The sequence below is a fragment of the Pseudomonas sp. LFS044 genome (assembly GCF_047978245.1).
GTDB lineage: Bacteria > Pseudomonadota > Gammaproteobacteria > Pseudomonadales > Pseudomonadaceae > Aquipseudomonas.
In genome coordinates this window covers 54113-111783 of the sequence record NZ_JBFPFX010000020.1, presented here as the reverse complement: position 1 = coordinate 111783, position 57671 = coordinate 54113, and the positions used below count along the sequence as shown (strand labels likewise).

The window sequence follows — 57671 nt, the reverse complement described above, 5'->3', positions numbered from 1 at the left end:
TCATCGATGAAAACCCCTCTTGCCACTGCGCTGGCCGCTGCCGTATTGGCTTTCGCCGGGGCCAACCTGGCCCAGGCGGCGCAGGTTTCAGGTGCCGTTGGCGCCACCAGCCAGGGCGACATGACCTACCGTATCGGCTTGTCGTTCGACTGGGACAAGAAATGGCTGCAAAGCAGCACCGGTTACGTGAGTGGCTACTGGGATGCGGCCTACACCTACTGGGAAGGCGGTGATGCCAGCGGCGCCCACTCGCTGTCGTTCAGCCCGGTGTTCACCTACGAGTTCAGCGGCTTCACCTACACCCCGTACATCGAAGCCGGCATCGGCCTGGCGGCGTTCTCCAAGACCGAGGTGGGCGACCAGCGCCTGGGCTCGTCCTTCAACTTCGAGGACCGCATCGGCTTTGGTCTGAAGCTGCCGGGCGAGCAGAAGGTCGGCATTCGCGCCATCCATTACTCGAACGCCGGCATCAAGCAGCCAAACGACGGCATCGAGTCGTACTCGCTGTTCTACACCAAGGGCTTCTGAAGCGAAGGGGCCGCATCGCGGCCCCGGCAGCTTAGAAGGTGTAGGAAACCCCAGCCTGCACCGTACGCGGCGCGCCCGGATAGACGTAGGTATTGAACGCCCCCTCGTCATAGCCCTTGTTGAACACGTTCTTCACATCCAGGTTCAGCCGCACGTGCTCGTTGACCTTGTAGAAGCTCAGCAGGTCGACGACGCTGTAACGCTCCATGGTGTAGGTGGTCGCAGCGGTCTGCCCGGCACGGTCATCGATGTACTTCACCCCAACACCCAGGCCCAGCCCTTTGGCCACGCCATCCTGGAACTCGTAAGTGTTCAGCAGGCTGAAGCTGTTACGCGGGATGTTCGCCAGGCGCGTGCCGGTCGGCACCGTGTTGTCCTGGGTGACCTCGGCGTCGACATACGCGTAGCCACCGATCACACGCCATTGCGGCGTGAGGTTGCCGGCAATGTTGATGTCCAGGCCGCGGCTGCGCACTTCGCCGGCCGCGATGCTGTAAGTGCCGCTGGGGTCATTCGGGTCGCGGGTCAACACGTTCTCTTTGACGATGTGGTAAATCGCGGCATCGACACTCAGCTGACGGTCCAGCGCCTCCCATTTCACGCCCAGTTCATACGACTTGCCCTTTTCCGGGTCAAAGCCGCTGCCTTGCAGGCTGGCCCCACTGTTGGGCTTGAACGAGCGCGCGGTATTGGCGTACACCGCCAGCGTATCGGTCAGGTCGTAGAGCAGGCCGAACCGCGGGGTCACACCGTTCTCGCCCTTGCTGAAGTCGCCCGCAGTGTTGAGCTTGTTGTCGTAGTCATGCTCGTAGCGCTCGAAACGCACGCCGGCGAGGGCCTTGAGGCGATCGGTCAGGGCGACCTGGTCCTGGATGAAGGCCGCCCAGGTTTTGAGGTTTTCCTTGTCGTGCGTGGTCGTACGGGTGAGGGCAGGGCGCGCCTGGCCCTGCACCGGGTCGAAAATGTCGATTGGGTAGGCGCCGGTGCCGGCGGCCGAGCGCTGGATGATCGAGTTGTAATCGTAGTCTTCGTACTCGATGCCGGTCAGCAGGGTGTGGGCAAAGCCGCCCGCGTCGAAGTGGCCGGTGAGGTTGAGCTGGTAATCGCGGTCGGTCCACTCCAGCTTGCGGTAGTTGAAGTTGCGACCCAGGGTGCGGCCGTCCGCCTGCAAGCCGTTGGCTTCGACGGCGTTGCCCTTGAGCGAGCCGTCCAGCCATTGCATGCCGCCGCCGAGCGTCCAGTCATCGTTCAGCGCGTGCTCGAAGCGCAGCTGCGCCATGTTGTTATCGTTGTGCAGCAGGTTGTCGCTGCCTTTTTCCCAGATGTTGGTATCGCGTGACGCCGTGCCGCGCTGGCCGGGCAGGCGAGTGAGGCCGCGGTCCAGTGGGTGGTTGTTGCGCATGAAATCGCCCTCGAAGACGATCCTGGTGGCGTCGTTGACCTGCCAGCTGAGTACCGGCGCGACGTCGTAGCGTTCGCTCTCGACATCGTCACGGAAGCTGTCGCCGCCTTCCCCCAGCACGTTCAGCCGGTATGCCAGCGAGCCGTCCTGGTTGAGCGGCCCGGTGGCGTCCAGGGTGGCCCGGTGCATGCCCTGGTCGTCGAACTGGCTGCCGAGGGTCACCTTGGGGTCGGCCAGCGGCTGCTTGCTGACCACGTTGAAGGTCCCGCCGGGGTCGCCACGGCCATACAGGCTGGTGGCCGGGCCGCGGATCACTTCCAGGCGTTCGACGCTGTTGGCGTCAGGCGCGTTGGGGTAGCCCCGGTTGATCGGGAAGCCGTTGCGGTAGAACTCCCCGGTGGTGAAGCCGCGCACGGTGAAGGTGGTCAGGCCCTGGCCGCCAAAGTTGTTGGCGCGGCCGACGCCGCCAGCGTAGTCCAGGCCGTCCTGCAGGCGGGTGGCACCGGTATCTTCGAGCACATCCTTGGGCACCACGCTGATCGATTGCGGGGTGTCGTGCAGGGCGGTGTCGGTGCGGGTGGCACTGGTCGAGCGGTTGGCCTTGTAGCCATCGACTGGGCCATCGGCGCGCTCGCTGTCGGCGCTGCCAGTAATGCTCAGGGCCTGGAGTTCGATCTGCCTGGGGTCGTTGAGCGGTTCGGGCTCGGCGAAAGCCAGCGGGGAGACAGCATGGAGCACACAAAGCGAAACGAATGTGCGACGCATCGACGGTACGATCCTGAAGTAGGGCGTTAAGGATGGGGAGGAAGCGCCGCGAAACTACTACGAATCATTATCAAATGCATTCTTTTTAAATGGAGCTGGAGTGCCAGGTTGGGGGCGAGGCTGGCCTGGAGGATAGTGGGGGGATCGCGAGGCGCTTGCCGTAGGATCCTCAGCGCCCTTGAGATCGAGCGCCGCCCGCGCGGCGCATCGCGGGCAAGCCCGCTCCTACATTTGTTGCAACGCGCCGTTCCAGTCAGGCCATGGTTGTTCGCCCTGGTGCATGGCTGAGGACAGGTGGGGCGCCGGCAGCACCAACGGAAAAATCGCGTCATGCTACCAAGGCTGACAACTATGGCCTCACAGGCCATGGCACGTTGCAACAAATGTGGGAGCGGGCTTGCCCCGCGAAGCGCCGCGCGGGCGGCGCTCGATCTCAAAGGCCCTAAAGAACTCAAGACAAGCGCTTCGCGATGCGCCGCGCGGGCGGCGCTCGATCTCAAGAGCGCTGAAGATCCCAAGGCAAGCGCATCGCGATGCGCCGCGCGGGCGGCGCTCGATCTCAAGGGCGCTGACGATCCCGAGGCAAGCGCTATGCGATCTCATGACCGGCAAAAATTCCAAGACATACCCTAGCAGACCCCTTTGATCGCCAACACATTGCACAGCGGTTGTTCCAGCACATGCGCCGTAGTCCCGCCAAGGAACGTCTGCATGGCGTCATGCCGGTGGCTACCCATCACGATCACATCCATGCGGCTATGGCTGACAAACTGCGCAATCGCGCGTATCGCCGGCCCTTCAAGAAAATGCCGGCGTTCCAGCGGGACCTGATGGTGGTCACCCAGCCGGTTGAACGCCGCCCGCTGCGAGGTGCGTACACTGCCATCAAAGCCGGGCATGGTCACTGTGCCGGCGCCGAAATCGGCGATATGGGTCCGTGCCGCATCGCACACATGCACCAGATGAACCTCGCCGTTGCATTGCAGCGCCAGGGCATGGGCGCAGTGAATGACCTGCTCGTCCAGGTGTTCGCCAGCGCCGTGGCTGTTGAGGTCGACCGCTGCGGCGATCTGCCGTGGCAGTGGCAGGCGAATGTCGCTGACCAGGTGCACCGCCACCGGGCTGTCCTTGAGCAGTTGCCAGTCCAGCGGCGTCACCAGCAGGCGCTTGAGCACCGGTTCGTGCTGCACGTCCTTGACCAGCAGGTCGCAGCCTAGCTGCTCGATACGCTCGATGGCACTGCCCAGCGGGTCGCGGGTCAGCAGCAACTCGGTGGAGACATCCAGGCCGGCAGTGCGCAACTGCTCGGTGGCGTCGGCCAGCCATTGGCGGTTGTCGGCGAGCAATCGCTCGCGTTCGCGGCCGTCGCCCATCAGGCCGAAGGTGTCGACATCGTCGACGAACACGTTGATGTCCAGCAATGCACCACTGGATTCGGCCAACGCCGCCGCGCGTTGTAGCGCCGGCGTGTATCGCATCTGCGGGCCGAGCATGATTAACAAACGCTTGAACTGGCTCATCGCACACCTCCACGTGTGGGCAGCCCCCCGGTTCATGCCATCTGGTCTGTTCAGTCTAGCCCCTGTGGGGAAGCGCTGCGGCCTACAGTTGCCTGCCAGGTGCCCCAGCCTCCTGCCACCCCCCGCCCAGCGCTGCATACAGGTTCACCTCGGCCACCAGCTGCGCCAGTCGGTCGCTGATCAAACCCTGCTGGGCGGTGAACAGCGAGCGTTGTGCATCGAGGAACGTCAGGCTGCTGTCTACGCCAATGCGGTAGCGGTGTTCGGCCAGGTTGTAATAACGCTGGTTGGACGCCACCAGGTCGCGCTGCGCCTGCAACTGCCGCTGGTAGGTGGCCCGCGCCGCCAGCCCGTCAGCCACTTCCTGAAAGGCGCTCTGGATGGCCTTTTCGTACTGTGCCACCTGGATGTCCTTTTGCAACTGCGCGTAGTCGAGGCTGGCGCGCAGGCTGCCGGCGGTGAAAATCGGCAAGCTGATCTGCGGTTGGAACAGCCAGGTGCCGGAGCCTGCGTCGAACAGCCCGTTCAGCTCCGGGCTGGTGCTGCCGGCATTGGCGGTCAGGCTGATGCTCGGGAAGAACGCTGCCCGCGCTGCGCCGATATTGGCATTGGCCGCGCGCAGCTGGTACTCGGCCTGCACGATGTCCGGGCGGCGGCGCAGCAGGTCGGAGGGCAGGCCAGCCGGCAAGCCCGCGATCTGTTCGTCGCCCAGGGGCAGGGCGGCCAGGTCAGCGGCCACCGGTGCGCCCACCAGCAAGGTCAACTGGTTAAGGTCTTCGGCCACCTGGCGCTTGTAGCGCGCCACCGCAGCACGGGTGCTGTCGACACTGGTGCGTGCCTGGATCTGGTCCAGCGCCGACACCGTGCCTGCGCGGCGCTGGTTGCTGGTCAGGCGCAGGCTGCGTTCGTCCGCAGCCAGGGTTTCCAGGGAGAGCGCGAGCAGTTCCTGGTCGGCACGCCAGGTCAGGTAAACGTTGGCAACACTCGCCACCAGGCTCAATTGCGTACTGCTCCGCGCCTGATCGCTGGCCAGGTAGGTGAGCAGCGCCTGGTCGCTGAGGCTGCGCACCCGGCCGAACAGGTCCAGCTCGTAGGCGCTGACGCCCAAGGTTGCCGCATAGGTCGAGGAGATCACGCCCTGGTCAGTGCCGGTCATGCTGCGCGGCAGGTACTGGCGCGTACCTTGGGCGTCGGCGGACACCTTGGGCAGCAGGTCGGCACGCTGGATGCGGTACTGGGCGCGATAGGCCTCCACATTCAGCGCTGCGGTGCGCAAGTCACGGTTGTTGGCCAGGGCAGCGTCGATCAACTGGCGCAGTACAGGGTCCTGGAACACCTGGCGCCAGTCCTGCGCAGGCTGGCGTGCCAGCGCATCGCCCTGGTAAGCCGGCCCTTGCGGGAACTGTTCGGCCACCGGCGGCGCCGGGCGTTGATAATCGGGCGCCAGGGAGCAGCCGCACAGCAGTACAGCGCACAGGGTAAGGGCATGTCGGGGCATTACCGGTTCTCGCACAGTCAGGCGCCCGCCATCCATTTCGCCAGGCCGTGGCGGCCACTGACCCCCAGCTTGGCGGTGGCGCGCTTGAGGTAGGTTTCGATCGAACTGTTCTTCACATTCAGCCGTTGCGCCATCTCGGGCACGGTGCCCCCTGTCAGCAGGCCCAGGCAGACTTCCTGCTCGCGGGTCGAGAGCTTGACGGCATCCTGCGCCAGGCGTTCGGTCAAGGATTGGCGCAGCGAGCCGGCGTCCACAGCCGAAGCGGCTGTACCGGCCCGGCGAGCCGTGCCTTGGCCCAGCAGCTGGCCATGGTGCTCCACCAACGGCAGCAGGGTGTCGGAGAGGCTCTTGAGCTGCGACAGCTCACTCAGGCTGAAGGGCCGCTGGCTGGGCAGGCGATGGAAACAGATGACCCAGCGGCGGTCGCCGCTGCGCGAAACCAGGTTGCACTGGTGGGCACTGTGGCAGGCGTTCAGGGGGGCCTTGAATTCGATCAGCAGTGGGTCCTTCATCTGCATGATGCTTTGCAGCAGCGGGTGGCGCACGGTATCCACAGCCTGCGGTTGCTCAGGCCCGGCGCTGCCCAGCAGCTTGATGCGGCTGACACTGGCCTGGCGCGGGTCGAGGGTCCATTCGCTGAGGTCGAGCCTGTGGACCGGCACCTGGGCATCGACCAGGCGATACATCTGCTCGGCGAAGTCATCGGCGCCGCTGCTGGCGATCAGCTCGCCCAGTTGCAGATACAGCTGAGGGTCGGGGCGGTAGTCGAGGCTGGCGGTCAGCTTCATAGCGTTGTCGTCCTTGATTCAAAGCGTTACGGCGGGTGGTCTCGCAGTCGAGTCTCCGGGTGGCAAGCGGGTGATAGCGGTATTCAAGCGTGCCCGGATTGCTGCGTCTGTAGCGGGAAACCGGGACAGAAAATGCCAGTAATGGCTGCATGCAATGTAGGCATGGATGCGGTGCCGCAGCAGGCGTTGCGGCCAGCAGCCAGCGAATTGACGTCATAAGCCTGTCGGTTCGCGGCTGATCCCGCACTATCCCCCTGGGCGTAGGCCATCAGGGGCAGCTGGCTATGGCCAATCTCCTACAGATATTTAAGCCGCCGTGGACGGCCACCGGGATTGTCCGGGTTTAAGGGGCCATACAGGGTGGGGTGACGATGCTTGAATCCGCGGATGATCAATCAGAAGGACCTGAGCCCTCATGCCTGCCGCCCAAACCTTTGCCCTGACCGTTGCCCAGCGCGACATCTGGCTGGACCAGATCAGCCACGGCGACTCGCCGCTTTACAACATAGGCGCTTACGTCGAGCTGGGTGGTGCTGTTGACGTCGAACGTCTGCGCGCGGCCCTGGCGCACCTGGTGGCGTTGCACGACGGGCTGCGTACGGTGCTGGTGCCCGGGCAGGGTGTACCCCGCCAGCGCTTTGCCGAAGACCTGGCGGTGGGCTTGCCCGAGCACGATCTGCGCGCCAGCGACGACCCGTTTGGCGCCGCCCGGCGCCTGCTCAGCGCCCAGATGCAAAAGGTCTTTGCCTTGGATGGCGGCGCCCTGTGGGCCGCGCAGTTGGTCAGGCTGGAAGATCAGCGCTACCTGCTCGCCCTGCAGGCGCACCACCTGATCCTCGACGGCTGGGGCGTTGACCTGTGGTTCAAGCAGCTCGCCGACTGCTATGGCCTGCTGGGGCAGGGCCTGCCTTTGCCTGCCACGGGGCCGTCCTACCGGGAATTCATCGACGACGACGCCCAGTATCAGGCATCGCCCCGTCATGGCCGTGACCGCGACTACTGGCTGGGCAAATTCACCCAACTCCCCGACGCCTTACTGGTACCGCGTGAACGTGGCGCGGTACAGGCCGGCGAGCCGAGTGCCGCCCTTGAGCAACCTTTCGATGCCGGCCTGCTGGCGCGGATGCGGCAGCTGGCAACAGACCTGCAGGCTTCGGCGTTCCATGTACTGCTGGCGGCGATGCATGTGTGCTGCGCGCGCACCTGGCAACGCGACGAGTGGGTGGTCGGCCTGCCAGTGCGCAACCGTGGCAACGCACGGTTCAAATCGACCATGGGGCTGTTCACCCAGGTCAGTGCATTGCGTATGGATTTTGGTCGCAGCCGTTCGTTCGCTGAACTGGTGCAGGGCATACGTGACGCACTCAAGCAGGATTTTCGCCACCAGCGTTTCGCCTTGAGCGAACTGAACCGGGCGCTGGGTGCGCTGCGCGAAGAGCGGCCGCAACTGTTCGAGCTGATGGTGTCGTTCGAGGAGGACAGCAACGACCTGCGCTTCGGTGAGGTCAGCGGCCATACGGTGATGGTCTGCAACAGCCACGAGCCGACGCCGCTAAGCGTGCACCTGCGCAGCAACAGCTACAGCGACCAAGCCTGCCTGCACCTGGTGTACAGCCGAGCGTGGTTCAGTGCCGACGAAGTCGACGCGCTGGCTACCCGGCTGCTGCATGTGCTCGAGCAAGGGTTACAGCAGCCTGAATCGAGCATTGGCGCCTTGCACCTGCCGACCGCCAGCGAGCAGGCACAACTGCAGCAGTGGAACGATTCGGCGGTGGCCAGGCAGCAGGGCGAGATGCTGATCCACCGCCGCATCGAAGCCCAGGCCAGGGCCCGGCCGCAGGCCATCGCCGCGCTACACGAAGGTAATAGCCTGACCTACGCCGAGCTCGACCGGCGTGCCAACCATCTGGCAAAACACCTCATCGGCATGGGCGCAGGGCCCGACCAGCGGGTCGCGGTGGTCGCCCAGCGTGGCCTGGATACCCTGGTTGGCCTGCTGGCCGTTCTCAAGGCCGGGGCTGCGTATGTACCGATCGACCCCGCTCACCCGCAGGAGCGCCTGGCCTACCTGCTGGACGACAGCGCGCCGCGGGTGGTGCTGACCCTCTCGCACTTGCGTGACCGCCTGCCCGCCCACGGCCGGCCACAGGTCGAGCTGGACCGCTTGTCATGGGCCGGGGCAACGGGTGATGCGCCCGCCGTCGCCCAGCTCGCAGCCAGCCACCTGGTCTATGTCATCTACACCTCCGGCTCCACCGGGCTGCCCAAAGGGGTCATGGTCGAACACAGGATGCTGGCCAACCTGGTCGATTGGCACTGCGCCAGTTTCGACCTGGGGCCAGGCCGGCACCAGTCGAGCCTCGCCGGTTTCGGCTTCGATGCCATGGCCTGGGAAGTCTGGCCGGCGCTGTGCAGCGGCGCCACGCTGCATCTGGCACCGGTGCGCGACGGCGCCGAGAATATCGACGCCTTGCTGCAGTGGTGGCGCGACCAACCGCTGGACGTAAGTTTCCTGCCTACCCCGGTGGCCGAACATGCCTTTGCCCAGGGCGTACTGCACCCAACCTTGCAGACCCTGCTGATCGGCGGCGACCGCCTGCGCCGCCTGGCGCGCGAGCGCCGCTACCGGGTGATCAACAACTACGGCCCCACCGAGGCCACGGTGGTAGCGACCTCCGGCCTGGTCGAGGCGGGCCGGCCACTGCATATCGGTGGCCCGGTGGCCAACACTCGCCTGCATGTGCTGGACGAGCATCGCCAGCTGCTGCCGATTGGCGCGGTGGGTGAGCTGTATATCGGCGGCAGCGGCGTAGCCCGTGGCTACCTGAACCGGCCCGAACTGACCGCCGAACGCTTCCTCGACGACCCGTTCTGCCCCGGCGCTCGCCTGTACCGCACCGGCGATCTGGTGCGCTGGTTGGCCGACGGCACGCTGGAATACCTGGGGCGCAATGACGACCAGGTGAAGGTCCGCGGTGTGCGGGTGGAACTGGCGGAAATCGAAGCGGCGTTGGCCAGCCATGCTGCGGTGCGCGAGTGCGTGGTGCTGCTGCGCGACGGCCAATTGCAGGCGTGGTTCATTGCCGAGGCGGCGGTGGCACCCCGTGAACTGCACGAGCACCTGCGCGAGCGGCTACCGGCCGCCTTGCTGCCAACGGCCTACATCAACATCGCAAGCTGGCCGCTCACCGCCAACGGCAAACTCGACCGCCGCGCGCTGCCGGCCGCCGACGAGGCAGCCAAGGTGCGCCGCGAGCACCAAGCGCCGATCGGTGAGGTCGAGCAGCGCCTGGCACTGCTGTGGGCCGAACTGCTGCAGGTCGAGCGGGTAGGGCGCCAGGACCACTTCTTCGAACTGGGCGGCCATTCGCTGTTGGCGGTGCAACTGATCGAACGCATGCGCCAGCAGGGCCTTCAGGCTGACGTGCAGGTGCTGTTCGGCCAGTCGACCCTGGCCAGCCTGGCTGCCGCGGTAGTGGTGGGGGAAGCCGCAACGGTACCGGGCAATGGCGTGCTGGCGGGGTGCCAACAGATTACCCCCGACATGCTCACGCTCGCCAACCTCAACCAGGCCGCTATCGATCGGATCGTCGCGGCAGTGCCGGGTGGCGCTGGCAATGTGCAGGAAATCTACCCGCTGGCACCGTTGCAGCAGGGTTTGCTGTACCACCATGTCACCGATGCCCAGGACCCCTATCAGCAGCAGGCCCTGTTCGCCTTTGCCAGCCATGCGCAGCTGCAGGCCTTTACCGATGCCCTGCAGCAGGTGATCGAGCGCCATGACATCCTGCGCACCAGCCTGGCCTGGGACGGCCTCGAGCAGCCGCAGCAAGTGGTCTGGCGCCAGGCGCCGTTACCCGTCGAGCGCTGGGCGCCTGAAGTGCAAGGCGGCGATGTGGCGGCGCAGCTGCGCAAGGCCTACGACCCGCAACAACGGCCGCTGGACTTGCGTCAGGCGCCGATGATGGCAATGGTCTGCGCCGAAGACGCGGCGCAAGGCCGCTGGCTGGGCCTGCTGCGCTTCCACCACCTGGTCAACGATGCCGTTTCATTGCAGGTGCTGTTCGGCGAACTCGACGCGTTCATGCAGGGCCGGGGCGAGCAAATGCCGCTGCCGGTGCCCTACCGCAACTACGTGGCGCTCAGCGGCGCGACAGAGCGCCAGGCCCACCATGAGGCTTACTTCCGTGAGCAGCTGGCTGGCGTCGAGCCCCCGGCCCCCGTGCCGGGGCTGGGCGCCGTGGCGGTTGACGAGCAAGACCTGCAGACGCATGCCGTGGCGCTGGAGGGTGGCTTGAGCGAGCTGCTGCGTACTCGGGCCCGTGCCCACGGCGTGAGCCTGGCCAGCGTGCTGCATTTGGCCTGGGCCCAGGTGCTCGGCAGCTTGTCGGGCCGTGACGAGGTGGTGATCGGCACCGTGCTGCTGGGCCGGGCCATGGCCGGTGAGGGCGCCGACCGTGCGCTGGGCATGTTCATCAACAGTTTGCCGCTGCGCATCAGCCTGGGCGACCAGCCGCTGGGCCAGGCATTGACGCAGACCCACGCGCGCCTGGCCGCCTTGCTCGGGCACGAAGACGCGCCCTTGCTGCTGGCCCAGCGTTGCAGCGGGCTGCCGGCCGCCACGCCGTTGTTCGAAAGCCTGATCAACTACCGCCAGGGTGCGCTGCCGCAAGGGCAGGTGCTGCCCGGCGTAGCGCTGATCGCGGCCAGCGAAGTGCTGAGCCACGGCAGGGTGCTGACCGTGGATGACCTGGGCGATACGCTGCAACTCACCCTGCGTGCACCCCGTGCGATCGGCGCAGCGCGGTTGCTGGGCTATTTGCTGACCACCTTGCGCCAGTTCGCCGACGGCCTTCAGCAAAGCCAGCCGCTCAATACCCTTTGCAGCGTGCCCGCCGATGAACTGCGGCAGCTGTTGCACACCTTCAACCACACCGAAGACCGGCAAAGCCCGTTGGGCAGCACCCTGCCTGCGCTGTTCGAGGCCCAGGTGCGGCGCACGCCGCTGGCCATTGCCTTGCAGGCCGAGGACATCAGCCTCGACTACCAGACGCTCAATGCCCAGGCCAACCGCCTGGCCCACCGCCTGATCGCCCTGGGCGTTGGCCCCGATGCGCGTGTAGCCATCTGCGTGGAGCGAGGCGTGTCGATGATGCTGGCGCTGCTCGGCGTGCTCAAGGCCGGCGGCGCCTATGTGCCGCTGGACCCAGGCTACCCGGCCGAGCGCCTGCGCTTCATGCTCGAAGACAGCGCGCCCACCGTGGTGCTGGTGCATGGCGCTACGCTGGGCCTGTTCGATGCGCTTGCAGCGCCGGTGCTGGACCTGGACCGCGACGATTGGCCAGCCTGCAGCGCCGAAAACCCGCAGGTGGCGGGCCTGGGGCCTGGGCAATTGGCCTATGTGATGTACACCTCCGGCTCCACCGGTACGCCCAAGGGCGTGATGATCGAACACCGCGGCCTGTGCAACCTGATGCACTGGGGCTCGCAGATCTGTCCGCCGCAGCCTGGGGATGCCTTGCTGCAACGCGCGCCGTTCAGTTTCGATGGCTCGGTCTGGGAGCTGTTCTGGCCGTTGTGTGCCGGCTTGCGCCTGGTACTGGCGCGCCCCGACGGCCACCGCGACCCTGCGTACCTGGTGCAGTTGATCCAGGCGCGGCAGGTGACCACGATGAAGTTCGTCCCAGCCTTGCTGCACCAGTTTCTCGAAGAGCCGGGCGTCGAGCGCTGCACCAGCCTGACCGACATCTTCTGTGGCGGTGGCGAGTTGACCTTGGCGCTGTTGCGCAGCCTGCGCGAGCGGTTGCCCAAGGTGCGCGTGCACAACGTGTATGGCCCCACCGAAGCGACGGTCGACAGCACCGCCTGGACCCTGCAGGCCCATCAGCCGCTCCCCGCGCTGGCGCCACCGATTGGCCGGCCGATCGCCAATACCCGCCTGTATGTGCTCGATGCCCACGACCGCCCGGTGCCCTTGGGCGCGGTGGGGCAGTTGCACATTGGCGGCGTTGGCGTTGCCCGTGGCTATCTGGGGCTACCGACGCTGCAGGCCGAGCGCTTCATCGCCAGCCCGTTTGCGCCGGGCGACCGCCTGTACCGCACCGGCGACCTGGTGCGCTACCGTGAGGATGGCGAGCTCGACTTTGTCGGGCGTAACGATTTCCAGGTCAAGCTGCGCGGGCTGCGGGTCGAACTGGGTGAGATCGAAGCAGCCTTGGTGGCGCACCCGGCCATTGGGCAAAGCGTGGTGCTGATGCGCGAAGAACGCCTGGTGGCCTATTTCACCTGCCGCGACGCCAGCCCGGCGCCCGCCCTGCAAGTGCTGCGCAGCCATCTGCTGGCGCGCATGCCCGAGTACATGGTGCCGCAGGCATTTGTCGCCCTGGCGCAACTGCCGCTGAGCCCCAACGGCAAAGTCGACCGCCAGGCGCTGCCGGCGCCCGGTGAAGAGGCGGTGATCAGCCGTGAGTACCGGGCGCCGGAGGGTGAGCTGGAGGCGGCGCTGGCGGCGATCTGGACGCAAGTGCTGAAGATCGAGCAGGTGGGGCGCGAGGACAACTTCTTCGAGCTGGGCGGCCATTCGTTGCTGGCGGTAAGCTTAGTGGCGCGCATGCGTCAGGCCGGGTTGCATGTCGATGCCCGCACCTTGTTCAGCCAGCCGACCCTGGCCGGGTTGGCGGCTAGTACCCGACGCGAGCAGGTGGAGGTAGTGATACCGCAGACCACCATCCCGAGCCTGGGCACGCGTCGGCGGATTTGAGGGTGTTCGCTGTGGATTTGGGGGGAGATAGAGTCGGGGCTACCGGAGGCCTGGCTTGGATTTTTCGGTGATGCACAAATCGAGCGCCGCCCGCGCGGCGCATCGCGGGCAAGCCCGCTCCTACATTTGTTGCAACGCGCCGTTCCAGTCAGGCCATGGTTGTTCGCCTTGGCGCATGGCTGAAGACAGGTGGGGCGCCGGCAGCACCAGCCGAAAAATCTCGTCGAGCCATCAAGGCTAACAACTATGGCCTATCAGGCCATGGCACGTTGCAACAAATGTAGGAGCGGGCTTGCCCGCGATGCGCCGCGCGGGCGGCGCTCGATCTCAAGGGCCCTGAAGATCCCAAGCCAAGCGCTTCGCGAAGCGCCACAAACCTCCTGACTAGCGCTTGCGCCCCCCAAGACACGCCCCTGTCCCCGCTTCCCATGTCAGACCGTCCGGTCACGATCCTTTAGCGTGTCCCCGATTCCCATTTCCAGGCAAAGCAGGATGCTTACCGATGCTCTTCAGCGAACTGATGGCTGCTCTTTCCACCCGTGCGATCCGACTCCAGCGCGAAGACCAGGACCTGATCGTCCTGGGCGATGACGACACCCTGGACGATACCCTGTGGGAGGCGCTGTCTCGGCACAAGCCGGCCTTGCTGGAGATGCTCGCCGAACGCGATGACGACTGGCTGAGCCCGGCGTTTCGCATCACCCCCGACATGCTGCCGCTGGTGCAACTCGACCAGCAGGCCATCGACCGCATCGTCGCCAGCGTGCCGGGCGGCGCGGCCAATGTGCAGGACATCTACCCGCTGGCGCCGCTGCAGCAAGGCATGTTGTACCAGCACCTGGCAGCCAGCGATGGCGATCCGTACCTCGCCCAGGTGCAACTGCGCTTCACCAGCAAGGCGCACCTCGAAGCCTTTGCCCAGGCCCTGCAATGGGTGATCCAGCGCCATGACATTCTGCGCACGGCGCTGCATTGGGAATACCTCGACGAACCGGTGCAGGTGGTATGGCAGGAGGCGACGCTGGTGCGCGAGGCCATCGCGGTCGATGGCAGCGATGCGTTGGCCAAGCTGTGCGCGCGATTTGACCCACGGCACTACCGCCTCGACCTGCGCCAGGCACCGCTGATGCAATTGATGCATGCGCAAAGTGAAGGCGATGAGTGGGTCGCCTTGCTGATGTTCCATCACGTGGTGATGGACCATACCGCGCTGGACATCGTACGCCGCGAAATCCAGGCGCATCTGGCCGGTGAATCGGCGCAGCTGGCTGCGCCCATGCCGTTTCGCAACGTACTCGCCGCCGCCCGCCTGGCGCTGGACGAGCAGACCCACGAGCACTTCTTCCGCGACATGCTGGCCGACATCGATGAGCCGACCTTGGCCTTCGGCCTGCAGGATGAAGGCGACCAGGCCCTGGAACAGGCGCGCCTGACCTTGCCTGCGCCGCTCAGCCAACGCCTGCGCAGCCAGGCGCGCTTGCTTGGGGTAAGCCCGGCAAGCGTGCTGCACCTGGGCTTCGCCCGCCTGGTAGGGCAATTGTCGGCGCGCCAGGCCGTGGTGTTCGGCAGCGTCCTGCTGGGGCGCATGACCACCGGCGACGGCAGCGAGCAAGCCTTGGGCATGTTCATCAACACCCTGCCGCTGCGCATCGACCTTGGTCAGCAGGGGGTGCGCGATGCACTGCTGGCGACGCATCGACGCCTCACTGCCTTGCTCGGCCATGAGCAGGCTTCCCTGGCCCTGGCCCAGCGTTGCAGCGGTGTTGCCGCGCCGGCGCCGCTTTTCAACAGCATGCTCAACTACCGCCACAGTGCCGCCGGTGATGCGGCTGAAATCATTCCGGTGGCACCCGGTATCGATATCGTCGGCGCCGAAGAGCGCACCGACTACCCGCTGACTGTCAGTGTCGATGACCTGGGCGACGACCTGCGCCTGACCGTCCAGAGCCTGCCGCAGTGGGGCGCGGCCCGTTTGAGCGAGCAGTTCGCACAAGTGCTGGCAAGCCTGGTGCAAGCACTGGAGCACCAGCCTTCGACCCCCCTGCAGGTGTTGCCGGTGCTACCGGCGCGCGAGCGCGAGCAAGTGCTGCAGCAGTTCAACCGCACCACCCAGGCCTATCCGCAAGGGCAGACCGTGCATGCCCTGGTCGAGGCCCAGGCCGCGCGTGCGCCGCATGCGGCAGCGCTGGTACAGGCTGAGCAGGTGCTCAGCTACGCCGAGCTGAACCGGCGCGCCAACCAGCTTGCCCACCAGTTGATCGCGCAGGGGGTCAAGGTGGGTGACCGGGTCGCCCTGTGCCTGCCACGCAGCGCCGAGCGCCTGGTCGGCCTGCTGGCGGTGTTGAAGGCGGGCGCCGCCTACGTGCCCGTGGACCCGGCGTACCCGGCCGAGCGCATCGCCTATCTGCTGGCCGACAGTGCGCCAACCCTGGTACTGGCGACGACGGCAATCCAGAACCTGCCTAACCTGCCGCGCCTGGACCTCGACCAGCCCGATGCCTTCGCGGCGGACGACTGCAACCCGGCACTGCCCGGGCTGGACGCGCAGCAGCTGGCCTACCTGGTCTACACCTCCGGCTCCACCGGCCAGCCCAAAGGGGTGATGGTCGAGCACCACACCCTGGCAAACCTTGTCCATTGGCATTGCCAGGCATTCGAGCTGCACGCCGAATCGCACAGCTCCAGCGTCGCAGGCTTCGGTTTCGACGCCATGGCCTGGGAAGTCTGGCCAACCTTGTGTGCCGGTGCCACCTTGCACCTGCCGCCTGTGCACATCGGCCACGAACACGTCGACGAGTTGCTCGACTGGTGGCTGCAGCAGCCGCTGCAGGTCAGCTTCCTGCCGACCCCGGTGGCCGAACAGGCCTTGCGCCGCGACCGCCAGCACCCAACCCTGCGCACCTTGCTGATTGGCGGTGACCGCCTGCGCCAGTTCGATCGCGACCCAGGCTTTGCCGTGGTCAACAACTACGGCCCAACCGAAACCACGGTGGTTGCCACCTCCGGGCAGCTCACCCCCGGCGCGGCGCTGCATATCGGCCAGCCAATCGCCAATACCCGCGTGTATGTACTCGATGAGGGCCTGCAGCCTGTACCGGTAGGTGTTACCGGTGAGTTGTATATCGGCGGTGCGCAGGTCGCGCGCGGCTACTTCAATCGCCCTGAACTGACCGAACAGCGTTTTCTGGCCGACCCGTTCAGCGAGGCTGCCAACGCCCGCATGTACCGCAGTGGCGACCTGGTGCGCTGGAACACCGACGGCACGCTGGACTACCTGGGCCGCAACGATGACCAGGTGAAGGTCCGCGGCGTGCGGGTGGAGCTGGGCGAAATCGAAGCCGCCCTGGCGGCCCAACCGGGTATTGCCGATGCGGTGGTACTGGTGCGCGACGCGCGCCTGCTGGCCTGGTTCACCGAGACCGCGCCGGTAGACCTTGAACAACTGCGTCAGGCCCTGCAGGCCAGCCTGCCGGCGCAACTGATACCGGCCGCATTCATTCGCCTGGCTGAACTGCCGTTGACCAGCCACGGCAAGCTCGACCGCCGCGCGCTGCCCGACCCCGACAGTGCGTTGCTGGCCGGCCAGGCCTACGAAGCACCGCAGAACGCCACCGAAACGACCATGGCCGCGATCTGGGCCGAGGTGCTGGGTGTCGAGCGGGTAGGGCGCCACGACAACTTCTTCGAACTGGGCGGCCATTCGTTGCTCGCCGTGACCCTGGTCGAGCGCCTGCGCAAGGCGGGCCTGGTGATCGACGTGCGGGTGCTGTTCGCCCAGCCGACCCTGGCGGCGCTCGCCAGTGCAGCCGGGATCGGCCATGAAGCCCAGGTGCCGGCCAACCGTGTGCCGCACAACGCCCAACGCATCACCCCGGCCATGCTCAGCCTGATCGACCTGGACCAGGCCGCGATCGACGCCGTGGTCGCCAGCGTGCCCGGTGGCGCCGCCAACGTGCAGGAAATCTACCCACTCGCGCCGTTGCAGGAAGGCATTCTCTATCACCACCTGAGTGCCGAGCAGGGCGACCCGTACCTGCTGCAGACCCGCCTGGCCTTCGACAGCGTCGAACGCCTGCTGGCCTGGGCCGGCGCCCTGCAGCAGGTCATCGACCGCCACGATATCCTGCGCACCTCGGTGCTCTGGCAAGGCCTGGCGCAGCCGCTGCAGGTGGTGTGGCGCAAGGCGGAGCTTGCCGTCAACGAAATCGACGACCTGGCCGATGAGCCCGGTGCCGCCCGCATCGAACAGCTGCACGCCCGCTTCGATGCCCGCCACCACCGCCTCGACCTGGGCCAGGCGCCGCTGACCCGCCTTTACTACAGCCTCGACCCTGCCAACCAGCAGGTGGTGGCGATCCTGCTGTTCCACCACCTGACCCTCGACCACACCGCCATGGACGTGGTCGCCCGGGAAATGCGCGCGCTGCTGTTCGGCCAGGCCGATACCCTGCCGGCGGCGGTGCCGTACCGCAACTACGTGGCCCAGGCCCGCCTGGCCGACCAGGCCGGGCATGAAGCGTTCTTTCGCACGATGCTGGCAGACGTCGACGAGCCGACCTTGCCGCTGGGCTTTGCCGATGTACAAGGCGACGGCCGCGGAATCGAAACCGCCTTCCAGGCACTGGATGGCGGCCTCAGCCAGCGCCTGCGCAGCCAGGCCCGCCAGCTAGGGGTCAGCGCCGCAAGCCTGATGCACCTGGCCTGGGCGCGTGTGCTGGGGGTACTCGCTAACCGCCACGACGTGGTGTTCGGCACGGTGCTGATGGGCCGCCTGCAGGGCGGCGAGGGCGCCGATCGCGCCTTGGGCATGTTCATCAACACCTTGCCGCTGCGGGTCGATACCCGCGCCTCGGCGCAAGCGGCCGTGCGCGCCACCCACCGCAGCCTGTCGGGGTTGCTTGGCCATGAGCACGCCCCCCTGGCGCTGGCCCAGCGTTGCAGCGGCGTGGCGGCGTCGGCGCCATTGTTCAGCGCGTTGCTCAACTACCGACACAGCGCAGCCGATGCGCCGCGCGAAGGCGAAGGGATCTGGGAAGGCGTTCGGCTGCTGGGCGGCGAAGAGCGCAGCAACTACCCATTGACCTTGAGCGTCAACGACCTGGGTGAAGGCTTCAGTTTCAGCGTGCTGGCAGTCGAAGGCATCGGCGCCACCCGGGTTGTCGCCTGGATGGCCGAAGCCGTAGGCCAGCTGCTGCAAGCGCTCGAACAAGGTCACGGCACTTCGGTCGATAGCCTGCCGATCCTCAGCGATGAGGCGCGCCATCAACTGCTCGGCAGCTTCAACGACACCGCCCGCGAGTACCCACAAGGCCAGACCGTGCACGCCCTGGTCGAAGCCCAGGCCGCCCGTACGCCCGACGCCTCGGCGCTGAGCCAGGCAGACCGCGCGGTGAGTTACGCCGAGCTGAACCAACGTGCCAACCGCCTGGCCCACCGCCTGATCGAGCGCGGTGTGCAGCCGGGCGACCGGGTTGCCCTGTGCCTGCCGCGCAGCATCGAGCGGGTCATTGCCCTGCTGGCCGTGCTCAAGGCCGGCGCCGCTTACGTGCCGGTGGACCCGAGCTACCCGGCAGAACGTATCGCCTACCTGCTCAGTGACAGCGCCCCCGCCTTGCTGCTGGCCGAGTCGAGCCTCAATGGCCTGCCAGACGCCCCACGCCTGGACATCGATCAGCCGGCCGCCTGGCACTCATTCGACAGCAACCCGCAGGTGGCCGGGCTGGATGCCCATCACCTGGCCTATGTGGTGTACACCTCCGGCTCTACCGGCCAGCCCAAGGGCGTGATGATCGAACACCAGACGCTGGCCAACCTGGTGCACTGGCACTGCCAGGCCTTCGCGCTGGGCGCCGGCGAGCGCACCTCCAGCGTCGCCGGTTTCGGGTTCGATGCCATGGCCTGGGAGGTCTGGCCGGCATTGTGCGCCGGTGCCACCTTGCACCTGCCGCCTGCGCACATCGCCAACGAGCACGTCGACGAGTTGCTCGACTGGTGGCTGGAGCAGCCCCTGAAAGTCAGCTTCCTGCCCACCCCGGTGGCCGAGCAGGCGCTGCGCCGCGAGCGCCAGCACCCCACCTTGCGCAGCTTGCTGATCGGTGGCGACCGCCTGCGCCAGTTCGACCGCGACCCCGGGTTCGACCTGGTCAACAATTACGGCCCGACCGAAACCACTGTGGTCGCCACCTCTGGCAAGGTGCTGCCGGGTGCTGCGCTGCACATCGGGCAGCCCATCGCCAACACCCGCGTCTATGTGCTCGACGAACAGCGCCAGCCAGTGCCGATCGGGGTTGCCGGTGAGCTTTACATTGGCGGTGCGCAGGTCGCCCGCGGCTATTTCAACCGGCCCGAACTGACCGCCGAGCGCTTTCTCGACGACCCGTTCAGCCGCAAGCCGGGCGCGCGCATGTACCGCAGTGGCGACCTGGTGCGCTGGAACGCCGATGGCACCCTGGATTACCTGGGCCGCAACGACGACCAGGTGAAAATCCGCGGCGTGCGGGTTGAGCTGGGCGAAATCGAAGCGGCCCTGGCGGCCCAGCCCGGCATTGACGATGCCGTGGTGCTGGTGCGTGGCGAGCGGCTGCTGGCCTGGTTCACCGAAACCGCGCCGGTGCAGCTCGACCACCTGCGCCAGGCCCTGCAGGCCAGCCTGCCGGCACACCTGTTGCCGCAAGCATTGATCCGCCTGGCCCAGCTGCCGCTGACCAGCCACGGCAAGCTCGACCGCCGTGCATTGCCCGAGCCCGCGGCCGCCGACCTGGGCAGCCAAGGCTACGTGCCGCCTCAAGGCGAGACCGAAGCCGCCATGGCCGCAACCTGGGCTGACGTACTGGGTGTGCAACGGGTAGGGCGCCACGACAACTTCTTCGAGCTGGGCGGCCATTCGCTGCTGGCCGTCACCCTGATCGAGCGCCTGCGCCAACAGGGCCTGCAAACCGACGTGCGCGTGCTGTTCGGCCAGCCGACAGTGGCCGCACTGGCGGCGGCGCTGGGTAAAGGGCGCCAGGTGACGGTGCCCGAAAACCGCATCCCGCCCGCCTGCACCCACATCACCCCGGACATGCTGGCGCTGATCGACCTGAGTGAAGCCAGCATCGCCCGCATCGCGGCCACGGTGCCGGGCGGCGCCGCCAACATTCAGGACATCTACCCGCTGGCGCCGCTGCAGGAAGGCATCCTCTACCACCACCTCAGTGCTGCCGGCGAAGACCCGTACCTGCTGCAATGGCGCATTGCATTCGACAGCCCTGCACGGCTGCACGCCTTCGCCAGCGCCCTGGACAAGGTCATCGCCCGCCACGACGTGCTGCGCACTGCGGTGCTCTGGGACGGCCTGCCGCAGCCCGTGCAAGTGGTCTGGCGCACGGTCCCCCCGGTCACTGTCGATGCAGATCTTGTGGGAGCGGGCTTGCCCCGCGAAAGCAGCGCCGCCGACCTCAATTTGAGCAGCGCCCCGCTGATCCGCCTGCTGCATGCCCAACCGGCTGACGGCCAACGCATCGAAGCCACCCTGCAATTCCACCACATCGTCCTCGACCACACCGCCATGAAGGTGGTGCTCGAAGAGATCCGCGACCACCTGCGCGGCCAAGCCCCAAGCCACGCGCCCGTGCCATACCGCAACTACGTGGCCCAGGCGCGCCTGGCCATCAGCGAAGCCGAGCACGAAGCGTTCTTCCGCACCCAACTGGCCGATATCGCTGAGCCGACGTTGCCCTACGGCCTGACCGATCTCCAGGCCCAGGCCAGCCGCTTCGAGTTGGCCAGCGTGCAACTGCAAGCCGCCGACTACCAACGCCTGCGCCACCAGGCCCAGCAACTGGGGGTGAGTGCCGCCAGCCTGCTGCACCTGGCCTGGGCCCGCCTGGTGTCGGCCACCAGCGGCAACAGCAGCGTGGTGTTCGGCACCGTGCTGCTCGGCCGCCTGCAAGGTGGCGCCGGCGCCGACCGTGGCCTGGGCATGTTCATCAACACCCTGCCGCTGCGCCTGGACCTCGATGGCCTGGGCGTACGGGACGGTGTGCGTCTGGCCCACGAGCGGCTGAGCGCGCTACTGGTGCACGAACACGCGTCGCTGGCCCTGGCCCAACGTTGCAGCGGTGTAGCCGCGCCACTGCCGTTGTTCAGCGCGATGCTCAATTATCGCCACGGGGCGAGTAATGCCGAGCAACAGATGCACCGCGAAGCCCTTGAAGGCATCGAAGCATTGCCCAGCGGCGGGCATGGCAACTACCCGCTGAGCGTCAACGTCGACGACCTGGGCGATGGCCTGCGCATGACCGCCCAAGTGACTGCGCAGGTGGGCGCGCAGCGGGTCTGCGAGCAACTGCTGCAGGTACTCGTTGGCCTGCTCGATGCCCTGGAACAGCAGCCACAGTTGCCCCTGCAGCAACTGCCGGTGCTGGCCGCCAAGGAACGCCAGCAATTGCTGGTCGAAAGCAACGCCACTGCGTTGCCGCATGACCTGCAACAGCCCCTGCACAGCCTGTTCGAGGCGCAGGTGCGGCGTGCGCCTGATGCGTTGGCCCTGGTGGCCGAAGAAGGCACGCTGAGCTACCGCCAACTGGACGAGCAGGCCAACCGCCTGGCCCACTACCTGATCGGCCTTGGGGTAAAACCCGACGACCGCGTGGCGATCTGCGTCGAGCGTGGCCTGTCGCTGGTGGTCGGCTTGCTTGCCATTCTGAAAGCGGGCGGGGCATACGTGCCGGTCGACCCCGGCTACCCGGCCGAGCGTATCCGCCACATGCTGGCCGACAGCGCCCCGTTGGCCGTGCTGGTGCACGGTGCCACCCGTGCGGCAGTGCAAGCGTCGCCAGCGCTGCTGGTCGATTTGGACCAGCCGGCCTGGGGCGCCCAGCCGCTCAGCAACCCGCGTGTACCGGGCCTGGCAGCGCAGCACCTGGCGTACGTGATCTACACCTCCGGCTCCACCGGCCTGCCCAAGGGCGTGATGGTCGAGCACCGCAACGTGGTCAACCTGGTGCACTGGAGCCGCCGCCTGTGCGCCGTGCCGGCCGAAGGCAGCGTGCTGCACAAGACCCCGGTCAGCTTCGACGCCTCGGTGTGGGAGCTGTTCTGGCCGCTGTGCAGCGGCCTGCGCCTGGTGCTGGCACGGCCAGACGGCCAGCGTGACCCGCAGTACCTTGCGCAGCTCATCCAGAAGCAGCAGGTGAGCGTGGTGCAGTTCGTACCGGCGCTGCTGCAGCAATTCCTCGATGAAGCGCAAAGCGCCCAGTGCAGCAGCCTCAGCGATATCGTCTGTGGCGGCGGCGAGTTGACCGCAGCCCTGGCGGCACGTGTACGCCAGCGCCTGCCGGGGGTGCGCCTGCACAACGTCTACGGCCCCACCGAAACGACGGTCGACTGCAGCGTGTGGACCCTGGAACCCGATGCCGCGCTGCCACCCGGCGTACTGCCGATCGGCCGGCCGATCGACAATACCCACCTGTACGTGCTCGACAGCCTCGACCAGCCGGTGCCGTGGGGCGTGGCCGGCCACCTGCATATCGGCGGCGCCGGCGTCACCCGGGGCTACCTGGGCCTGGCGCAGCAGCAGGCCGAGCGCTTCATTGCCAGCCCGTTCGTGGCGGGCGAGCGGCTATACCGCAGCGGCGACCTGGTGCGCCAGCGGGCCGACGGCAACCTCGAGTTCCTGGGCCGTAACGACCACCAGGTGAAAATCCGCGGCCTGCGGATCGAACCGGGTGAGATCGAGGCCTGCCTGAGCGGCGTGGACAGTGTGCGCGAAGCCGTGGTGCTGGCCTTTGACGAGCGCCTGGTCGGGTACTACACCGGCGCCGAACAGCCAGCTGACAGCCTGCGCCAGGCGTTGCTGACACAGCTGCCCGAGTACATGGTGCCGGGGCTGTTCATCCACCTCGACAGCCTGCCGTTGACACCCAACGGCAAGCTTGACCGCAAAGCGCTGCCCGCGCCGGACGCTGCCTTGCAGCAACGCCCCTTCGAGGCACCGCAAGGCAGCACCGAAACCCTGCTGGCACGCCTATGGGCCGAACTGCTGGGTGTCGAGCAGGTAGGGCGGCACGACAACTTCTTCGAACTGGGTGGCCACTCGCTGTTGGCCGTGAGCCTGACCGCACGCCTGCGTCTGGAGGGGCTGCAGGTCGATGTACGAACCCTGTTCGGCCAGCCGACCATTGCCGCGCTGGCAGCGACCCTCGGCCAGAACCAGCAGGTCGATGTGCCCGAGAACCGTATCCCGGCAGATTGCGCTTCGATCACCCCGGACCTGCTCAGCCTGGTCGAGCTCGACCAGGCGGCCATCGACCGGGTCGTCGCCAGCGTGCCCGGTGGCGCCGCCAACGTGCAGGACATCTACCCGCTGGCGCCGTTGCAGGAAGGTATCCTCTACCACCACCTGAGCGCGCCTGAGCACGACCCGTACGTGCTGTATTCGCGGCTGCGCTTCGACAGCCTTGTACGCCTGCAAGCCTTCGCCAACGCCCTGGACCAGGTCATCGCCCGCCACGATGTACTGCGCACCGCTGTGCTCTGGGACGGCCTGCCGCAACCGGTGCAAGTGGTCTGGCGCACGGTCCCCCCGGTCACTGTTGACGCAGATCTTGTGGGAGCGGGCTTGCCCCGCGAAAGCAGCGCCGCCGACCTCAACTTGAGCAGCGCCCCGCTGATCCGCCTGCTGCATGCCCAACCGGCTGACGGCCAACGCATCGAAGCCACCCTGCAATTCCACCACATCGTCCTCGACCACACGGCCCTGGAAGTCATTGGTGAAGAGTTGGTCGCCTTGCTCCAGGGCGAACCTGCCCCCACGCAGCCGCCGGCACCCTATCGCAACTACGTCGCCCAGGCCCGCCTGGGCATCAGCCAGGCCGAGCACGAGGCGTTCTTCCGTTCGCAGCTGGCCGATATCGACGAGCCGACCCTGCCGTTCGGCCTGAGCGACGTGCAAGGCGATGGCCGTGGCATGCAGGAGGTCAAGCTGCCCTTGTCTGCGCAACTGGCCGCTGGCCTGCGCCACCAGGCGCGGGTGCTGGGCATCAGCGTCGCCAGCCTGTTCCACCTGGCCTGGGCACGCCTGCTGGCAGCGGCCAGCGGCAAGGACAGCGTGGTGTTCGGCACCGTCTTGCTGGGTCGCCTGCAAGGCGGCGAGGGCGCCGAGCGGGCACTGGGTATGTTCATCAACACCTTGCCGCTACGGGTCGACCTGGGCAGCGTCAGCCTGCGCGCGGCGGCCCATGCCACCCATCAGCGGCTCAGCGCACTGCTGGCCCACGAGCATGCTTCCCTGGCGTTGGCCCAGCGTTGCAGCGGCGTGGCGGCACCGTTGCCGTTGTTCAGCGCAATGCTCAACTACCGCCACGGTGCTCAAAGCAGTGCCGAGCAGCGTCAGGCGTGGCAGGGCATCGAGGTACTGGAGGGGCAGGAACGCACCAACTACCCGTTGAGCCTGAACGTCGATGACCTGGGTGACGGCTTCCGCCTGGTGGCCATGACGCCTGCGGACATAGGTGCGGCGCGGATCTGCGGGCAGATGAAGCAGGTGCTCGAGGCCATGGTCGCGGCGCTGGAGCACGAACCTGAGCTGCCGTTGCAGCGCTTGCCGGTGCTGGAGGCCGTGGAGCGGCAGCGTGTGCTGGTGGACTTCAACGACACGGCGCAGGACTACAACCTTGCGCAAACCTTGCATGGCCTGATCGAGGCGCAGGTCGAGCGCACGCCGGATGCCGTGGCCGTGCGGGCTGAAGAGGGTACGTTGAGCTATCGCCAGCTCAACGAGCAGGCTAACCGCCTGGCGCACCATCTGATTGATCTTGGGGTGAGACCAGACGATCGCGTAGCTATCTGCGTCGAACGTGGGTTGTCGATGGTGGTGGGGCTGCTCGCCATTCTCAAAGCCGGTGGTGCCTATGTGCCCGTCGATCCGGATTACCCGGCCGAACGTGTGCGCCACATGCTGAGCGACAGCGCGCCGGTCGCGGTGCTGGTGCATGCCGCCACTCGCCATGTGCCGGAAGCGGGGCTGGTGATCGACCTGGATCAGCCGACCTGGCATGCACAACCGGCTTCTAATCCCTTGCTGGCGGCATTGACCCCGCGTCATTTGGCCTACGTGATTTATACCTCGGGCTCGACCGGCCTGCCCAAAGGCGTGATGAACGAGCACGCCGGGGTGGTCAACCGCCTGTTGTGGATGCAGGAGGCCTACGGCCTTGGCCCCGATGACGTGGTGCTGCAGAAAACCCCGTTCAGCTTCGACGTGTCGGTGTGGGAATTCCTCTGGCCGCTGCAAACCGGCGCACGCCTGGTCATGGCCCGCCCAGGCGGGCATCGCGACCCGGAGTACCTGCGCCAGGTGATTCGTAGCGAAGGCGTCACCACCTTGCACTTCGTGCCGTCGATGCTGGACGTGTTCCTGGCGCATGGCGACGCTTCGGCAGATCGCCTCAAGCGCGTGCTGTGCAGCGGCGAAGCATTGCCGGGCAGCCTGGTACGGCGATTCCACGCCCAATTGCCCACGGTCGAACTGCACAACCTTTACGGTCCGACCGAAGCCGCAGTGGATGTCAGTGCCTGGCACTGCGTCACCGCGCCGGACAACACCCCAATCGGCAAGCCAATCGCCAACACCACGCTGTACGTACTGGACGGCCAAGGCCAGCCGGTGCCTCAGGGCGTAGCGGGTGAGCTGTTCATTGGTGGCGTGCAGGTTGCCCGTGGCTACCTCAACCGCGCTGAATTGACCGCCGAACGCTTCATCGACGATCCGTTCACCACCCGGCCCGGGGCGCGTCTGTACCGCACCGGCGATCTGGCGCGACACCTTGCGGACGGCAATATCGAATACCTGGGCCGCAACGACGACCAAGTGAAGATCCGCGGCCTGCGCATCGAACTGGGGGAAATCCAGGCCGGCCTGACCGCCATCGCGGGGATCAAGGAAGCCGTGGTGGTGGCCCGCGATCAACGCCTGATCGCCTACTACACCGGCGAGCTGCAAGCGGTAGAAATACTGCGCGCCGCACTGCTCAAGCATCTGCCGGAATTCATGGTGCCCGCGCTGTTCATGCACCTCGAAGCATTGCCGCTGAGCCCCAACGGCAAGCTCGACCGCAAGGCCCTGCCGCAGCCCGATGTCATTCAGGACCGCCCGTTCGAGGCCCCGGAAGGCGAAACCGAAACCCTGCTGGCCGCGATCTGGGCCGAACTGCTGGGTGTGGAGCGGGTAGGGCGCCACGACAACTTCTTCGAACTGGGCGGCCATTCGCTGCTGGCGGTGTCCCTCACCTCGCGCCTGCGCCAACACGGCCTGCATGCCGACATCCGTGTGCTGTTCGGCCAACCAACCCTGGCGGCGCTGGCGGCTGCAGTCAGCGGCGAAACCGGCCTGAAGGTGCCCGCCAACCGCATACCGGCTGATTGCAAGCACATCACGCCAGGCATGCTGCCGCTGGCCGATCTGTCGCAAGCCTCGATCGACACGCTGACGGCGCAGGTCCCCGGCGGCGCCAGTAATATCCAGGACATCTACGGCCTGGCACCCCTGCAGCAGGGCATTCTCTACCACCACCTGGCCAGCGAAGGCGCCGACCCCTATGTGCTGCAGGCGCGCTTCGCCTTCCCCGACCAGGCCACGCTGGACGCCTTCGCTGTTGCGCTGGATCAAGTCATCGCGCGGCACGACATCCTGCGCACCAGCATCCACTGGCAGCACCTCGAAGAACCCGTGCAGGTCGTCTGGCGCGAAGTGCCCTCCGTGGGCGCGGTCTCGCCCAACGAAGGAAACGCCCACGCCCTGAACCTTGGCACCGCGCCGTTGATCCGCCTGCTCCCGGCGCAAGTCAACGGCCGCCTCGAAGCGACCCTGCTGATTCACCACATCATCCTCGACCACGCCGCAGTCGAGCACCTGGTGGCGGAAGTTACCGCCGTGCTGCAGCACCAGCCGCTGCCACACCCCAGCGTGCCTTACCGCAACTACGTGGCCCAGGCGCGCCTCGGCGGCGACAGCCAGGCCGAAGAGGCGCTGTTCCGCGAGTTGTTGGGGGATATCGACGAACCGACCGAAGTCTTCGGCTTGCGCTCTGCGCACAGCGACGGCAGCCGCGTGCTCGACAGCCGACAGGCGCTCGATGCCAGCCTTGCCAAGCGCCTGCGTGAGCAGGCCAGGCAGCTGGGTATCAGCGTCGCCAGCCTGGTCCACCAGGCCTGGGGCCAGGTGCTGGCGCAGCTGTCCGGGCGCCAGGAAGTGGTGTTCGGTACCGTGCTGCTCGGCCGTATGCAAGGCGGCGAGGGCGCCGAGCGGGCGCTGGGCATGTTCATCAATACCTTGCCGTTGCGCGTCAGCGTCGGCGCAGCCGGCGTCGCCGACGGCGTGCGCCTGACCCATCAACGCCTGGCGCGGCTGCTTGCCCACGAGCAAGCCTCGCTGGCCGTCGCCCAACGCTGCAGCGGCGTCCCGGCCACCCAGCCGCTGTTCACCAGCCTGCTCAACTTCCGCCACAGTGCACCGGCCAAGGCCGAATTGCGCGACGCCTGGCAAGGCATCGAGCAACTGGCGGCCCATGAACGAAGCAATTACCCGTTGGTGGTCAACGTCGACGACCTGGGCGATGGCTTCGTTGTCACGGTACAAGCGCTGGCGCAAGTGGACGGGGCGCAGGTGTGCCGCCTGCTGGGCACGGCCCTCGAGCAATTGGCGCATACCCTGGAGCAGGCACCGGCCACCGCCCTGCAGCGGGTCAGCTGCCTGGCGCCTGGCGAACGCGAGTTGGTACTGCATGGCTTCAACGCCACGCGCCGTGACTACCCCCACGAGCATGCCGTGCACACCCTGTTCGGTGCCCATGCGGCGCTCAGCCCGGACGCCGTGGCGGTGGTGCACGGCGAGCAGCAGGTCAGCTACCAGCAGCTTGATCAACGCGCCAACCGCCTGGCGCATCACCTGCTGGCCCTTGGCGTGCGCCCGGGTGATCGCATCGCACTGCTGCTGCCACGCAGCGTCGACCTGTTGGCGGCGCAACTGGCCGCCAGCAAATGCGCGGCGGTCTATGTACCGCTGGACAGCAATGCGCCGGTCGAGCGCCAGGCGTTCATGGTTGCCGACAGCCAGGCGCAGGTGCTGTTGACCCTCAGCGACGAGCCGCAACTGGGCCAGGCCCAGCGGGTCGAGCTGGACCAGCTCGACCTTGCAGGCTACCCCGCCCAGTCGCCAGGGCTGGCGGTGAACGCCAACAGCGCGGCGTACATCATGTACACCTCAGGCTCCACCGGTACGCCAAAAGGCGTGCAAGTGCCGCACCGGGCCATCGTGCGCCTGGTGATCAACAACGGTTTTGCCGCGTTCAACAACCAGGACCGGGTTGCCTTTGCCTCCAACCCCGCGTTTGATGCCAGTACGCTGGAGGTCTGGGCGCCGTTGCTCAACGGGGGGCGCGTGGTGGTCATCGACCAGCATCAGGTGCTGTCACGCGAAGCCTTGCGTGATGCGTTGCTGGAGCAGGGCGTGAGCGTGCTGTGGCTGACTGCCGGGCTGTTCCACCAGTTTGCCGGCGACCTGCTGCCGGCGCTGGCCAAGCTGCGTTACCTGATGGTGGGCGGTGATGTGCTGGACCCGGCTGTGATCGCCAGGGTGCTGCGTGAAGGTGCACCGGCCCACCTGCTGAACGGCTACGGCCCGACCGAAGCCACCACGTTCAGTACCACCCACGAGATCACCGAAGTCGGCGAGGGCAGCATCCCCATTGGCCAGCCGATCGGCAACGGCCGCTGCTATGTGCTCGACGCCCGCCAGCAGCCGCTGCCGGTCGGTGCCGTGGGCGAACTCTACATCGGCGGCGACGGCGTCGCCCTCGGTTACCTGGGCCAACCGGCATTGACTGCCGAGCGCTTCCTGGACGACCCGTTCAGCCCCGAGGCAGGCGCACGCATGTACCGCAGCGGCGACCTGGTGAGCTGGCAGGCCGACGGTACCCTGCGCTACCTGGGCCGCGCCGACCAGCAGATCAAGCTGCGCGGCTTTCGCATCGAGCTGGGCGAGATCGAGGCCAGCCTGGCCAACTGCACCGGCGTTCGCGACACGGCCGTGGTGCTGCGCGAGGACACGCCGGGCGACAAGCGCCTGGTCGCCTACTTCACGGCACACGGCACGGCCCCGGCCATCGCCGAGCTGCACGGCCAGCTGCAAGGCCAATTGCCCGACTACATGCTGCCAGCAGCCTATGTGCACGTGGCTGAACTGCCGCTGACCGCCAACGGCAAACTCGACCGCCGCGCGCTGCCGCTGCCCGGCACCGAGGCGCTGCTCAGCCGTGCCTTCGAGGCGCCGCAGGGCCAGGTGGAGCGCAGCCTCGCGGCGATCTGGGCAGAGCTGCTCAAGGTCGAGCAAGTAGGCCGCCACGATCACTTCTTCGAACTGGGTGGCCACTCGCTGCTGGCCGTGACCCTGATCGAGCGCATGCGCAAGGCCGGCCTCAGCGCCGATGTGCGTGTGCTGTTCGCCCAGCCCACCCTGGCCGCCCTGGCCGCAGCGGTGGGCAGTGGCCGCGAAGTGCAAGTGCCCGCCAACCGCGTGCCCGAGGGCGCCGAGCGGATCACACCGGCCATGCTCAGCCTGGTCGAGCTCGACCAGGCCAGCATCGACAGGATCGTCGCCAGCGTCCCGGGCGGCGCTGCCAACGTGCAGGAGATCTACCCGCTGGCGCCGCTGCAGGAGGGCATTCTCTATCACCACCTGAGCGCCGAGCAGGGCGACCCGTACCTGCTGCAATCGCGCCTGGCCTTCGACAGCCTGGCCCGCCTGCAGGCCTGGGCCGGGGCGCTGCAGCAGGTCATCGACCGCCATGACATCCTGCGCACGTCGGTGCTGACCGAGGGGCTGGAGCAACCGGTGCAGGTGGTCTGGCGAGCAGCACGCATGGAGGTGACGGCAATCACCGACCTGGCCGGCGCTTCGCCGATCGATGCCTTGCAGGCCCGTTTCGACGCCCGCCACCAGCGCATTGACCTGGCGCGGGCACCGCTGATGCGCCTGGTGCATGCCGACGACCCGGCCAACCAGCGCGTGGTGGCCATCCTGCAGTTCCACCACTTGGCCCTCGACCACACCGCCATGGAAGTGATTGCCGGCGAAATGCAGGCATTGCTGGCGGGTAACGCCGCGCACCTGCCCGCACCGGTGCCTTACCGCACCTACGTCGCCCAGGCCCGCCTGGGGGCGGATGATGCCGGGCACGAAGCGTTCTTCCGCGACATGCTCGGCGACCTTGACGAACCGACCCTGCCGTTCGGCCTGGCCGATGTGCAAGGCGATGGCCGCGCCATCGAAGAGGCACAATTACCCGTCGATGCAGCGGTGGCCCGGCAGCTGCGCGAGCAGGCCCGGCGCCTGGGCGTAAGCGCCGCAAGCCTGGCGCACCTGGCCTGGGCGCGGGTGCTCGGGGTGCTGGCCAACCGCAGCGACGTGGTGTTCGGCACCGTGCTGATGGGCCGCCTGCAGGGCGGTGAAGGCGCCGACCGTGCGCTGGGTGTGTTCATCAATACCCTGCCGCTGCGTATCGACCTTGCCGCGCCTGCGCTGCAGGCCGTACGGGTTACCCACCAGCGCCTGTCGGCACTGCTCGGCCATGAACACGCCTCGCTGGCATTGGCCCAGCGCTGCAGCGGCGTGGCACCTGGCTTAGCGTTGTTCAGTGCCTTGTTCAACTACCGCCACAGCAGTGCCGCTGCACCTGCCGAAGGCGATGCCAGCGTGCAGGGCGTGCGCCTGCTGGGCGGCGAAGAGCGCAGCAACTACCCGCTGACCCTCAGCGTCGACGACCTGGGCGACGGCTTCACCTTGAGCGTGCTCGCCCAGCAGGGCATCGGTGCCGGGCGTGTCGCCCAGTGGATGAACCAGGCGTTGGCGCAGTTGAGCGATGCGCTGGCACACGCCGACAGCACCCCCGTGGACGCACTCCCGATCCTCGACGCACCGGCCCGCCATCAGGTACTGCACACCTTCAACGCCACCGCCCGCGCCTACCCGCAGGGGCAGACCGTGCATGCCCTGGTGGAAGCCTGGGCCGCCCGTGCGCCGCAAGCGGCGGCCCTGGTGCAGGATGGCCAGGTGCTGAGTTACGGAGAGTTGAACCGCAGCGCCAACCGCCTGGCCCACCACCTGATCCGCCGCGGCGTGCAACTGGGCGACCGGGTTGCCCTGTGCCTGCCGCGCAGCCTCGAACGCCTGGTCGGCCTGCTGGCGGTGCTCAAGGCGGGTGCTGCCTATGTGCCGGTGGACCCTGGTTACCCGGCCGAGCGCATTGCCTACCTGCTGCAGGACAGCGCCCCGGCGCTGGTGCTGGCCGACGCGAGCACGCTGGGCGTGCTCGGCGATAGCCCACGGGTCGAGCTGGACCGCGATGACTGGCAGGGCGAAACGGACATCAACCCGCAAGTCGCGGGTCTGGACGACCAGCAGCTGGCCTATGTGATCTATACCTCCGGCTCCACCGGCCAGCCCAAAGGGGTGATGGTCGAGCACGGCACGCTGGCCAATCTGCTGCACTGGCACTGTGAAGCCTTCGACCTCGGCGCGGGCAGCCACACCAGCACCGTGGCCGGTTTCGGTTTCGACGCCGTGGCCTGGGAAGTCTGGCCGGCCCTGTGCAGCGGGGCGGTGCTGCACCTGCCGCCTGCGCGCATTGCCGGGGAACACGTCGACGAACTGCTCGACTGGTGGCTGGAGCAACCGCTGCAGGTCAGCTTCCTGCCCACGCCGGTGGCCGAGCAGGCGCTGCGCCGCCAACGCCAGCACCCGACCCTGCGTACCCTGCTGGTCGGCGGCGATCGCCTGCGCCAGTTCGACCGTGACCCAGGCTTTGCCCTGGTCAACAACTATGGCCCGACCGAGGCGACCGTGGTCGCCACTTCCGGCCAACTGCAGCCGGGTGGCGCCCTGCATATCGGCCTGCCGATCGCCAACACCTGCGTCTATGTGCTGGACGCGCATCGTCAGCCGGTACCGGTGGGTGCGGTCGGCGAGCTGTACATCGGCGGTGCGGGTGTCGCCCGGGGTTACCTGAACCGGCCCGAACTCACCGCCGAGCGTTTCCTCGTCGACCCGTTCAGTGCCCAGGCCCAGGCGCGGATGTACCGCAGTGGTGACCTGGTGCGCTGGAACGCCGATGGCACCCTCGACTACCTGGGGCGCAATGACGACCAGGTGAAGATCCGCGGCGTGCGCGTGGAGCTTGGCGAAATTGAAGCCGTACTGGCAGCGCAGCCGGGCATCCAGGATGCGGTGGTGCTGGTGCGTGACGAGCGCTTGCTGGCCTGGTTCACCGGCGCGGCGCCGCTGGAGGCACTGCGGGAGGCGCTGCAGGCCAGCCTGCCGTCGCACTTGGTGCCGCTGGCGTTTATCCCTCTGGATGCCTTGCCACTGACCCCCCATGGCAAGCTCGACCGCAAGGCCTTGCCAGTCCCGGCCCCGGAACTGCTCTGCGGGCAGGCCTATGTTGCTCCGCAAGGCTCCGTGGAAACCGCGCTTGCCAACGTCTGGGCCGAGATGCTGGGCGTGGCGCAGGTCGGCCGGCATGACAACTTCTTCGAACTGGGCGGGCATTCGCTGCTGGCGGTGAACCTCACCGCGCGCCTGCGCCGCGACGGCCTGCAGGTCGACGTACGCACGTTGTTCGGCCAGCCGACCATCGCCGCTTTGGCGGCGACCCTGGGCCAGGCACGGCTGGTGGAAGTGCCGGACAACCTGATCCCCGCTGGCTGCACCCACATCACCCCGGCCATGCTGCCGCTGGTGGCGTTGCAGCCGCACGCCATCGAGCGGATCGTCGCCAGCGTGCCGGGCGGTGCTGCGAACGTGCAGGACATCTACCCGCTGGCGCCGCTGCAGGAAGGCATCCTCTACCATCACTTGAGTGCAGCGGAGCACGACCCCTACGTGCTGCAATCGCGGTTCGCGTTCGCCAGCCGCGAGCACCTGGCCAACTTCGCTGCGGCGTTGAACACCGTCATCGCCCGCCACGACGTGCTGCGCACGGCCGTACTCTGGGAAGGCCTGCCGCAGCCTGTGCAAGTGGTCTGGCGCCGTGCAGCGCTGGGCATCTTCGAAGGTGAGGGCAGTCACAGCCTCGACCTGAGCCAGGCCCCGCTTATCCGTCTGTTCTACACCCAGACCGAACAGGCCATCGAAGCCACCCTGCAGTTCCACCACATCGTCCTCGACCACACCGCCATGGAAGTGGTCGGCGAAGAGCTGATCGGCTACCTGCAGGGCAACCCGGAACCTGCCCACGCGCCGGTGCCTTACCGCAACTACGTGACCCAGGCCCGCCTGGGTGTCAGCCAGGCCGAGCACGAGGCGTTCTTCCGCTCGCAGCTGGGCGATATCGACGAGCCGACCCTGCCGTTCGGCCTGAGCGACGTGCAAGGCGATGGCCGTGATATCGAGGAGGCGCAGCTGTGGCTGCATGACGACCTGGCCCAGCGCCTGCGCCAACAAGGGCGGCAACTGGGTATCAGTGTCGCCAGCCTGTTCCACCTGGCCTGGGCGCGGTTGCTCGCGGCCGCCAGCGGCAAGGACAGCGTGGTGTTCGGCACCGTGCTGCTTGGCCGCTTGCAGGGCGGCGAGGGTGCCGAGCGGGCGCTGGGCATGTTCATCAACACCTTGCCGCTGCGCATCGACCTGGCCGGCACCGGCCTGCGTGAAGGCGCGCGGGCGGCCCACCAGCGCCTCAGCGCGCTGCTGGCCCACGAGCATGCTTCTCTGGCGTTGGCCCAGCGCTGCAGCGGCGTGGCGGCACCGTTGCCGCTGTTCAGCGCAATGCTCAACTACCGCCACAGCACCCAGGTCAGTGCCAGCCAGCGCAAGGCGACCGAGGGTATCGACAACCTGCAAAGCCAGGAGCGCAGCAACTATCCGCTGGGCCTCAACGTGGATGACCTGGGCGACGGCTTCCGTCTGGTGGCCATGACGCCTGCGGACATAGGCGCGGCGCGGATCTGCGGGCAGATGAACCAGGTGCTCGAAGCCATGGTCGCGGCGCTGGAGCATGAGCCTGAACTGCCGTTGCAGCGCTTGCCGGTGCTGGAGGCGGAGGAGCGGCAGCGTGTGCTGGTGGCCTTCAACGACACGGCGCAGGACTACAACCTTGAGCAGACCTTGCATGGCCTGATCGAGGCGCAGGTCGAGCGCACACCGGATGCCGTGGCTGTGCGGGCCGAAGAGGGCGTGTTGAGCTATCGCCAGCTCAACGAACAGGCTAACCGCTTGGCGCATCATCTGATTGATCTAGGGGTGAGACCGGACGATCGCGTGGCCATCTGCGTCGAACGTGGGTTGTCGATGGTGGTGGGGCTGCTCGCCATCCTCAAAGCCGGTGGTGCCTATGTGCCCGTCGATCCGGATTACCCGGCCGAACGTGTGCGCCACATGCTGAGCGACAGCGCGCCGGTAGCGGTGCTGGTGCATGCCGCCACTCGCCATGTGCCGGAAGCGGGGCTGGTGATCGACCTGGATCAGCCAAGCTGGCATGCACAACCTGCGAGCAACCCGGTTGTGGCCGCGCTGACACCACATCATCTGGCCTATGTGATCTATACCTCGGGCTCGACCGGCCTGCCCAAAGGCGTGATGAACGAGCACGCCGGGGTGGTCAACCGCCTGCTGTGGATGCAGGAAGCCTACCGCCTTGGCGCCGACGACGTGGTGCTGCAGAAAACCCCGTTCAGCTTCGACGTGTCGGTATGGGAATTCCTCTGGCCGCTGCAAACCGGCGCACGTCTGGTCATGGCCCGCCCGGGCGGGCATCGTGATCCGGAGTATCTGCGCCAGGTGATTGGCAGCGAAGGCGTCACCACCTTGCACTTCGTGCCGTCGATGCTGGACGTGTTCCTGGCGCATGGCGACGCTTCGGCAGATCGCCTCAAGCGCGTGCTGTGCAGCGGTGAAGCGTTGCCGGGCAGTCTGGTACGGCGATTCCACGCCCAATTGCCCACGGTAGAACTGCACAACCTCTACGGGCCGACCGAAGCTGCCGTGGATGTGAGTGCCTGGCACTGCGTCACGGCGCCGGACAACACCCCAATCGGCAAGCCAATCGCCAACACCACCCTTTACGTGCTGGATGGCCAAGGCCAGCCGGTGCCGCAGGGCGTGGCGGGCGAGCTGTTCATTGGTGGCGTGCAGGTTGCCCGCGGCTACCTCAACCGTGCCGAACTGACCGCCGAACGCTTCATCGACGACCCGTTCAGCACCCGGCCCGGTGCACGTCTATACCGCACCGGCGATCTGGCGCGACACCTTGCGGACGGCAACATCGAATACCTGGGCCGTAACGACGACCAGGTGAAAATCCGCGGCCTGCGCATCGAACTGGGGGAAATCCAGGCCGGCCTGACCGCCATCGCGGGTATCAAGGAAGCCGTGGTGGTCGCCCGCGATCAACGCCTGATCGCCTATTACACCGGCGAGCCGCAAGCGGTAGAAATGCTGCGCGCCGCACTGCTCAAGCACCTGCCGGAATTCATGGTGCCCGCGCTGTTCATGCACCTCGAAGCATTGCCACTGAGCCCCAACGGCAAGCTCGATCGCAAAGCCCTGCCGCAGCCCGATGCCATTCAGGACCGCCCGTTCGAGGCCCCGGAAGGCGAAACCGAAACCCTGCTGGCCGCGATCTGGGCCGAACTGCTGGGCGTGGAGCGGGTAGGGCGGCACGACAACTTCTTTGAACTGGGCGGCCATTCGCTGCTGGCGGTGACCCTCACCTCGCGCCTGCGCGAACAAGGCTTGGAGGCCGACGTGCGCGCCCTGTTCGACCAACCCACACTGGCCGGCTATGCAGCCATCACAGACAGAATGGAGATCGTCCTGTGAGCATCAACCAACTCTTGGCAACACTGACGGCCAACAACGTGCAACTGGCACTCAAGGATGGCCAGCTGGTGGTTCAGGGCAACCGTCAGGCCTTGACCGACGCCGCCCTGGTGGCGCGCCTTCGCGAGCACAAACCGGCTCTGGTGGCGATGATCGAGCGCGGCGAGTACGTGGCCGTGAAGCAAGGTGCAGTGAACGTGCCGGCCAACCTGATCGAACCCGGTTGCACACGGATCACCCCGCATGTGTTGAACCTGATCGAGCTCGACCAGGCCAGCCTCGACCGGGTCGTCGCCTGCATCCCAGGTGGCGCTGCCAACGTGCAGGACATCTACCCGCTGGCACCGCTGCAGCAGGGCATGCTGTTCCACCACGCCAGTGCCACCGACCATGACCCCTACGTGATGCAGGCGCGCTTCGTGTTCGCCAGCGAAGCGCGCTTGCAGGCGTTCGCCGACGCCCTGCGCGGGGTGGTTGCGCGCCACGACATCCTGCGCACCTCGGTGCACTGGCAAGGCCTGGAGACCCCGGTGCAAGTGGTGTGGCGCGCGGCCGAACTGAAGGTTCTGGCGCTGCCCGAGGATGCTCCGCAGCGTAACCGGCTCGACCTGACCCAGGCGCCCTTGATCCGCCTGTTGCGCGAGCCGGCCCAGGCCGATGGCAGCCTGAGCGCCACGCTGCAGTTCCACCATATCGCCATGGACCACAGTGCCTTGGACGTGGTCCGCCACGAGCTGATCGCCTTCCTCACCGGCGACCAGCAGCACCTGGGCACCCCGGTGCCGTTTCGCAATTATGTCGCGCAGGCGGTGCTGGGCATCAGCGAAGCGCAGCATGAGGCGTTCTTCCGCGAGATGCTCGGCGGCATCGATGAGTCGACCCTGGCCTATGGCATTCAGGACGTGCAGGGCGATGGCGCCGTGCACAACGAGCACACCCTCGACCTGCCGCTGGACCTGTGCCTGCGCCTGCGGGCCTATGCCCGGGGGCAGGGCGTCAGTGTCGCCAGCCTGTTCCACCTGGCCTGGGGCCGGGTGTTGGGCGGCCTGACCGGGCGGGCACAGGTGGTTTTCGGCACGGTGCTGATGGGCCGCCTGCAGGGCGCCGAAGCCACCGACCGGGCACTGGGCATCTTCATCAATACGCTGCCGCTGCGGGTGGACCTGGCCAACGTCGACCTGCCCACCGCGCTGCGCGCCACCCATCAGCGCCTCAGCGCCCTGATGCGCCATGAACACGCCCCCCTGGCGCTGGCCCAGCGCTGCAGCGGCGTGGCGGCCCCCGCGCCGCTGTTCAATGCACTGCTCAATTACCGGCACAGCGCGGTCGCGGCCAGCGCACCGCGCCGCGCGGCACTGGCCGGCATCGATGTCGTCGAATCGGCCGAGGCCACCAACTACCCGCTGACGCTCAGCGTCGATGACCTGGGCGAAGCCTTGCGCCTGACGTTGCTGGCCAGCGCCGAAGTGCCGGCGCAACGGGTCTGCGCCTACCTGCAGCAAACCCTGGAAAGCCTGTTGCAGGCACCCGCAGCGCAGGTACTGGCGCTGGACATGCTGCCGGCCAGCGAGCGTCACGAACTGCTGCAAGGGTTCAATGACTACGCCGCCAGCCATGAAACCGACCTTGCCTTGCACCAGCGCATCGAACGCCAGGCGCAGGCACACCCGAACGCCATCGCCGCCACCCATGCGGGCGAAGCGCTGACGTACGCCAGCCTCAACCGCCAGGCCAATGCCTTGGCCCACCACTTGATCGGCCTTGGCGTACGCGCCGATGACCGCGTTGCGGTGGTCGCCCGCCGTGGCCTGGAGACCCTTGTGGGCCTGCTGGCCGTGCTCAAGGCCGGTGCCGGCTATGTGCCGATCGACCCGGCCCACCCGGATGAGCGGGTGCAGTACCTGCTCACCGACAGCGCACCCGTGGTGGTGCTTGCCCAGCAGGCCCTGCGCGCGCGGCTGGGGAGCCTGGATGTTCCGGTAGTGCTGCTCGACCCGCCGGCCTGGGCGGCACGTGAAGACAACCCGGCGGTGCCAGCGCTCAGCGCGCATAACCTGGCCTATGTGATCTACACCTCCGGCTCGACTGGCCAGCCCAAAGGCGTGATGGTCGAGCACCAGACCGTCAACAATCTGGTCGACTGGCACTGCCGCGCCTTCGACCTTTGCCATGGCCGGCATACCTCGTGCCTGGCAGGCTTCGGCTTCGACGCCATGGCGTGGGAGGTCTGGCCCGCCTTGTGTGCCGGCGCCACGCTGCACCTGGCCCCGGCCGCCGATGGCACCGAAGACCTTGATGCGATGCTCGCCTGGTGGCGCGAGCAGCCGCTGGACGTGAGCTTCCTGCCCACGCCGGTGGCCGAATATGCCTTCAGCCACCAGGTAGAGCACCCGACCTTGCGCACGTTGCTGATCGGTGGCGACCGCTTGCGCCAATTCAACCGCACCCAGCGCTTTGCCGTGGTCAACAACTACGGCCCCACCGAAACCACGGTGGTGGCCAGCTCCGGCGTGGTCGAGGCGGGCGGGGTGCTGCACATCGGCCGGCCAGTGGACAACGCCCGCCTGTACGTGCTCGACGAACACCGCCAGCCTGTGGCGCTGGGCGTGCCAGGGGAGCTGTACATCGGCGGTGCCGGGGTTGCACGCGGTTACCTGAACCGCCCTGAACTGACCGCTGAACGCTTCCTGGAAGACCCTTTTGCGGCCACGCCAGGGGCGCGCATGTACCGCACCGGCGACCTGGTGCGCTGGTTGGCCGATGGCACCCTGGACTATCTGGGGCGCAACGATGACCAGGTGAAGATCCGCGGCGTGCGTATCGAACTCGGTGAAATCGAGAGCCGCCTGGCCACTTTGCCGGGCATCAATGAAGCCGTGGTGCTGGCCCGCGAAGACCAGCCCGGCCAGCCGCGCCTGGTTGCCTATTTCACGCCCCAGGCCGATGTCGAGGCGGCAACCCCTGAAAGCCTGCGCGCCCAGTTGCAGGCGCACCTGCCGGAGTACATGGTGCCGGTGGCGTTCGTCGAACTGGCGGCCTTGCCCTTGACCGCCAACGGCAAACTGGACCGTCGCGCGCTGCCCAAGCCAGAACGTTCGGCACTGTTCGAACAGGGTTACGAAGCCCCCCAGGGCGAACTCGAAAACGCCCTGGCGCAGCTTTGGGCCGAGCTGCTGCAGGTCGAGCGGGTTGGCCGGCATGACCACTTCTTCACCCTCGGCGGCCATTCGCTGCTGGCCATGCGCATGGTCTCGCAGGTGCGCCTGCGCCTGGGCGTCGAGCTGAGCTTGGCCGAGCTGTTCGCCAATGCCGAACTGGCGGCGGTGGCGGCCGTACTGGCAAAGGCCGGTCGCAGTGAACTGCCGGTGATACTGCCGGTGCCACGCGAACAACCGCTGCCCATGTCGTTCGCCCAGCATCGGCTGTGGTTCATGGCGCAGATGGAAGGCGGCAACCAGGCCTACAACGTCCCGCTGGCCCTGGGCCTGCGCGGGCCGCTGGATGCCGATGCGCTGGAGTGTGCGCTGCTGCGCATCGTCGAGCGCCATGAAACCCTGCGCAGCCGCTTCGTGCCGCGTGACGACAGTGCCGAGGTGATCATCGCTGCCACCGCCGGCGGCGAGTGGTTCCAGCGCGAAGCATCAAGCTACGATGCGTTGCCCGCCCGGTTACGGGAAGAGGCCAGCGCACCCTTTGACCTGGCCCATGGCCCGCTGCTGCGGGCACGCCTGCTGCGCCTGGGCGCCGAACACCATGTGCTGGCACTGACTGTGCACCACATCGTCGCCGACGGCTGGTCGCTCGGTGTGCTGACCCAGGAACTGAGCGCGTTGTACCCCGCCATGTGCCAAGGCCAGCCAGACCCACTGCCGCCCTTGACCATCCAGTATGGCGACTACGCGGTGTGGCAGCGTCGCTGGCTGGCCGGTGCACAGTTGCAACGCCAGGCCGACTACTGGCGCCAGGCGCTGGACGGCGCACCAACCCTGCTCAAGCTGCCCAGCGACCGGCCGCGCCCGGAACGCCAGGACTTTGCCGGGGCGAGCCTGCCGCTGGAAATTGACCTGCGCCTGGCCGCCGGCCTGCGCACCTTGGCGCAACGCCACGGCGTCACCCTTTACATGACTGTACTGGGTGCGTGGGCGGCGCTGTTGGCACGGCTTTCTGGGCAAACCGAAGTGGTGATCGGCTGCCCGGTGGCGGGGCGCAGCCGGGCCGAGGTGGAAGCGCTGGCGGGGTTGTTCGTCAATACCCTGGCCATCCGCATCGACACCCAAGCGGCGCCGACTGCGCAAGCATTGCTGGAGCAGGCCCGCACCCGCGTGCTCGACGCCCAGGCACATCAGGACCTGCCGTTCGAGCAGGTGGTCGAGATCGTCCGGCCCGCCCGCAGCCTGGCCCACACGCCGTTGTTCCAGGCGACCCTCAACTGGCAGGCCACCCATGGCCCGGCCCTTGAACTCCAGGGCCTGCAGCTTGAGGCCGTGGCCCAGACCGGGCAGGTGGCCAAGTTCGACCTTACGCTGAACCTGGGCCAGCACGGCGATCTGTTGGCCGGGAGCCTGGAGTACGCGACGGCGCTGTTCGATGAACCTACCGTGCGCCGTTACCTCGGTTACTTTGAAACCCTGCTCTGGGCCATGGTCGGCAATGACCAGGCAACCCTGGCGCATGTCGAGCTGATCGACGAGCAGGAGCGCCACACTCAGCTGCACGCGTTCAATGAAACCGGCCGCGATTACCCGCGCGAACAGTGCGTGCAACGCCTGTTCGAACAACGCGTCGCCCGCCACCCATTGGCGCTGGCGGCGGTGCATGGCCAGCAGGCGCTGACCTATGGCGAGCTCAATGCCCGGGCCAACCGCCTGGCCCATTACCTGATCGCCGAGGGCGTGCAGCCCGGTGCCTGCGTGGCGATCCTGCTGCCACGCTCGCTGCCGCTGCTGGTGGCGCAACTGGCGGTGCTCAAGTGCGCGGCGGTGTATGTGCCGTTGGATATCCATGCGCCTGTGGAACGCCAGGCGTTCATGGTCGATGACTGCCAGGCCGTGGCGCTGCTGACGCTGGCCGACGTGGCTACAGACTTCCCGGTGCGGCGCCTGGACCTGGATCAGTTGGCGCTCGACAGCCAGCCTGGGCACAACCCGGGCCTGCCCCAGGGCGCCGGCAGCAGCGCCTACGTGATGTACACCTCGGGCACCACCGGCATGCCCAAAGGGGTGTGCGTGCCGCACCGGGGCATCGTGCGCCTGGTGATGGTCAATGGCTACGCCGACTTCACGGCGCAGGACCGCATCGCCTTCGCCTCCAACCCGGCTTTCGACGCCAGCACCCTGGAAGTCTGGGGTGCGCTGCTCAACGGCGGCCAGGTGCGGGTGATCGATCACCCGACGCTGGTGGACCCTCAGCGCTTTGCCGCTGCGCTGGCAGAGGACGGCATCAGCGTGCTGTTTCTGACCACGGCGCTGTTCAACCAGTATGTGCAACTGCTGCCCGACGCGTTGGCGCGGCTGCGCATCCTCATCAGCGGTGGCGAGCGCGCCGAGCCTGCGGCCTTCCGGGCCCTGCGCGAGCGTGCGCCGGCGCTGCGCCTGATCAACGGCTACGGGCCCACCGAAACCACCACCTTCGCGGTCACCTTTGAGGTGCGCACGCTGCCCGCCAGCGCCACGCAGGTGCCGATCGGGCAACCCATCGGCAATACCCAGGTCTACGTGCTGGACACCCAGCGCCAGTTGGTACCGCTGGGGGTGGTAGGTGAGCTGTACATCGGCGGCGATGGCGTGGCCCTGGGCTACCTCAACCGGCCTGAGCTGACCGCCGAACGCTTTGTCGATGACCCGTTCAGCCAGCAGCCCGGTGCCAGGCTGTACCGCACCGGCGACCTGGTGCGCTGGCAGGCCGATGGCCAGCTGGAGTGCCTGGGGCGCAATGACGACCAGGTGAAGATCCGCGGTTTCCGTATCGAACTGGGGGAAATCCAGCAGCAGTTGGCGCAGTGCCCGGGTATCGGCGACGTCATCGTCATGGCCGTGCCCGGTGAGCAGGGGCCGTTGCGCCTGGTGGCCTGGTTCACCCGCCTTGATGAGGCCCTTGATGCAAACGGGCTGCGCAACTACCTGCGTGGGCGCCTGCCTGAATACATGGTGCCGGCGGCCTTTGTCGCCCTGCAGCGGATGCCCCTGAGCAACAACGGCAAGGTCGAACGCAAGGCATTGCCGCTGCCGGGGCCGCAGGACTTCGCGGCGGCGGCCTACGAGGCGCCGCAGGGCCAGCACGAGCTGGTGTTGGCGCAGGTATGGGGCGAGTTGCTGCAGGTCGAACACGTCGGGCGCAACGACCGCTTCTTCGAGCTGGGCGGCCACTCGCTGCTGGCCATGCGCATGCTGGCCCAGGTGCGTCAGCGCTTGGGCCTGGAACTGGCGTTGGCCGACCTGTTTGCCGATGACCGCCTGGCGGCGGTCGCGGCGAGCCTGGCCAGCCACCCCGCGCAGGTGTTGCCGGCCATCCAGCCGAGCCTGCGTGTGGGCCGCATGCCGCTGTCGTTCGCTCAGCAGCGTTTGTGGTTCCTGGCGCAGATGGCACCTGGCAGTGCGGCGTATCACATCCCTATCGGCCTGCGCCTTGAAGGGGCGCTGGACGCAAATGCACTGGAACGGGCGCTGCAGCGCCTGGTCGAGCGCCATGAGAGCCTGCGCAGCCATTTTGTAGAGCAGGATGGCGAGCCGCAGGTAGTCCTGGCGACCGAGGCTTTCAGCCTTGCCAGGGTACAAGCTCCCGGCCTTGAGGCGGCGGCGCTGGCTGCATTGATCGAGCAGGAGGCGAGTCGACCCTTCACCCTGGACCAGGACCTGCCGATCCGTGGGCGCCTGCTGCACCTGGCGCAGGGCCACCATGTACTGCTGCTGACCCTGCACCACCTGGTGGCCGACGGCTGGTCGCTGGGTGTGCTGGTACGCGAGCTGGGCGAACTGTACCAAGCCTTCAGCCAGGATCGTGCGGACCCATTGCCAGCGCTGCCGGTGCAGTACCTGGACTATGCCCTGTGGCAGCGCCGCTGGCTGGGTGGCGATACCTTGCAGCGCCAGGCCGAATACTGGGCCGCCCACCTGGCCGGCGCGCCAACGTTGATCAGCTTGCCGTGTGACCGGCCACGGCCTGAACGTCAGGACTACTCCGGTGACAGCGTTGCGATCTGCCTGGACCCACGCTTGAGTGTCGAACTCAAGGCGCTGTGCCGGGACCAGGGGGTAACCCCGTACATGCTGTTCATGGCGGCCTGGGCGGTGTTGCTGGCGCGGCTGGCGGGGCAGGACGAGGTGGTGGTAGGTTCGCCACTGGCCAACCGCCGGCAGGCGGAGGTGGACGGGCTGATCGGCATGTTCGTCAACTCCATCGCCGTGCGGGTGGATACCACTGGCGCGCCGGACGTTGCCACGCTGCTGGCACGGGTCAAGGCGACCGTAGTGGCCGCCCAGGCGCATCAGGACCTGCCTTTCGAACAGGTGGTCGAGGCCCTGCGGCCTCAGCGCAGCCTGGCCCATACACCGGTGTACCAGGTGTCGCTGGACTGGGAAGGTAGCCCGGACCGCCAGGCGCTGCAGCTGGGCGAGTTGGCAGTGACCGCGCTCGGCGGCCAGGCGCGGATCGCCAAGTTCGACCTGAGCCTTAGCATGGGCGAAGGGGCGGACGGCTTTGCCGGGGGCATTGTCTACGCCACCGCGCTGTTCGATCGGGCGACCATCGCGCGTTACGCAGGGTACCTGGAGCAGTTGCTGTGGACGTTTGCCGAAGGTGCGGGGGCTATTCCAGCGCACACCGGGCTGCCGGATGCCGATGAGCGCAAACAGTTGTTGCTGGCGTTCAACGACACGGTGGTGGACTACGACCTTGAGCAGACCTTGCATGGCCTGATCGAGGCGCAGGTCGAGCGCACGCCGGATGCCGTGGCCGTGCGGGCGGAAGAGGGTGTGTTGAGCTATCGCCAGCTCAATGAGCAGGCTAACCGCCTGGCGCATCATCTGATCGATCTTGGGGTGAGACCGGACGATCGCGTGGCTATCTGCGTCGAACGTGGGTTGTCGATGGTGGTGGGGCTGCTGGCCATTCTCAAGGCCGGTGGTGCTTACGTGCCCGTCGATCCGGATTACCCGGCCGAACGTGTGCGCCACATGCTGAGCGACAGCGCGCCGGTAGCGGTGCTGGTGCATGCGGCGACTCGCCATGTGCCGGAATCCGGGCTGGTGATCGACCTGGATCAGCCGACCTGGCATGCACAACCTGCCAGCAACCCGGTTGTGGCTGCGCTGACGCCACATCATCTGGCCTATGTGATCTACACCTCGGGCTCGACCGGCCTGCCCAAAGGCGTGATGAACGAGCACGCCGGGGTGGTCAACCGCCTGCTGTGGATGCAGGAGGCCTACCGCCTTGGCGCCGATGACGTGGTGCTGCAGAAAACGCCGTTCAGCTTCGACGTGTCGGTGTGGGAGTTCCTCTGGCCGCTGCAAACCGGCGCGCGCCTGGTCATGGCTCGCCCAGGCGGCCATCGCGACCCGGAGTATCTGCGCCAAGTCATTCGCAGCGAGGGCGTCACCACCTTGCACTTCGTGCCGTCGATGCTGGACGTGTTCCTGGCGCATGGCGACGCTTCGGCAGATCGCCTCAAGCGCGTGCTGTGCAGCGGCGAAGCATTGCCGGGCAGTCTGGTACGGCGATTCCATACTCAGCTTCCATCCGTGGAACTGCACAACCTCTACGGGCCGACCGAAGCCGCCGTGGATGTGAGTGCCTGGCACTGCGTCACGGCGCCGGACAACACGCCCATCGGCAAGCCAATTGCCAACACCACGTTGTACGTACTGGACGGCCAAGGCCAGCCGGTGCCGCAGGGCGTGGCGGGCGAGCTGTTCATTGGTGGCGTGCAGGTTGCCCGTGGCTACCTGAACCGTGCCGAACTGACCGCCGAACGCTTCATCGACGACCCGTTCAGCACCCGGCCCGGTGCGCGTCTGTACCGCACCGGCGATCTGGCGCGACACCTTGCGGACGGCAACATCGAATACCTGGGCCGTAACGACGACCAAGTGAAGGTCCGCGGCCTGCGCATCGAACTGGGCGAAATCCAGGCTGGCCTGACCGCCATCGCGGGTATCAAAGAAGCCGTAGTGGTGGCCCGCGATCAACGCCTGATCGCCTACTACACCGGCGAGCCGCAAGCGGTTGAAATGCTGCGTACCGCACTGCTCAAGCACCTGCCGGAATTCATGGTGCCTGCGCAGTTCATGCACCTCGAAACCCTGCCACTGAGCCCCAACGGCAAGCTCGATCGCAAAGCCCTGCCGCAGCCCGATGCCATTCAGGACCGCCCGTTCGAGGCCCCGGAAGGCGAAACCGAAACCCTGCTGGCCGCGATCTGGGCCGAACTGCTGGGCGTGGAGCGGGTAGGTCGCCACGACAACTTCTTTGAGCTGGGCGGGCACTCGCTGGCGGCTATCCGCTTGATCGACAAGCTCACCAAGGCAGGCCTGCAGGCCGCTATCAATGACGTGTTCCAGCAGCCAAGTGTGGCGTCGCTGGCCCGTCATCTGGAAGCCGGCGGTGCCCGCCAGGCGCCAACCGTTATCCGGGTCAGGTCCGCAGGTACGCAACCCGCAGTGTTCCTGGTGCACGAATTCACCGGCCTGGACTTCTACTTCCCGGTGCTCGGCCAGCACCTGCCGGGTGATTTCCCGGTGTACGGCCTGCCGGGTGTGCCTTGCGGCGACCCCCAACCGCGCACCCTGGAATGCCTGGCCCGCTACCAGATCGAACAGTTGCGCAAGGTGCAGCCACAGGGGCCTTACCGTCTGGCGGGCTGGTCGTTCGGTGGCGTGGTGGCCTTTGAAATGGCCAACCAGTTGCTGGGCGAGGATGAGGTCGTCGAGTTCCTCGGCCTGATCGATACCTATGTGCCGCGCCTGGCCGACCAGGGCAAGGCGCGCTGGCAAGGGCCGCGGGCGCTGGAGCGGCAGTTGCTGCTCAACTGCAGCACCTTCTGGCGCTCGCAGGGCGAGGCGGGCGAAGCACGCCTGGCGCAACTGCAGCGCCTGGAGGCCGCGCAGGCCGATTTCGCCACGCTGCTGGCCAGCTGCCGTGAACACCACCTGTTGTATGGCCTGTGGTCGAGCATGAGCGATGAGCAGTTGCGCCATTACTTCACCCGCGAACTGGCGCACGGCCACGCCATGGCCCAGTACCGCCTGGCACCGCTGAGTGTGCCGGTGCATCTGTTCCGGGCCGAGCAGGGCAGCGAGGGCCTGGCAAGCCTGGGTTGGCGCGAAGCGCTGCCGACCCAGGCGCTGGTCGAGATCGCCGTGCCCGGTGACCACCGCAGCATGATGCAGGCCCCGCAGGTGGCCGCGGTCGGTGCGGCCATTGCGCAGGCGCTCGCCAGCGCAACGGCTCGCCCGGCTGAACAGGCTGTGGCTTATCAGCCGCTGGTGGCGATCCAGACTGGGCAGCACGGCCATGCGCCGCTGTTCTGCGTGCCGGGTGCGGGTGACAGCGTTACCAGTTTCATCGGGCTGGCCGAAGCGCTGGGGCCGGACTGGCCGCTGTATGGGCTGCAGGCCCGTGGCCTGGACGGCTGCTCGGTGCCGCATGCCTCGGTGGAGGCCGCAGCCGACTGCCATCTGCAGGCCATCGAGGCGCTGTACCCGCAAGGGCCACTGAACCTCGTGGGCCACTCGTTTGGCGGTTGGGTCGCGCATGCCCTGGCGGCCCGTTTCGAGGCAAAGGGGCGCCAGGTGCGCTCGTTGACCCTGATCGACAGCGAAGCGCCGGGTGGCGGCGCTACCTGCGGCCAGCCCTACACCTTTGGTGAAGCGCTGCAGCGCCTGATCGACTCGCTGCAGCTGTCGACCGGCAAGGCCTTGGGTATCGAGCCCCTGGCATTTGCCCAAGCCAGCGATGACGAGCAATTGCGCCAGTTGCACGGGGCCATGGTGCGGGCCGGGTTGATGCCGGCGCGCTCTGCGCCCAGGGCCCTGGAAGGCACCGTACGCACCTTTGCCACGGCGCTGCGCACCTGCTACCGGCCGGCGCAGGGGTACAGCGGGCCGGTGGGCCTGGTACTGGTCGATGACCCGAGCCTGGACGCGGCCGGTAATGCGCGGGAACAGACCGCGATGCAGGCCGGCTGGCAGCAACTGATGCCGCAATTGGCGCTGTGGCAGGGGCCGGGCAATCACTTCAGCATCCTCAAGGTGCCGGATGTGTTCAGCCTGGCGGCCTGGTGGCATGACGGGCAGGCCCTGCAGCTGGACCGGGTGGCTCAGTAAATAGGTGGAAGGCGACTTTTTGTACTGCTGCTTGCGGCCTCATCGCCGGCAAGCCGGCGATAGGGCTGCAGAGCAGACCCACACGTGTATGTTTTGAATGGAAAGTGAGTGTTCATGGACAAGTCCAGATTCCGCAAATACACCCTCGGCGCCGCCGTGGCCCTGGTCGCCGGCATCGCGCTGTACGCCATCCAGGCGCCGGCCAAGGCGCCGCAGTACATCACCGCCACGGTCGAGCGGGGCGACATCGAAAACGCGGTGCTGGCCACCGGCACCCTTGAAGGGATCAAGCAAGTGGATGTCGGCGCCCAGGTCTCCGGGCAGTTGAAGTCGCTCAAGGTCAAGCTCGGCGACAAGGTCGACCAGGGCCAGTGGCTGGCCGAGATCGACCCGCTGGTGTTGCGCAACACCTTGCGCCAGGCCGAGGTCGATGAAGAAAAACTGCAGGCCGAACGGCGCTCGACCCTGGCCCAGCTCAAGCAGGCCAGGCGTGTGTACGAGCGCTACCGCGAGCTGCAGGCCGACGAGTCGGTGTCGCGCCAGGACTTCGAGAACGCCGAATCGGAGTACGAGGTGCAGCAGGCCGCCGTACGCTCGCTCGATGCGCAGATCCAGAGCGCCCGTGTCGAGATCGACACCGCCAAGGTCAACCTCGGCTACACCCGCATCAACGCGCCCATTACCGGGCATGTGGTCGGCATCGTCACCCAGGAAGGCCAGACCGTGATCGCCAACCAGCTCGCACCCATTCTGCTCAAGCTGGCCGACCTCGACACCATGACTGTCAAGGCCCAGGTTTCCGAAGCCGACGTGATCCACATCACCCCCGGCCAGGAGGTGTACTTCACCATCCTCGGCGAGGACAAGCGCTACTACGCCAAGCTGCGCGGCACCGAGCCTGCCCCGCAGAACTACGCACAAAGCAGCGACAAGAGCGACGGCAGCAGCGCCAAGCCCAATGGCGCGGTGTTCTACAACGCGCTGTTCGAAGTGCCCAACCCCGAGCACCGCCTGCGCATCTCGATGACCGCCCAGGTGCATATCGTCCTCGACACCGCCGCCGGCGTGCTGACCGTGCCGGTGGCGGCGCTGGGCCTGCGCAATGGCGATGGCAGCTTCCCGGTACGGGTACTCGACGGTAAAGGCTTCGCCCAGGTGCGCAACGTGCAAACCGGCATCAACAACAACGTCAAGGTGCAGATCAAGGACGGCCTGGCCGAAGGCGACCGGGTGGTGATCGGCGAGCCGGTGTCTGGCGAAGCAGGGGCCTGAGCATGAACATGAATGTCGAGCTTACCCCGCACAGGGCAGTTGCCAGCGGCACCGGCGAGCCCTTGCTGCGCCTGCAAGGCGTCACCCGCAGTTTCATGGCGGGCGACCGTGAGTTTCTGGCGCTCAAGGGCATCGACCTGGACATCCGCAGCGGCGAACTGGTGGCGATCATCGGTGCGTCCGGCTCGGGCAAATCGACCCTGATGAACATTCTCGGTTGCCTGGACAACGCCAGCAGTGGCAGCTACCAGGTGGGCGGGCAGGAAACCCGCGAGCTGGACGACGATGCCCTGGCCGCGTTGCGCCGCGACCATTTCGGCTTCATTTTCCAGCGCTATCACCTGTTGCCGCACCTGGACGCCCTGCACAACGTGGAGATTCCGGCGGTGTATGCCGGTACGCCGCAAGGCCAGCGCCACGACCGCGCGCGCGAACTGCTGACGCGCCTGGGCCTGGCCGGGCACCTCGAGCACCGCCCCAGCCAGCTCTCCGGTGGCCAGCAGCAGCGGGTGAGTATCTGCCGGGCGTTGATGAACGGCGGCCAGGTGATCCTCGCCGACGAGCCCACCGGCGCCCTGGACACCGCCAGTGGCAAGGAAGTGATGAACATCCTGCTGGAGCTGCACGCCGCAGGCCACACGGTGATTCTGGTTACCCACGACCCGAAGGTGGCTGCCCATGCCCAGCGCATCATCGAGGTCAGCGACGGGCAGATCATCAGCGACCGCCGCAACGCCGCCGAAGCATTACCCACGCCAGCCGTCGAACCGTCGCCGCAGGCACCGGCCGTGCGGCGCCTGGTGGCCAGCCTGGGCATGTTCCGCGAGGCGTTCAAGATGGCCTGGATCGCCTTGGTCTCGCACCGCATGCGCACCCTGCTGACAATGCTCGGGATCGTTATCGGCATCACCTCGGTGGTGTCCATTTCAGCCATCGGCGAGGGCGCCAAGGGCTATGTGCTGAAGGACATCCAGGCGATCGGCAGCAACACCATCGATATCTACTCGGGCAGCAACTTCGGCGACAGCCGGGCCAAGACCATCGAAACCCTGCTACCCGCCGATGTCGCGGCGTTGAACGAACTCTACTACGTCGACAGCGCCACCCCGGTGATCGGCCAGAGCACCCTGGTGCGCTACCGCAACCTGGATGTCGACGTGCAGCTCAACGGCGTCAGCGAGCACTACTTCCAGGTACGCAACATCCCCTTGGCCTCAGGCATCGTGTTCAGCGCCGACGACGCCCGGCGCCAGGCACAGGTGGTGGTGATCGACCACAACACCCGCAAGCGCCTGTTCGGGCAGCACATCGACCCGCTCGGCCAGGTGATCCTGGTCGGCAACCTGCCGTGCACGGTGATTGGCGTAACCGCCGAGAACAAGAACCTGTTCGTCGCCAGCAACCAGCTGAATATCTGGGTGCCCTACGAAACCGCCGCAGGCCGCGTGCTCGGCCAGCGCCACCTGGACAGCATCAGCGTGCGCATCAAGGACGGCGTGCCGAGCAAACGGGTAGAGGAGGAGGTGACCAAGGTGATGCTGCAGCGCCACGGCACCAAGGACTTCTTCACCAACAACCTCGACAGCATCATGCAGACGGTGCAGAAAACCAGCCGCTCGCTGACCCTGCTGCTGTCGCTGATCGCGGTGATTTCGCTGGTGGTGGGGGGCATCGGGGTGATGAATATCATGCTGGTGTCGGTCACCGAACGCACCCGCGAAATCGGTATCCGCATGGCGGTGGGCGCACGCCAGTCGGACATTCGCCAGCAGTTTCTGGTGGAGGCGGTGATGGTCTGCCTGTTTGGCGGTGTGGTAGGGATTGCCTTGTCGTATGGGATTGGCTCGCTGTTCGAGCTGTTCGTCAAGCAGTGGGAGATGGTGTTCTCGCCCGGGTCGATCGTGATGGCGTTTGCCTGTTCGACACTGATTGGCGTGGTGTTCGGCTTTGTGCCGGCACGCAATGCCGCGCGGCTGGACCCGATCGAGGCATTGGCGCGGGATTGAACTGGCTTGTACGGGCCCATTCGCGGGACAAGCCCGCTCCCACAGGATCTTCACTGCCTTGAGTCAGCTGACTGCCTTGGGTCAGCGAGGTATCTGTGGGAGCGGGCTTGCCCCGCGAAGAGGCCGGTGCAGGCTACGAATAATCAGCGGTCACCATACATCCAGCGCATCAACGAATGCCGGCCAGCAATCCCCAGCTTGATCGCCGCCCGGCGCAGGTAGCTTTCCACCGTATTCACCTTCAACGCCAGCCGTTCGGCCTGCTCCGGCGCGGTATGCCCGGCCAGCAGGCCCAGGCACACCTGGCACTCACGCTCGGACAGTTTCAGCCCCGACTGCGCCAGGCGGTCGAGAAAGCGCTGCTGCAGGCTCTCTGTCGCACTGCGCTCAGGGCCGGGCTTCAAGGCAGCGATGTGTTTTTCGAGCATCGGCAGCAGCAGCGGCGAGATGTCATCCAGCCGGCTACGCTCGTGCGCCGAAAAGCTGTACGTAGCGCCACCGCGCAGAACCTGGATCTCAAACCGCGAATCGCCCTTGCGGCGAATCAAATGCAGGCGCGACGGGTCGGTGAATCCGGCTTCCAGGCATTGATCTGAAGAGAACACCGTCTCATCGATCAACGCTGCATCCGTGTTGGCTGCGGGCAGTTGCCGTATCTGTGTGGCATCGATACTCAGATGCGCGTGGATCAGGTCGTGCAACATGCGTGGGAACTGGCGGCTGCCGGTGCTGGCAATCACTTTGCCGATCTGCGGGTAGAGCAAGTGCGAATTCATCGTGTCATCCCTGAGGTGTCGAGGTGCAGACTCCCACCGAATTGCCGGCCTGCATCCTGGGCCTGTGGCGGGAGGTGGTTCATATCCTAGTACAACGAATGAGTGACCGTTAAATGAAGTTGGAATAGTGGCAGAATAATGGCTGCCAGGCGCGGGCATCTACTGCGGCGCGGGTTGTCGGGTATGATGCAGCCCCATCTTTTTCACGAGGCCTGCCCCATGTCCCTGAGTGCTGAACAGATCGGCGAATACCGCGCCTTTGCCGAGCAGTTGGCTGATGCCGCTGCAGCGGCGATCCAGCCGTACTTTCGCGCCAGCCTGGACGTGGAGGACAAAGGGGGGCGCCTGTACGACCCGGTGACCGTGGCCGACAAGGCGGCCGAAGACGCCATGCGTGAACTGATCCAGGCCCGCTACCCGGCGCACGGCATATTGGGTGAGGAGCAGGGCGTGGCGCTTGGCAGTAGCCCGCTGACCTGGGTGCTGGACCCTATCGACGGCACTCGCGCCTTCATCACCGGCCTGCCGCTGTGGGGCACGCTGATCGCCTTGAACGATGGTACGCGCCCGGTGGTGGGTGTGATGAACCAGCCGTTCACAGGCGAACGCTTCATCGGCACCCCACAGGGCGCCTGGCGCAGTGGTACGCCGTTGAAGGCCCGGGCCTGTGCAGACCTGGCCGCGGCCACGCTGATGTGCACCACGCCAGACATGTTCGACACGGTTGAGCGCAAGGCAGCCTTCGAAGCGGTGGCCGGCAAAGCGCGCCTGATGCGCTACGGTGGCGACTGCTACGCCTACTGCATGCTGGCGTCGGGCTTTGTCGACGTGATCGTCGAGGCCAGCCTGCAACCGTATGACGTGCAGGCGCTGATACCGATCATCGAAGGGGCGGGCGGGGTGATCACCGCCTGGGATGGCAGCTCGGCGCAGCACGGCGGGTGTGTGGTGGCCTGTGGTGACCCGGTGTTGCATGCGCAGGTAGTGGAGATGTTGCGTCACGCCATGTGATTGTTGTGTTTTGGCAGGCCTCTTCGCGGGCAAGCCCGCGCCTACAGGTTATCCACTTGTAGGAACGGGCCTGGCAACATCGCACTTTTTCTGCTTTCCGGGCTCTATGCATGGCCAGGCCGCGCCGATCCCCAGCGCCGCCGCCGATTTCGACCCCGGTGCCGATGGTTGCAACCACATCTCAAATGCTCCCGCGCCTGCTGCTGGCAGGCGCACTGATCTGCCTCGGCGCTTGCACCCAGCAGCAAGGCCAGGACATTGTCAGCCAGTTCGGCAACGGCAAGCCCAGCGAGCTGTTCCAGACCAGCGTGGATCGCATGGCGACGCTGGCCATGCGCGACAACCTGCAAAGCCTGTACCTGCTGATGAACAAGCTGTACCTGCGCAACCCCAGCCAGTGGAAGATGTCTGGCTACCTGGATGCCGCCACCGCCGAGCGGCAGATCCGCATCGCCATCGAACAGCGCCAACCCTTGGCCCAGCTGGGCAACCGCCGCGACCTGGCCGCGTTGAGCTATGCCCTGAGCCCGGAGTTTCGCGGCGACCGGGTGGGCGCGTTCATCTACGCCATCGGCAGCATGCTGGTCACCGCGCACGGGGGGCGTACCGAGTTCTACATGACCGACACCATCGACCCGCTGTTCGTCAACAACGCGGCGCGCAACATCGAGAAGGCCACCTGGATGCTGAGCCAGCGTCAGGATGCCAACGGTGTGTTGCTGCTGTTCTCCAACGAGATATCGGAAGAGGGTAGCAACCTGAGTTTTGCGGTGGAGTTCGGCAAGATCGTGGCCCGCCTGGATTTGCTGGCGCAGTTGCTGGATGAGCGTTACCGGCGCATTGGGCTCAACTATGCGCAGAGCTTGTTGTTGATGAACTTCTTGCCGGTGCAATAGGCTGCACACCCGCACAATTGCGTATCGCGGTCGTGTTGTAGGAGCTGGCTTGCCTGCGATCGGCTGCGCAGCAGTCGTAAACCCTGTATTCGCATTCCGCCTGGCACTGCGCAAATACCGATTTTACGACTGCTTCGCAGCCGATCGCAGGCAAGCCAGCTCCTACATGCCAAGCCCAGGCAGGCGTCGCGGTGCCCTCAAAGCAGCGCCTGTATCGCTCGACGATAACGCTGCCCCGCCAGGCTCATGCTGTTGTTGTGCGTGGCCCCCGGCACCAGCAGCAAGGTCTTGGGCTCCTGCGCGGCCTCGAACAGCTGCTGGCTAAAGCGCGGCGGCACGAAGCGGTCGTCCAGGCCGTGCACCAGCAACAGCGGCAGGCCGACGTCCTTGATCTTGTCCAGCGAATCGAATTTCTGCGACAGCAACCAGCGCACCGGTAGCGTGGTGTCGGCCACTGCGGCAGCGACATCGCCAAGGGAGGTGAAGGTCGATTCGAGGATGAGGCCGCGTGCCGGCGCTTGGGCACCGTCTTTCTGCGCCTGGCGGGCCAGCTCGGAAGCCAGCTCGACCGCCACGGCGCCGCCCAGGGAATGGCCGAAGATCAGGCGCTTGTCGGCATCCGGTTGCAGCTGGGCAAAGCGCTCCCAGGCAATTCGTGCATCTTCATACACCGTTGCCTCGGACGGCAGGCCGCCACGGCTCTGGCCAAACCCGCGGTAATCCACGGCCAGCACCGAATAGCCCATGGCATGCAGCTGCTCGATGCGGAACAGCTGGCCGGTGAGGTTCCAGCGCACACCGTGCAGGTACAGGATGGCCGGCGCATCAGCGCGCCGGGCGGGCCACCACCAGGCGTGCAGGCTCTGGTTGTCGGCGAAACTGCGCGGGCGCAGGTCCAGTTCCTGCACGCCGCTGGGCAGGCCACGGAACCAGCTGGCCTGGCCGGGCTCGATGCGAAATACCAGCTCGCGCTCTTTATGCTGCAGCACGGCGCAACCGGAAGGCAGGCCGATGACCAGCAGGCTGGCACACAGCCAGGTGAGCCAGCGACGGCGCAGGTGGTTAAGGAATAGGCTAGGCATGTGGGGTTTTTTAACAGATGCCTAAGGCTTGATGTCGGAAAAGTTACCGAACGGACGAGGCGGGATTGTTACGAGAGGTTAAGCAACGGGGCCGCAGCGCGGCCCCGTTGACGGTTCAGTGTGCCCGAGCAGCGTTCAAGGCGCCGGCGCGGGTAATGCGCAGGGCCACCAGGCTGCCCAGTACGATCAGCGCGGCCAGCGAGTACAGCGCAGCGTCGGTCGAGCCGGTCTGGTCCTTGATGAAACCGACCAGGTACGGGCTGAGGAACCCGGCCATCTGCCCCACCGAGTTGATGATTGCCAGGCCGGCAACGGCGGCACTGGCGCTCAGCAGCGCCGTCGGCATCGGCCAGAACATCGGCAGGCCGGTGAGGGCGCCCATGGTGGCGATGGACAGGCCGAGGATGGCGATGGTCGGGTTGGCGGCGAAGTTGACCGCGATCAGCAGGCCCAGGGCGCCCATCAACATCGGTACCACCAGGTGCCAGCGGCGCTCGTTGCGCAGGTCTGCCGAGCGGCCGCAGAGGATCATGAACACACCCGCCAGCAAATACGGAATGGCGCTGAGCCAGCCGATCAGCAACGGGTTGTCAAAGCCCATGCTCTTGATGATCGACGGCAGCCAGAAGTTGATCGCGTACACGCCGCTCTGGATGCAGAAGTAGATAAAGCCGAAGGTCCAGATCAGCGGGTTGGTCAGCACGGCCAGCACGCCGTCACCACGGGTGGCGGGTTTGCTGGCGGCGTCGGCCTTGAGGTCGGCCTCGATCAGCTGGCGTTCGGCTGGGCTCAGCCACGCGGCTTTCTGGTAACCATCACTGAGCATGCCAAAGGCCAGCACGCCCAGCGCAACCGTCGGCAAGCCCTGGATCAGGAACATCCACTGCCAGCCGGCCAGGCCATGCTGGCCTGCGGCGAAGTGCTCGAGGATCCAGCCGGAGAACGGCCCACCGAGCAGGCCCGACACCGGGATCGCCGACATGAACAAGGCCATGATGCGGCCACGGCGGTCTGCCGGGAACCAGCGCGAGAGGTACAGCACCACGCCGGGGAAGAACCCGGCCTCGGCCGCGCCGGTGAGCAAACGCAGGGTGTAGAACTCGGTGGGGGTGGTGACGAACAGCAGGCAGGTCGAAAGGCTGCCCCAGGCGATCATCATTGCCGCAATCCAGCGCCGCGGGCCGAAGCGGTTGAGCGCCAGGTTGCTCGGCAGGCCGCAGAGCACGTAGCCGATGAAGAAAATCCCGGCGCCGAGGCCGTAGACGGTTTCGCTGAACTTGAGCGCGTCGAGCATCTGCAGCTTGGCGAAGCCGACGTTGACGCGGTCCAGGTAGTTGAAGAGGTAGCAGATGAAAATGAACGGGATCAGCCGCAAGGTGATGCGCCGGTAGAGCGCGTTGCGGGTGATGTCCGTGCCTTGGTCAGGGGCGGGGCTGTGTGCCATGATCGGGTTCTCTGTTGTTATGGTTGTCGCCGCGTCGCCTGTGCCGGCGCTCGCCCTGACGAGTCTCGGGGAGTGCGACGCGCCTGTCTTTGTGCTTTTGCACAGCCATGGGCCTGGCCTGCTGTGCCGAGGTACAAAGCCTACCACCCACAAGGATCGCTGAATGTTCGAACTCGACCATGACCTGGCGCAGGATATCGTTGATCGGGCGATGGCCATCCTGCCGTGCAACGTCAATGTCATGGACAGCCAGGGGCTGATTCTGGGCAGTGGCGAGCCGGAGCGCATCAATACCCGCCACGAAGGTGCGCAGCTGGTCCTGGCCAATGGCCGCATCGTCGAACTGGACGTGGACGCCGCCAAATGCCTGAAAGGCGTGCAGCCGGGGGTCAACCTGCCGCTGATGCTCGATGGCCGGCTGATCGGCGTACTCGGGCTGACCGGCGACCCGCAGCAGATGCGCACCTATGGCGAGCTGGTGCGCATGACCGCCGAAATGCTGCTTGCGCAACGCCACTTGCAGGTTGAACAGCAATGGCGGCGCCAACGTTGTGACGACCTGCTGGCCCTGCTGTTGGGTGGCACGGGTGACTCGCCGCGGCTGCTGGATGAAGCGCAGCAACTGGGCTTGAAGCCGCAGTTGCCACGCATTCCGTGTTTGTTCGAACTGTACGCAGGCCCTCCCGCCGAAGCGTTGGCGGCCTGGTTGCTGAGCCGCTACCCGGACAGCTGGTGCGTGAGCCCCGCGCGGGATTCGCTGCTGTGGTGCCGCCCGGCCGGGGTGGTGCTGGACGAAGAGCGCCTGTTCGAACGCGTGCAGCGCGCTGGCTGGGAGATCGAGCGCCTGGCGCTGGGCAGCCCGGCGCAGAGCCTGGAGCAATTGCGCCGTGGCTACCGACGTGTCCGCGACTTGCTTGCCTATGGCCGTGAGGTGTTGCCCAACGAGCAGCTGCTGAGCCTTGCCCGCTACCGCCTGCCGGCCTTGCTGTGGCGCCATCGCAATGAAGATGCGCTGGATGAGCTGCTGGAACCGCTGCACCGTATTCGCGCCAAGGATGCCACCGGGCAATTGCTCGCGACCTTGCGCGCCTGGTGTGCACACGACGGCCAGAGCCAGGCCTGTGCCGATGCCCTGGGCATCCACCGCAACAGCTTGCGCTACCGCCTGGAGCGCATTGCCGAGCTGGGTGAAGTGGACCCGCTGCGCATGGAAGGCATGTTGAGCCTGTACCTGGGCTTGCAGCTGTTGCCTGCCGATTGACTGCCGGCAAAGGCATTTGCCCAAACAACCCGTCGGCGCTTTTGTGCATCCGACCGAGGCCCTTGCGCGGCGCAGCTGTCAGCATGCCGGTCATCTGGACAGGAGAATCCCCATGAAGATCGTCATCGCCCCCGACTCGTTCAAGGACAGCCTCGACGCTGCCGGCGTCGCCCGTGCCATCGCCACTGGCCTTGCCGACGCGTTGCCGGCTGCCGAACTGGTCGAGTGCCCCATGGCCGATGGCGGCGAAGGCACCATGGAGGCGATTGTTGCCGCCAGCCACGGCGAACTGCGCCGCCTGAACGTGCGCGGGCCACTGGGGCAACGTGTCGAGGCCGGCTGGGGTTGGCTGGCCGAGAGCCGCACGGCCATCATCGAGATGGCCCAGGCCAGCGGCATTCAGCTGGTGCCGAGTGCGCAGCGTGATGCCTGCCGCAGCACCACCTGGGGCACTGGCGAGCTGATCGCGGCTGCGCTTGCTGCGGGCGCGCA

17 protein-coding genes (1 of these 17 cut by a window edge) are annotated in these 57671 nt (G+C 66.7%); 10 read left to right on the top strand and 7 right to left on the bottom strand.

The window, feature by feature from the left end; translation table 11 throughout:
- The first annotated feature begins 6 nt into the window (after nt 1-6).
- Entirely contained in the window at nt 7-528 is a 522-nt protein-coding gene (locus ACNQPL_RS17845; protein WP_346613257.1) for an acyloxyacyl hydrolase, read from the top strand.
- Between the two features lie 31 nt (nt 529-559).
- On the opposite strand, the gene ACNQPL_RS17840 is transcribed toward ACNQPL_RS17845, so the two are convergent.
- The 4 genes from ACNQPL_RS17840 to ACNQPL_RS17825 all read right to left on the bottom strand — a co-directional run bounded on the left by ACNQPL_RS17840 (nt 560) and on the right by ACNQPL_RS17825 (nt 6501).
- Nucleotides 560-2695, bottom strand: coding sequence for a TonB-dependent siderophore receptor (locus ACNQPL_RS17840; RefSeq protein WP_346613258.1), 2136 nt, complete (start codon nt 2693-2695; stop codon nt 560-562).
- Nucleotides 2696-3324: 629 nt separating this feature from the next.
- Nucleotides 3325-4215, bottom strand: a complete 891-nt coding sequence (locus ACNQPL_RS17835) for a universal stress protein (RefSeq protein WP_416467426.1) — start codon at nt 4213-4215, stop codon at nt 3325-3327.
- 82 nt (nt 4216-4297) lie between these two features.
- Nucleotides 4298-5713 (bottom strand): efflux transporter outer membrane subunit, encoded by a 1416-nt coding sequence (locus ACNQPL_RS17830; protein ID WP_346613260.1) that lies wholly within the window; start codon nt 5711-5713, stop codon nt 4298-4300.
- A gap of 17 nt (nt 5714-5730) precedes the next feature.
- Nucleotides 5731-6501, bottom strand: coding sequence for a helix-turn-helix transcriptional regulator (locus ACNQPL_RS17825; protein ID WP_346613261.1), 771 nt, complete (start codon nt 6499-6501; stop codon nt 5731-5733).
- A 415-nt stretch (nt 6502-6916) separates the two neighbouring features.
- Between ACNQPL_RS17825 and ACNQPL_RS17820 the strand changes: the two genes are divergently transcribed.
- The 5 genes from ACNQPL_RS17820 to ACNQPL_RS17800 all read left to right on the top strand — a co-directional run bounded on the left by ACNQPL_RS17820 (nt 6917) and on the right by ACNQPL_RS17800 (nt 50709).
- Entirely contained in the window at nt 6917-13261 is a 6345-nt protein-coding gene (locus ACNQPL_RS17820; protein WP_416467425.1) for an amino acid adenylation domain-containing protein, read from the top strand.
- Between the two features lie 502 nt (nt 13262-13763).
- Nucleotides 13764-36110, top strand: a complete 22347-nt coding sequence (locus tag ACNQPL_RS17815; protein WP_416467424.1) for a non-ribosomal peptide synthase/polyketide synthase — start codon at nt 13764-13766, stop codon at nt 36108-36110.
- Nucleotides 36107-47431 carry an amino acid adenylation domain-containing protein gene (locus tag ACNQPL_RS17810; protein WP_416467423.1) on the top strand — a complete coding sequence of 3775 codons (11325 nt, stop codon included), beginning with the start codon at nt 36107-36109 and terminating at the stop codon, nt 47429-47431. Before ACNQPL_RS17815 ends, ACNQPL_RS17810 begins: the two co-directional genes overlap by 4 nt.
- Before the next feature lie 114 nt (nt 47432-47545).
- Nucleotides 47546-48703, top strand: a complete 1158-nt coding sequence (gene macA / locus ACNQPL_RS17805; protein ID WP_387523818.1) for a macrolide transporter subunit MacA — start codon at nt 47546-47548, stop codon at nt 48701-48703.
- A 2-nt stretch (nt 48704-48705) separates the two neighbouring features.
- Nucleotides 48706-50709 (top strand): MacB family efflux pump subunit, encoded by a 2004-nt coding sequence (locus tag ACNQPL_RS17800; protein WP_346613266.1) that lies wholly within the window; start codon nt 48706-48708, stop codon nt 50707-50709.
- 143 nt (nt 50710-50852) lie between these two features.
- On the opposite strand, the gene ACNQPL_RS17795 is transcribed toward ACNQPL_RS17800, so the two are convergent.
- Nucleotides 50853-51485, bottom strand: a complete 633-nt coding sequence (locus ACNQPL_RS17795; protein ID WP_416467421.1) for a helix-turn-helix transcriptional regulator — start codon at nt 51483-51485, stop codon at nt 50853-50855.
- Between the two features lie 219 nt (nt 51486-51704).
- On the opposite strand from ACNQPL_RS17795, the gene hisN reads away from it, so the two are divergent.
- Both hisN and ACNQPL_RS17785 read left to right on the top strand, forming a co-directional pair.
- On the top strand, nt 51705-52496 hold the full coding sequence (gene hisN / locus ACNQPL_RS17790; RefSeq protein ID WP_416467420.1) for a histidinol-phosphatase: 792 nt from the start codon (nt 51705-51707) through the stop codon (nt 52494-52496).
- Nucleotides 52497-52681: 185 nt separating this feature from the next.
- On the top strand, nt 52682-53392 hold the full coding sequence (locus ACNQPL_RS17785) for a hypothetical protein (protein WP_416467419.1): 711 nt from the start codon (nt 52682-52684) through the stop codon (nt 53390-53392).
- Nucleotides 53393-53589: 197 nt separating this feature from the next.
- Here the strand turns inward: ACNQPL_RS17785 and ACNQPL_RS17780 are convergent, their stop codons facing one another.
- Together ACNQPL_RS17780 and ACNQPL_RS17775 are read right to left on the bottom strand one after the other, a co-directional pair.
- The gene (locus ACNQPL_RS17780; protein WP_416467417.1) at nt 53590-54474 is read right to left on the bottom strand and encodes an alpha/beta hydrolase; all 885 of its coding nucleotides are present in this window, start codon (nt 54472-54474) and stop codon (nt 53590-53592) included.
- A 115-nt stretch (nt 54475-54589) separates the two neighbouring features.
- Complete coding sequence (locus ACNQPL_RS17775) at nt 54590-55918, bottom strand: MFS transporter (protein ID WP_346613271.1); 1329 nt, start codon at nt 55916-55918, stop codon at nt 54590-54592.
- 163 nt (nt 55919-56081) lie between these two features.
- On the opposite strand from ACNQPL_RS17775, the gene ACNQPL_RS17770 reads away from it, so the two are divergent.
- Together ACNQPL_RS17770 and ACNQPL_RS17765 are read left to right on the top strand one after the other, a co-directional pair.
- Entirely contained in the window at nt 56082-57179 is a 1098-nt protein-coding gene (locus tag ACNQPL_RS17770) for a sugar diacid recognition domain-containing protein (RefSeq protein ID WP_346613272.1), read from the top strand.
- Nucleotides 57180-57291: 112 nt separating this feature from the next.
- Nucleotides 57292-57671 carry the 5' portion of a glycerate kinase gene (locus tag ACNQPL_RS17765; protein ID WP_416467416.1) on the top strand. Its footprint extends 760 nt past the window's final position, so only the first 380 of its 1140 coding nucleotides appear in the window; its start codon is at nt 57292-57294; its stop codon lies beyond the right edge, outside the window.

Bases quoted from the DNA above. Each gene is read 5' to 3' on its own strand.
- ACNQPL_RS17770 (WP_346613272.1), top strand. From the start codon at position 56,082: ATGTTCGAACTCGACCATGACCTGGCGCAGGATATCGTTGATCGGGCG.
- ACNQPL_RS17840 (WP_346613258.1), bottom strand. From the start codon at position 2,695: ATGCGTCGCACATTCGTTTCGCTTTGTGTGCTCCATGCTGTCTCCCCG.
- hisN (WP_416467420.1), top strand. From the start codon at position 51,705: ATGTCCCTGAGTGCTGAACAGATCGGCGAATACCGCGCCTTTGCCGAG.
- ACNQPL_RS17780 (WP_416467417.1), bottom strand. From the start codon at position 54,474: ATGCCTAGCCTATTCCTTAACCACCTGCGCCGTCGCTGGCTCACCTGG.
- ACNQPL_RS17775 (WP_346613271.1), bottom strand. From the start codon at position 55,918: ATGGCACACAGCCCCGCCCCTGACCAAGGCACGGACATCACCCGCAAC.
- ACNQPL_RS17845 (WP_346613257.1), top strand. From the start codon at position 7: ATGAAAACCCCTCTTGCCACTGCGCTGGCCGCTGCCGTATTGGCTTTC.
- ACNQPL_RS17830 (WP_346613260.1), bottom strand. From the start codon at position 5,713: ATGCCCCGACATGCCCTTACCCTGTGCGCTGTACTGCTGTGCGGCTGC.
- ACNQPL_RS17835 (WP_416467426.1), bottom strand. From the start codon at position 4,215: ATGAGCCAGTTCAAGCGTTTGTTAATCATGCTCGGCCCGCAGATGCGA.
- ACNQPL_RS17815 (WP_416467424.1), top strand. From the start codon at position 13,764: ATGCTCTTCAGCGAACTGATGGCTGCTCTTTCCACCCGTGCGATCCGA.
- ACNQPL_RS17785 (WP_416467419.1), top strand. From the start codon at position 52,682: ATGCTCCCGCGCCTGCTGCTGGCAGGCGCACTGATCTGCCTCGGCGCT.
- ACNQPL_RS17820 (WP_416467425.1), top strand. From the start codon at position 6,917: ATGCCTGCCGCCCAAACCTTTGCCCTGACCGTTGCCCAGCGCGACATC.
- ACNQPL_RS17800 (WP_346613266.1), top strand. From the start codon at position 48,706: ATGAACATGAATGTCGAGCTTACCCCGCACAGGGCAGTTGCCAGCGGC.
- ACNQPL_RS17825 (WP_346613261.1), bottom strand. From the start codon at position 6,501: ATGAAGCTGACCGCCAGCCTCGACTACCGCCCCGACCCTCAGCTGTAT.
- macA (WP_387523818.1), top strand. From the start codon at position 47,546: ATGGACAAGTCCAGATTCCGCAAATACACCCTCGGCGCCGCCGTGGCC.
- ACNQPL_RS17795 (WP_416467421.1), bottom strand. From the start codon at position 51,485: ATGAATTCGCACTTGCTCTACCCGCAGATCGGCAAAGTGATTGCCAGC.